Genomic DNA, 57,671 nt, shown 5'->3' on the forward strand with positions numbered 1-57,671 from the left:
GTGAGCTTTCCGAATCCCGGCAAGGTCATTTCCGACCCTGCTTGAAGTGGCGTGCATTATAGCGGCCTCTCCGTGCTTGGCAAGCTCTTTTTGAAGAAATTTTCTTAAGAAAATCAATTACTTGGAGCTAACCCCTCACTGCTGTCTCAAGCAGCGAGGGCGCGAACTATACGGGCTACTGTGCTTCTATGCAAGACTTTTTTCAGCTGTTGCACAGCCCTCTTATTTTGAGGGGAGTAATGAGGCCGCATCCGACCTCCCGACGATCACAACTCCGTTTAAGTTCGCACTCCCGCATAACTAGAGTAGGGTTGCCAAAGGCAGGGTCCAAACGGGATTGTTAAAGACTAGTGGTGTTTCTCATCCTTCGCTTCTGCACTGTCACTTGCTGCTGCGCAACTTGCAGGCTTCGGATGGAGGCGGCCCCACAGCCACATCGCCGGCCCAGACAAGGTATATATCACAGCCAGGGTCAGCAGAACTCCAGCGGGATCAATGGTCACCAAGCTAAAGATCAGTATCACCGCCAACATCATGACGAAAGGCACTCTGCCCTTGAAATCCAGTCCTTTAAAGCTCGCATAGCGGAAGTTGGATACCATCAACAAGCCCGCGGCCGCAGTCACCAGCGCCGCAATAAATGCCAGTACAGGCCCAACTTCGGCATCGTGACCAGACCAAACCATGCTGGCCACTATCGCCGCAGCGGTGGGGCTGGCAAGGCCGATAAACACGCCTTTATCGACGCTATCCACCTGAGTATTGAATCGGGCCAGACGCAGGGCGGCGCAAGCCGCATATAAAAAAGCAATGGCCCAGCCAAATTTACCAAGAGTCTTCAATGCCCAACTAAAAGCCACAAGCGCAGGCGCCAAACCAAAGGACACCATGTCCGACAAAGAGTCGTACTGCACACCGAATGCGCTTTGGGTATCGGTCAGTCTCGCCACCCGCCCATCCAGGCCATCGAGCACCATAGCAACAAAAATAGCGATAGCCGCGGCTTCAAAATTGCCGCCCATACCAGCGACTATGGCATAAAAGCCACTGAAAAGAGCTCCGGTGGTGATCAGGTTGGGTAATAGGTATACGCCACGGGCGCGCACCTTTTTACCATTTGCCGCAACCTCTTCCTCGATATGCTCATCAACCGGCAAACGAATTTCCTCGCCAGCCGTATTTATTGAGTCCGCGGGCTTCTTTTCATCCCCTTCAAGGCTCATAGATTCTCCGTAAGTGCATTTTGCAGCCAGCGAGTGTACGCGATTGGCCAGTGCGCGCACAGGGCAAAAAAAAACGGCGGGGATGCCCGCCGTTTTTTTGTGATGTATCGATCAGTTATTGCCTTCCGTCCGGTCGATAATCTTGTTGGCTTTAATCCAGGGCATCATTGCGCGCAACTTGGCACCTACCTGTTCGATTTCATGTTCGCCACCAATGCGGCGTTCAGCCTTGAGTCGAGGCTGACCCGCCAAGGATTCGAGCATAAAGTCTTTAGCAAACTTGCCAGTCTGAATGTCTTTTAACACCCGCTTCATTTCTGCCTTGGTTTCGTCGGTAACAATACGAGGTCCCGTAACATAATCACCGTACTCGGCAGTGTTGGAAATAGAATAGCGCATGTCAGCAATACCGCCCTGGTACATCAGGTCAACGATCAACTTGAGTTCATGCAGACATTCGAAATAGGCCATCTCCGGTGCGTAGCCCGCTTCCACCAGCGTTTCAAAGCCGGCAGCCACCAACGCAGAAACACCTCCACATAGCACCGCCTGCTCACCAAACAAATCCGTTTCCGTCTCCTCACGGAAATTGGTCTCAATGATTCCCGAGCGACCACCACCATTTGCACTGGCATAGGAGAGCGCGAGATCCTTGGCTTTGCCTGAGGCATCTTGATAAACCGCAATCAGAGTCGGAACACCACCACCTTCGAGGAAGGTAGAGCGCACAGTATGGCCTGGCCCCTTAGGAGCAATCATAATCACATCTATATCTGCCGGTGGCTCAATCAGTTCAAAGTGCACGTTAAAACCATGCGCAAAAGCGAGGGCAGCATCAGGCTTTAAGTTTGAAGCCACTTGCTCTTTGTAAATATTGGCTTGGTACTCGTCCGGCGCGAGAATCATGACTACATCCGCATCTTTAACCGCATCCGCCACAGTAGCCACGCGCAGACCGGCACCTTCAGCCTTGCTCCAGGAGCTAGAACCTTCGCGTAGGCCTACAACTACATTGGCCACACCGGAGTCTTTAAGATTATTGGCATGGGCATGGCCCTGGGAACCATAGCCGATGATTGCAATACTTTTTTCGCGAATTAAAGAGAGGTCACAATCTTTATCATAATAAACTTGCATTGCTAAATTCCTATTTCCTGCTTTCTATACACTTAAAACTTTTTCACCGCGCGCGATCCCAGATACTCCTGAGCGGACGACTTCCATAATGGTGTGCTCACCCAATGCCTGTAAAAATGCATCGAGTTTTTCACCAGTACCAGCGACCTGCACCGTGTACATACTGCTGGTAACATCTACAATTTGGCCGCGAAATATATCCACACTTCGCTTAACTTCATCTCGTTGGGCACCGTTCGCACGCACTTTAACCAGCAGTAATTCCCGCTCTATATGAGAGCCTTCGGTGAGATCCACCAGCTTTACAACATCGATCAACTTATTGAGGTTTTTTGTTATTTGTTCAATTTTGTGATCATCACCAATGGTTACCATTGTGAGGCGCGACAGAGTGGCATCCTCTGTCGGCGCTACCGTAAGGCTTTCAATGTTGTAACCGCGCTGGGAAAAGAGACCCACTACTCGGGACAATGCGCCGGGTTCATTTTCCATCAATACCGAAATAATTCTTCGCATCACCCTGCCCCCTAAGTCCGCTCGGTTTTACTCAGCCACATATCCCGCATGGAGCCATTTGGCATTACCTGCATCGGATAGACGTGCTCAGAAGGATCGACATATACATCGATAAATACCGTGCGATCTTTTTCGGCAAAGGCTTCCTGCAGTTTCAGGTGGAGGTCTTCATGCCGTTCAATTTTCACCCCAAGATGCCCGTAAGCCTCGGCAAGCTTGACGAAGTCTGGCAATGACTCTTCGTACACACTATTGGAGAGGCGACCTTCGTATTGCATTTCCTGCCACTGTTTCACCATGCCAAGCGCCTGGTTATTGAGGCACAGAATTTTCACGGGCAGGTGGTACTGGGTTGCGGTAGACAGCTCCTGAATACACATCTGAATACTGCCTTCGCCAGTCACACAAACCACTTCTTTATCCGGATGCGCAATTTTTACCCCCAGGGCAGCAGGAAGGCCGAACCCCATGGTGCCGAGTCCCCCTGAGTTGATCCAGCGACGCGGTTTGTCAAAGTGGTAATACTGGGCGGCAAACATCTGATGCTGCCCTACATCGGAGGTTACGTACGCATCCCCCTCGGTGATGTCATATACGGCGCGGATTACCTCCTGTGGCATGATCAGTGCACCGTCAGTCTGGTAGCGCGGTGCCGTATAGAGGCCGTGACGCTCGCGCCAATCATCGATCTGACGCCACCAATCCACAATTGCAGACTGATCCGGCTGCTCTTCGCTGGACTTGAGGGTATCCAGCATCTCCAACAATACTGACTGTACAGTACCGACGATGGGGATATCGGCAACAATCGTCTTGGAAATAGAGGCCGGGTCCACATCGACATGAATAATCTTGGCACCCGGACAGAATTTGCTTGGCGTACTGGTGACTCGGTCATCGAAACGTGCACCTATCGCCAAAATTACATCTGCATGGTGCATGGCAGTATTTGCTTCAAAGGTGCCATGCATGCCGAGCATCCCGAGGAAACGCTTGTCACTACCAGGATAGGCGCCAAGCCCCATCAGTGTGTTGGTTACTGGGAAGTTCAAACGGCGCGCCAACTCGGTAAGCAACTCTGCGCCCTCCCCCTGTACCACACCACCCCCGGCATAAATCACCGGGCGACGTGCAGCCAACAATAGAGCCACCGCCTTGCGAATCTGCCCGCCATGGCCCTTACCGGCTGGCGTGTAGGAGCGCATCCGCAGTTTCTCCGGATAGCGGTAGGGAAATCGCTCCGCTGGATTGGTCACATCCTTGGGCACATCGACGACCACCGGTCCAGGTCGGCCAGTACTGGCGATATAAAAGGCCTTTTTAATGACTTCGGGAATATCTTCGGCACTCTTGACCAGAAAGCTGTGCTTCACAATCGGGCGCGAACAACCGACCATATCGGTTTCTTGGAAGGCATCCTCACCGATTTTGTCACTGGGGACCTGGCCCGAAATCACCACCATGGGAATTGAGTCCATATAGGCGGTGGCAATGCCGGTTATGGCATTGGTAGCACCCGGACCGGAAGTCACCAGCACTACCCCCACTTTGCCAGTAGAGCGGGCATAGCCATCTGCGGCATGAGTCGCACCCTGCTCGTGGCGCACCAGAATGTGCTTTATCGACTTCTGCCGAAAGATCGCATCATAGATATGTAATGCCGAGCCGCCCGGGTAGCCGAAAATCAGATCCACCCCTTCATCCTGCAGCGCGCGAACCAACATATCGCCGCCGGAAAGTAATTCCACTTGAGTCTCCTCAATTTTCCTGTTTAGTAGGATAGCCATCACCAAAGAACCACCGTTCAAGCGGTTTACGAGAATGCTAGACCGCAACTATAAAAGAAATTGGTGACAATTATCAGCCTGTTGCGTGTTTGTATGCCGATTTTTAGGATGAATTTATCGCGCACAGAAAAACACCTAGCCCGAAGCCGACACAGCTGTGTCAGAATTGCAGGCTAGCAGGCCTCCAGGGGTGGGGAGAGCCTCTCGACAGAATAACGGCGGAAGGATGATCCGCCCGGGAGCCGGCGTCTTGACCGCGGATGTGCGGCGACAACCATTGCCGAGGAAACAGTCGATTTTGCCAATTGGGCCCCAGCTGTCAAGAGAGGCGAATGAAAGTGTTAAGAGAGTTGCAGGAAAAACCCCAGACACCGGTACAATGCACGGTGTAAGGAAAGACAATACAAGATGGGGTAATCCAATGCGCGTCGCGCTCGCAATGCTAATCTCCGGCCTGGCACTCACCGCACAGGCCAACGGCATCTATAAATGGGTAGATGAGAACGGTGTGGTCCACTTCGGCGAGCAGCCACCCAATAGCAGCGAGGTGGAGGTGATCAAGAAACCCAAAACCGAGCGCTTTAAGCAGTGGGAAGCGGAGCAACAGGCAGCTCGGGCTGCCACCGAAGCGAAGAAGCAGACCACCAAACCCGCAGTCGAACCTCAACCCATACGCCAGCCCGTGCCCCAGCAGCCTTCTAAAGAAGAAGAGCAGGCTGCCCGCGCACAAGCTGCAGCCCGCGCCCAACGCTGCCAGAATTCTCAGGAAAACCTAAAGGCGCTGACCAGTCATGGGCGCGTGCGCGAGGTCGACGAAAATGGCAATCAACGCGTGCTGGGAGAGGATGAACGGCAGCAGCGCATTACTCGGGAACAGCAGAGCATCCGTGAGAACTGCTAACCGCCGCTATAGATCTAGTTCTCTGTAGGGGGTGTCGTTGAACTGCTCAATATTATAGCGCTCGGTGTAATACCCTGGCTGAAAGAGTCTCTCAGTTCTCGGCACTGTAACCCTGGAGATACTCAACTGCTTCACCAAGTAGGGGCCATCCTGTTCCTTATCACGGATCATGAGACCGTAAAATTCGAAGGGTATCCAATGACGCCCTACAGGCAGTTCAGCAGCATACTGGAGCACACCGATAGGTGTCTGCTCATCATTGTAAAGAGAGGCGCGGAAATAAAAGCGTCCCCGCTCAAGAATTTCCACCTCTGCCTCTACAAGCAGGTCCCCCTCGGAGGTTACTGAGTCACGTAAGTTTCCTGTGTAATTCCCTGTGTCCTCAGACAGGGTAAAGGCGGCAGCATCACGCAAGCCGTCTATATCTGTATCCACAATAATCTTGTAGATACCGGCAGACAGAGGCCGGCCTTCATAGGAGCCCGCCTCCATTTCCACTTCGTAAATTAGGTCACCATCATTGTCGTTAAAGGTCAAAGTTCCCACCACTTGCCGGTCATCCATCACCATCAGAGCTGTGAGATCCGCCAGAACTTTCACTCCATCACTATCGGTCTGAAAGGCATAAACCTGCACCTTTTCACCATATGAATAAAACTTCTTTTGTGTCCAAAGCGTCAACGCATCGCCATTGTCACTCTGGGTAGTGCGCTGATCAGGCGCATGGGTCTGGGTGATAGGGTCCTGGGAAAGGCTATTGATAGCGCGATTCTGTGGCGGGTAACGGTGGAATTTCGCCAGATCAGAGAGCAGGGACTGGTGCAGTTCGGTTTTTACTGGCCGCGCCTGGATCTCCTCCCACACCTCAATAGAGTCGTCCTTCACAAATTCCTTTTCAACCACCTCAACCAGAGGGGTATCCTGCCATACGGGGGGGGACTCGACAGCGGCCTCTGCCTCGGCAACAACTGTCGTAGGGAGATCCCCACTATCCGCCACCTGCCAATAGAAAATTGCGGCAGCAATAAATAGGATACTGGTGAATATGGCTATAGGCTTCTTGATATTACGGTTGTTACTGGCGAACATCGACTCGCTCCCGAGAAGCATTTACTGGGTACAGGCTGCGATACGACCGGCGCTATTTTTCCCCGCTCCACAATCCAGGCCACCGGGTATACCGTCGTAGTCGGGGGATATATTACCGCCATTGCGTTGCGCATCATGGTCAACGTGGATACTGGCGAGGTTGTAGGAGCGCGCGGTACCCTTGTGGTCGTTATCGCAGGAAAATATCGCACTGCCGTAGGCAATGCCCATGAAAGTGTCGTACTGCTTCAGATTGGACCAGAGGCTGCGCTTACCGGAACCGGAGCAATTCATCTGGGAGGCAAGATTGATATAACCGTCATCTTCACCATTTAGTAACGCCGAAGAAGCACTCTCGACCCCCGGGAAGGCAGAATAGCCACCGATGGTATAAACCGGTGCGCCCAGGTTGGTGCCAACGTAATTGCGCACTGTATAGACGTCATTAGTCTGCATATAGCGCACAGCAGAGCACTCGCGCCCCAGGAAAAGGTCATTGATCACATCGTCATACCAGCTCCCGTTACAAATACGGTCGACGCCCTCGGTACCGGTAATTGCACCGCCGGTGGTAAAAATTGCCGCTACACCATTGATGGCAGTATCGAAGTCAACCTCAACTGCATTACTCTCGCTCAGTTCGGCCACCCTTACTTCTTCGTTCACCTTTTTACAGCTAGTGCTGCCATACCAGGTGGTTGAGCACTTTTTTACTTCCTGTATTTTGGTATTGGTGTCGTACTGGTTGTAAGCGCGGTTATAGTATGGGGATCCCTCCACCGCATTACCAGCAATGTACATCATCTGTGCGGCGCCTTGACTGTGGGAAATAACCCAAAAAGTATCATCGGCGGAACACTGGTTATTGTGCTTGAACCTGTCCCCTTTTCCACTGCGAATATCAATGATTTGTCGGGCGATTTCCCCGGAGGTTTGGTTGTGCCAGTAGGGCAGTTCCGCCTCGTCGGTTGAATCGTAACCGACTACACCGTAGTTACCGCCAATGGCTACCAGCTGATCGATAAAGCTGCTGTTTTTATACTCGTCAAAGTAGGTTTCACTCCAATAGTCCAGTGCTGGCTGCACTAAACTCCCATCATTGCCTACGCTAGTTTCTTGGTGCCCCTTGACTCCGTGTCCGTGGACCAGGATATAGCAGTTCTCCGCTGCCGCTGAAGAAGCTCCCATCATCGCAGCAAAAAAAACAGACAGGCCTGCGCCCAGTCGTCTAGACAGTGTCATGGTTATTATCCTTTATAGTTTTATAAGTAGCTTTAATTATGACTAGTGAGTCTGAGCGATTTTATTTCCGCAACAAGTCACAATCCTTGCAAGGTATCCGCAGAGGCCGGGAAGCGAATAGGATTAATGGCGCCAGAGGATGATCAGGCACGCCACCTGACGCGACTGACCCGTCATATTCTACAATTTTGTTTTCGCTGTTTGCGGCGCCTTTGCTATGATCCTGCCAACGCCACCCGGACGGCAAAGAGTCATGAGAGACCAGAAGAAAAATAAGTCCGGCCATGCCGGCGTGCCCAAAATATTTGCCCCCTATTTTGTAGTCGCTGCCGCCAGACTCGGTATTCCCACAGAGACACTGGTTGAGAGTCTGCCATTTGCCTTCAGTTGGAATCCCGATGAGAGCGAGCGGCTTAGCTACACTGAATTCAATTCCTTGATTGAAAACCTGGTGACCCTCTCCCCTGTATCCTCACCCGGCCTCAGCTTTAGCCGCTTCCCCATCATTTTGTGGCTGGAGGAAACCATTATTGAGGCACAGCCGTCACTGCGACGCCCAAGGGAGATTCTGCGACCTGCAGAAATTGTCCTGTCGCAAACCCTGGCCCCCCTTCTCCGCTTCGAAACACGGATAAAAGCGGATTCTGAAGTACTCATGCTGAACTGGCGCCAGGAATTATTCAGTGATCCTGTCAATGATTTTCTCGCAGAAATGTTGATGACCCGGGCGGTGGAATTACTCCGCACCCTAAACCCCCAATTCGCAGAAGTGCGCGGTGTTAAACTGCTGAGATCCAAACCTGAAGATGACTCAATTTACACGCGGATTTTCCAGTGCCCTGTAGAATTTAACAGCAACGAAAACTCAATTATTCTGGGACCTCAGACACTAGATTTTCCGATTCCCAGTTATCACAAGTTATTGCGCAGTCAAAGTCGCAATATCTTAAAAACGGTATTGCACAGCACCCTGTCGAGTTACAATCTCGCTGCGAGCCTGCGCTCCTGGCTGGAAACACAGCTATTGAGGGAGGAGATTTCCATTAAGCAAGCCGCAGCCCATTTCCGCACTAGCGGACGGACCCTGCAGCGGAGGCTGCGTGAACAGGGAGTTACCTTCCAGCAACTCAAAGACAGTGTCACCCTGGCACTGACCAAACGGCTCCTATTGTCCACCAGTGAGTCGGTCGAAAGCATCGCGGTAAAACTGCATTTTGCTGAGCGCGCCGTATTTACTCGTTTCTTCAAGAAGCACGAAGGCGTTACTCCCAGTGAATTCAGACGCAGCAATTCCTCGGGAGTTATTCTCGACGCTTGAGCCCACGAGATAAAAAATGCCCCCTCACTCTTTGGCCGATATCGCAGCCCCCATTACTCTGTAGTCCCGCCCCAGGTATAAATACATAGCTGGTACCACAAACAATGTAAACAAGGTGCCAATGGTCATGCCGGTGGCGACCACAAGGCCCATAGCAAAACGGGCCCCGCCGCCTGGCCCAGAGGCAACTAATAGCGGAACCATGGCCAGTACCAGTGATGCAGTGGTCATTAACACTGGGCGCAGGCGGATCGAAGTTGCCTCTTCAATGGCAGTACGCTTATCCATTCCCCCCAATTGCAACTTGTTGGCAAATTCCACGATCAAAATTCCATGCTTGGAGATCACGCCAATCAATGTCACTAAACCCACCTGAGTATAGATATTTAAGGTGGTCAGGCCGAGGCTGACAAAAATCATCGCCCCGCACACACTCATTGGCACAGTGACCAGCATAATCAGCGGATCGCGCCAGGACTCAAATTGAGCGGCGAGTACCAGGTAAATTACAACTAGCGCGAAGAAAAAAGTCACTACCAGATCCGTACCCTCCGTCTTGAATTGACGAGACTGCCCGGCGTAATCCACAGAGTATTCTTGAGGCAGTACTTCTGTGGCAGCACTGTCCAATATTGAAAGGGCCTCCCCCAGTGTGACACCAGGACGGGGTACCCCTGAAATAGTGACCGCATTCAATTGTTGAAAACGCTTTAATTGCTGGGGCTCTACAGTTTTCCTTAGGGATACCAGGGTGTTGAAGGGCACGAGATTGCCATTACGTGCGCGAATATAGTATTGGCCCAACTGTTCCGCGGTAAGACGGTCAATTCGCTCCACCTGAGGAATCACCTTGTAACTGCGGTTATCGAGTGAAAAACGATTGATAAAGGCTCCGGATAACATGGCACCCAAATCGCGACTCAGGTTCACCATTTCTATCCCCATGGTAGCCGCTTTATCCCGGTCTATTTCAATCACTACTTTCGGTTTGTCGATCTTAAGATCCGAATCCAGGAAAATAAATTTCCTGCTTGCCAAGGCTCGGGACATAATTTCATCGGCAAAAGAAGCCAGGTTTTCCATCGGTACAGTGGCACCGATCACAAATTCAACCGGCAAACGCCCCCCCGCAGTCGGTAAACTCGGCGGCACGACTACCGCAACTTTTAATCCCGCAATCTGCTGCACATCCTTACTGATCAATTCCTGCATTTGTTCCGTATCTTTATCGCGCTTTTCCCATGGGCCCAACACAAAACCCGCGGTAGCATTATTCACCCCACTACTAAATGTTCCCGAACCATTCAGCAAAAAGATATTTTCCACTTCACTGTATCGTTCGGCTATATCATTTAGCTCGCCAGTGTACTGTTCTACATAATCCAGAGTGGCATAAGCGTCTGCCGTAGAAATAGTGAGCACAAGCCCCCTATCCTCTGTCGGTTCCAATTCCTGTGGAGAAGTAATAAAAAGAAAGTAACAACTCCCCAGTACAATCAAGCCAAAGATCAGAATGACTCTTCGCTCATCCAGGGTGTTATGTAATCTGTTTTCAAAACCTTTCTGTAATCGGCCAAACTGTCGTTCGAGCCAGACTTCCAATCGGGTGCCGCCGCCATCACGAGGTTTGAGAATCTTCGAGGCCATCATTGGTGACAGCGTCAGTGCGACCACACCGGATAAAAGCACCGCACCTGCCAGCGAAAAAGCAAATTCAATAAACAGCGTGCCAGTAAGCCCCCCAAGAAAACCAATAGGAATATATACGGCAATCAAAGTGGTTGTCATGGCCACAATTGGCCAAGCTAATTCACGCGCACCAACAATGGCTGCTTCCTGTGGTGACAGGCCTTCTTCAATATGGCGGTGCACATTTTCGAGAACGATAATCGCATCATCGACGACAATACCAATCGCCAACACCATACTCAGTAGTGTTAACAGATTAATAGAAAAGCCCATTAACAACATTAAAAAAAGCGCGCCGACCAATGATAGGGGAATCGCAATTGCCGGAATCAGTACGCTACGCAGAGATCCAAGAAAGAGATAGATCACTACGATGACGATCAACACCGCTTCAACGATCGTTTTAATCACCTCCTCAATGGAGTCCTCTATATATTCAGTACTGTCATAAGGTATTTCTCCCAACATACCTTCAGGCAGCTGTGGAAATATTTCCCCCTCCAATTTATCCCTGACCTCTTTAATAACCTCCAGGGAATTTGCGTTTGGCGCGACCTCTATGGCAATAAATGTTGCCGACTGTCCATTAAAAGTCACAGAACTATCGTAAGATTCAGCCCCGAGATCTATCTCCGACACATCTCCAAGACGTACTAATTGATCACCATTGGCCCGCACCACCAGCTGGCGAAAATCTATTTTCCGGGCAATGTCGGTGTCAGCACGTATTTCCATGGCAACCCGTGTGCCTTTGGTAGCACCCACTGCAGAGAGTATGTTGTTATCTCGCAGGGCATTCGCTACATCTTCAGGGGTCACTTCCAGTGCCGCCATTTCCTTGGGTTTCAACCATATTCGCATGGCAAAAGTACTATCACCCAGTAGCCGAGCACGTTGCACTCCGCCAATTGTTGCCAGTTTGGGTTGCACAACACGCACCAGATAATCGGTAATCTGATTATTGGCGAGAATATTTGAAGAAAAAGACAGATACATCGCGGCCGTAGTCTCCCCCTGTTGCATTTCAACGCTGGAGTCCTCAGACTCATCGGGGAGGTCGCTACGCAACTTATTTACCTTGGCTACAACCTGGGTTAAAACTTGATAGGGATCATAGTCAAAGCGTACATAGGCATTGATCGTTGAAAGGCCCTGTACACTGGTAGACACCATATAATCGATGCCATCAGCTGTGGCTATTTCCTGCTCTAAAGGCGTCGTAATAAATCCCTGCACAAGATCAGAGTCCGCACCCACATAAACAGTGGAAACGGTAATAACCGCGTTATCCAATCTAGGATACTGACGAACATTTAGTTCTGTTATGGAGCGTAAACCCAAAAGAAAAATAAAAAGGCTGACGACCGAGGCCAGAACTGGTTTCCGAATAAAAATCTCCGTGAAGTTCACAGGCCTAACTATACACCCTAACTATTCTCAGGTTTTGGGTAGGGATTATCCGGTGGTTTATTCTCATTATTGATCTCCACCTTCTCTCCATTACGCAGTTTTAATAGCCCACTACTTGCCACCACATCTCCCTCCAGTAATCCCCGCACAATTTCTACCAGGTCACCGCGTTCCTCTCCGATCTTTACAAACCGCTTATTGGCTATCATTCCATCGCTTTCCTCATCTTTTTCCAGGATAAAAACCGATACACCATAGGGCGCAAAAACCAAAGCAGTACGTGGCACCACCAACACTCTGCGGCTTGCATCAATTTGCACAGAAACCTGGGCAAACATGCCAGGCCGCAGGTGTTTTTTAGGGTTATTCAACGTCGCCTGAATCAGGAAATTACGGCTTGCATTATCTACTTGGGGGTCTACAGCGGTAATTTTTCCGTGATAGGTATTTCCGGGAAATGCGTCGGTGGTAAGCTCAATAGGGAGCCCGGCCTTAACCATCGCATACTTTTGTTCAGGCAGGGAAAAATCAACAAAAATTGGGTCCAGTTGCTGCAAAGATACCACTGCCTCACCGGGGCTGACATTTTGCCCCAAATCGATACGACGTATCCCAAGTACACCACTAAAAGGCGCCACAACTATACGCTGATCCACCCTGGCACGCTGCACTTCAATATTAGCGACTACCTGATCCAATGTGCTGCGCGCGCTGTCTAGATCCGCTTCTGTAGTCACTCCACGCTTAGTCAAAGTATTAATTCGAGCATAATTACGTCGCGCGAGACGCAGCTCCGCATCCAAAACCTGTAGCTGGGCCTTTTCTGGCTCAGCAAATATCTCAACTAGCAGATCACCCTTATGTACATACTGACCGGATTTAAAATGTATGGCACTGACAACGCCCTCGGCTTCTGTTGTGACTTCCACCCCATTGACCGCACGCACCGTACCAACGCCACTTAGATCCTCTCGCCAGCTCTGGATTTGCGCAGTTGCAGAGGTCACCGTGGCCGCCGGTAGTGCCAAATTGTCGAGAAACTGATTCATCATGTAGCGGCCAAAAAACTTGTAAGCAAATATACCGCCAAACAACAAAAGGCACCCCAGCAGCATTAACACCATGCGTTTACTGATAATTTGCCCCCGATCACTCACCAGGAAATATCATAGATCGACGCGTCAGGAAAATTCAGGAGAAAACAAACCCGCATTTTAACGGACTATAAAGTTCAGTTTACGAAGAAAATACCACGCGCGCCGCAGAACCCTCGCGCCATTAAACGATTATTTCATATTGTATTTTTTATTAACCCAGGAAATTAACAAACTTATTGGGTTAATAGGGCACAATGATGTGCCATCGTCAGGTATAGGCCGCAGCAAGCTTATGAAATATCAGCTGTTTCTTGTACCTGCGCCAGTATTTCAGGGACGACAGTGAAATCGATGAGGTTTCAACTATTTGGCAGGCTAACGGCAGGGAGAATCGCAGTAAAAAGACGCGGCGCCATTCCTCACTGGCACCGCGAATATTGGGGTTACCTGAATACGGCTTTGTCGCCTTCGACATCAGCATGGATAGTCGCGCCGGGAGTAAACTTACCAGCCAAGACATCCTGAGCCAGGGGGTTTTCCAGCCAGACCTGAATGGCCCGTTTAAGGGGGCGCGCACCGTATACCGGGTCAAAGCCTACTTCTGCCAGCTTATCCAGCAGTGCCGTGGACACCTCAAGTTTTAGGTCTCGCTCGCTGAGTCGACGACACAGCTGTTTCAGCTGGATTTCCGCTATTGACCGCACCTCCGCTTTGTCCAGTGGGTGGAAAACCACAACCTCATCAATACGGTTAATAAATTCCGGGCGGAAATGATTGCCGACCACTTCCATCACCGCATTTTTCATCTGTCGGTAACGGATCTCGGCATCCAGATCATCGCCATTTTCCACCGTGGCATATTTCTGAATCAGGTCCGAGCCCAGGTTGGATGTCATCACCACCACGGTGTTGCGGAAGTCCACGGTACGGCCCTGACCATCTGTAAGGCGACCGTCATCCAGCACCTGCAAGAGTATATTGAATACATCCGGGTGCGCCTTCTCCACTTCATCGAGCAGTACTACTGAGTATGGCTTGCGCCGCACTGCTTCTGTCAGATAGCCACCCTCTTCATAACCCACGTAACCCGGGGGCGCACCGATGAGGCGCGCTACAGAATGCTTCTCCATAAACTCGGACATATCAATACGCACCATGGCATCCTCGGTATCAAAGAGGAATTGCGCCAGCGCTTTGCAGAGCTCGGTCTTACCGACGCCCGTTGGACCAAGAAACAAAAAAGATCCATTGGGTCGATTTGGGTCCGCCAGACCTGCACGGGAACGGCGCACAGCATTGGCGACTGCGTCTACTGCCTCACCCTGACCAATCACCCGCCTGTGCAACTCATCCTCCATACGAAGTAATTTTTCCCGCTCGCCCTCCAGCATTTTCGAGACTGGAATGCCAGTCCAGCGAGACACTACTTCGGCTACTTCCTCATCGGTCACTCGATTTCGCAGCAACCGTGGCTCCTCACTTGTTTCAGTAGTAGCGGCGGATTTTAATTGTTGCTCCAGTTGGGGAATCACTCCGTATTGCAACTCAGACATACGGGTGAGATCCCCAGCGCGGCGCGCGGACTCCATATCCAATTTTGCCTGCTCCAACTTTTCCTTCAGGTCGTGACTGCCGGCAAGCTGGGCTTTCTCCGCTTTCCACACCTCTTCCAAGTCGGAATATTCCTTTTCCAGCTGGAGAATTTCCTCCTCCAACTTTGCCAAACGTTTCTTTGTGGCTTCGTCGTCCTTGTCTTTCTTAACTGCTTCGCGCTCAATTTTCAGTTGAATTAGGCGTCGTTCCAGCTTATCCATGGACTCCGGTTTGGAGTCTATTTCCATACGAATACGACTGGCTGCCTCATCGATCAGATCGATAGCTTTATCCGGCAACTGCCGGTCAGTGATATAGCGTTGGGAAAGTTTGGTGGCGGCAATAATTGCGGAGTCAGTAATATCGACGCCATGGTGGACCTCATAGCGCTCTTTCAAACCACGCAAAATGGCAATAGTGTCCTCTTCTGTGGGCTCATCTACCAACACTTTTTGAAAACGGCGCTCCAGTGCTGCGTCTTTTTCAATGTACTGGCGGTATTCGTCCAGGGTGGTGGCGCCAACACAATGTAACTCGCCGCGTGCCAACGCAGGCTTGAGCATATTGCCAGCATCCATGGCGCCCTCCGCCTTGCCAGCACCAACCATGGTGTGTAACTCATCGATAAATAAAATGATGCGCCCTTCCTGCTTGGACAGTTCATTGAGCACTGCCTTCAAACGCTCTTCAAATTCGCCGCGGAATTTGGCTCCGGCGAGCAAAGCGCCCAAGTCAAGAGAAAGCAAACGCTTATCTTTGAGGCCCTCTGGCACTTCGCCATTGACTATCCGCTGAGCGAGTCCCTCGACAATAGCTGTTTTGCCCACTCCTGGCTCACCAATCAAAACCGGGTTATTTTTGGTGCGGCGCTGCAAAACCTGAATAGTGCGGCGAATTTCATCATCTCGTCCAATTACTGGATCGAGTTTACCTGCCAGGGCGCGCTCAGTCAGATCGAGGGTGTATTTATCCAATGCCTGACGCGCTTCTTCCGCATTGGGGTCATCAACCTTTTCGTCGCCGCGCACTTTTTGAATTGCCGCCTCTAGTTGTTTTAGATCGCCATTGGCATTGAGGGTTTTGGAAATCTGTCCTGCAGCAGGATCAAAAGCCGCAAGCAAGACGGTCTCACTAGAAATAAAGCTGTCGCCATTTTGTTGCGCTTTTTTATCAGCGAGATTCATTAGGCGCATCAATTCCTGTGACATGCCCACATCCCCAGTTGGGGAACTGATAGTGGGCAGGTCATCCAGCCGCTTGGCCAGATCATTGCGCAGACCACTTAAGTTAAAACCTGCCTGAGCCAAAAAAGCCGGAACGCTGCCATTGTTCTGGTTGAGCAGCGCTAGAAGTAAATGCTCTGGAAAAATCTGATTGTGGTCCCGCCCTACAGCCATAGATTGTGCATCAGCAATAGCTGCCTGCAACGGGTTTGTCATCCGATCTATTCGCATGAATGCAACCTCTCCTACTCAGGGATCCTATGTCGCACTGCACCAGTAGCGCGCTATCGGCGCCACGCGTTCAGTGTAGTATTGGGTATTAAAATAGGGGCGAGGGAAGGGTTTTCAATGATTTAAATCAAACAGTAAGAATTTCCGAAAAAATTTGGAATTAATGGGCATCCATTTCTTAACTTTTATTTCTTTTCCGGTCAGAGTCCCTTGAAAGAAATAAAATACGCCCCACTATAAAAATAAACCAAATGATACCGCTAACTAGTTATCCGCCAGCCAGATGAGGGAGGCCATGCGTCCGGTGGTTTTTTCCCTGCGGTATGAATAAAAGTAGTCCGACTCACTTACTGTGCAGTGATCACCACCATAGACTTCTGTGATACCAAGCCCGGCAAGCTCCGCTCTTGCCAGAGCGTAGATATCCGAGAGGAAATGCAGTGGCTTTAGCGAGTGAGGCTGAAAACAGCGGGCAATTGCCTCGGTGTGTTCACGACTCTGGGCATTCTCAAAGAAGGCCTCTAGCACATCGATACCCGTCTCAAAAGCCTTGGGACCTATGGCTGGTCCCAACCACACCATCAGTTCTGCCGGGTCGCAGTCTAGAGCAGTCACGGTGTTGCGCAAGATACCTCCGGCCAACCCACGCCAACCTCCGTGAGCTGCTGCTACCCGGGTACCGGCCTTATCGCAGATAAGTACCGGCAGACAATCGGCAGTGAGTACTGCACAAACGATACCACTGGTCTGGCTAAAGCTGGCATCGGCGGTACGCACAAGTCCATCGGGGTGAGCCTCGACTACCCTGTCGCTGTGGATTTGCTCGAGCCACTGCGGTTCTGCCGGCAGATTCAGCTGGTCATGGAGTTGCCGGCGATTCGCCAATACCGCCGACTCCAGATCGCCTACATGAGCGGCAAGATTGAATGAAGCATAAGCTTCCTTACTGTGGCCATTGCGACGCAAAGTACTAGTCGCGCGCACTCGGGCAGGTGCCGGCCATGTAGGAGTCAGATAATGGTCACTGGACATGCTGTATTTGCTCTGCCTGGATATTGATGGCCGAACCTAGCGGTCGGACTTTCAAATAAAAGTTTCGATATGCTGATGATTCACTGGGCATTGTTGTGTGCAAGTAGATCGATTAAGGCCAGCATATCCGCAGGCATAGACGCATACCAGTGCATTTCCTCACCGCTATCCGGGTGGATCAAGGCAAGTTCTGCCGCATGCAGCGCTTGCCGGGGAAAGCCTTGCAAGGCCCCGATCAGCTCTGCATTAGATTCTGGGGGCAATTTCGATCTGCCCCCGTAGAGCGGGTCACCAACCAACGGATGGCGAATATGGGTCATGTGCACTCGGATCTGGTGGGTTCGACCGGTTTCGAGCTTGCAGCGCAGCAGGGTGTGGGCACGAAAGCGTTGCTGGACCTGATAGTGGGTAATGGCTTCCTTGCCACCGAATTCCAACACAGCCATTTTCAGACGGTTCTGCTTGTGACGCCCTATCGGAGCATCGACACGACCGGCGCCGGTAACTAGACCCTGGACCAATGCATCGTATTGGCGACTGACCGTTCTTTGTTTTAGCTGGTCCACCAAGTGGACCTGGGCACTCAGGGTCTTGGCCACAACCATCAGGCCGCTGGTGTCCTTGTCCAACCGGTGCACGATTCCCGCGCGAGGGATCTTCTCCTGAGACGGGCTATGGTGCAGGAGGCCGTTTAATAAGGTTCCGTCAGGATTGCCGGCGGCAGGGTGAACTACCAGTCCCGCGGGTTTATTAATGACCAGGAGGCTGTCATCCTCATAGACAATGTCCAAATCCATTGGCTGGGCACGCCAGGCGCCCTGAGCCTCAAGCTCTGCATCTAGGCTGAGTCGCTCACCGCCAAATAGCTTATCCTTGGGCTTGGCAGGGGCACCATTCAGGGTAAGTTGTCCGCCTTTTATCCAGGATTGCAGTCGCGCACGGGAGTAATCGGGAATTAATTCGGCTGCTACCTGGTCTAATCTTCGACCAGCCATGTTGGCCGGGACTTCAATCTCGAGGTTGAGGTGGTCATTCATCAAACAATTGCAAATACTTTGGGCAGCACCGCGACTGTGGTTAAATGTCGGACGCGCCAGGTTAATCTTGGCGGATAGTTTAATAAGGTAGAGTGTAAGAATGATAGAGCGATGTGCTATGCAGACCTGGAAAATGCTTTGGCTGGCCTTGGCGTCCGCAATATTGGTTGCCTGCGCTAGCACTGACGATTCAGAAGAGGGCTTGCCCACCGGCAACCGCACCGAACAGGCATTCTATGAGGCTGCACAGCGACAACTGCGCACCAGCCAATGGGACCTGGCCATCAAAAACTTGCGCGCCTTGGAGGATAACTTCCCCTTCGGCAACTACGCCGAACAAGCCCAGCTGGAACTGATTTACGCCTACTATCGCAACTACGAGAATGATGCAGCCATCGCTGCAGCGGATCGTTTCATCCGCCTGCACCCCCAGCATCGCAATGTCGATTACGCCTATTACATGAAGGGGCTGTCCTCCTTCACCGAGGGCGCAGGCCTGTTTGAGCGCTTTATGCCCACGGACCTGACCGCCCGCGATCCGGGCTCCGCCCGCGAGTCCTTCGCATACTTTTCGCAGCTGATGGCCCGGTATCCAGAGAGTCGCTACGCTGCCGATGCGCAAAAACGCATGATCCATCTACGTAACTTACTGGCCCGTTATGAAATCCATGTGGCCAACTACTACTTCAAACGCGGCGCTTACCTGGCTGCTGCCAACCGCGGCCGCTACGTAGTAGAAAACTTTCAGCAAACCCCTGCTGTTCCAGATGCACTCGCAGTTATGGTACAGGGTTACCATTTAATGGAAATGCCAGAACTTGAGGCCAACGCCCTGAGTGTGATGCGCAACAATTACCCGAAGCACCCCGCCTTCAATGACGACGGCACCTTTAATTACGATTTCTACAAAGGCGCGAGCGGCCGCAGTCTGGTACACCGCGTTACCCTGGGACTGTTTGAGAAGTCAGATCCGGAAGGCTTCGACAGCCGTGAACTGTACAATCCTGAGTACATTCGTGGTGAGGCTCCCCTCCCCCCTGAGCTTTTATAACGCTTGCTTTACAATTAAAAACGGCGCCGAATGGCGCCGTTTTTGCGTTTCTCTCATCTACTCACCGGCCTTCCAACCATTGGTAATCGGGTAACGACGGTCTCGCCCGAAGCCCCTCTCTGAAATCCGCACGCCTACCGCGGCCTGGCGACGCTTGTATTCATTGCGGGCAACAAGCCGTACAACCCGCTCTACTACTTGGCGCTCGAAGCCTCGTCGGATAATTTCCTCAGCGCTCCAATCTTGGTCCACATACAGGTTTAGGATTTCATCAAGTACCTCATAGGGCGGCAGGCTATCGGTGTCAATCTGGTCCGGCGCCAGTTCGGCACTCGGTGGGCGGGAGATAACGGTTTCAGGAATCACTTCCGACACGGTGTTACGGTAGCGAGACAACTCAAACACCAAAACCTTGGGTACATCCTTCAGGGCATTGAAGCCCCCAACCATATCGCCATACAGAGTCGCGTAGCCCACGGCCATCTCACTCTTGTTACCAGTGGTCAGTACCATGGCGCCCTTTTTATTGGAAATGGCCATCAACAGCACACCGCGAGAACGGGCCTGCAGGTTTTCCTCGGTAGTATCCCGCACACTGCCGGCAAACTCCTCCGATAATGCTCCCATAAACGCATCAAAGATCGGCTCAATACCAATCTCCCGATAATGCACGCCCATACGCTGGGCTTGGTCTGCGGCATCGCTCTTACTGAGGTCAGAAGTGTAACGGAACGGCATCATGACAGCCTCGACGCGGTCTTTACCCAGCGCATCCACAGCAACCGCAAGAGTCAAGGCCGAATCTATCCCACCGGAGAGCCCCAGTACCACACCATTGAAACCGTTCTTGTTAACGTAGTCGCGCACACCAAGCACCAGCGCTTGGTAAACTGCCGCCAGATCTTCCAGAGGGGGAGCATTATCACCAGGTAACAGCGTGACCCCGCCGCTTTGTTCCGAGACAGATAGCGGCAATAACTGTTCGGAAAATTCTTCAGCTCGCACACAAACCTGCCCCTGGGCATCTACGGCCAATGAGCCACCATCAAACACCAGCTCATCCTGGCCGCCACACCAATTCACATAAACAATCGGGACTTTTGCTGCACGCGCCTGTCTTGACAGTAACTTAAGACGCTGTTGCGCCTTACCTCGGTGAAACGGTGAGGCATTGATATTCAACATCAACTTGGCACCGGCCTCAACGGACCGCTGGATCGGCTGCGAGTGCCAGATATCTTCACAAATACTGATTCCTACAGGAATTCCTTTGATCTCAACGACGCAGGGCTTATCTCCCTTGGTGAAATAACGCTTTTCGTCAAACACCTGATAGTTAGGGAGCTTTTGCTTGGCGTATTCGGCTACAAGCTCGCCCTCACTAACCAAACCGGCCATATTGAATATCTTCCCATCCCGGTACCGTGGGTAACCCACCAGTATGGCGCAGGGGAGCTGGGCCTTTTTCAATTGTTCCAGTGCAGCTTCAATACGTATCTGCATACTGGGACGTAGAAGTAAGTCCTCCGGTGAGTAGCCGCACAAGGTCAGCTCGGGAAATAATACCAAGTCAGCTCCCAGTTCCCGATGGGCCTTGCAGGCCACCTCAATCACATTGGCCGTATTACCAGGAATATCCCCCACCAGAGAATTGATTTGTGCCAGCACTAGCTGCAAAGTAGACATTATAGAACCTCGGACAATACAGACCGCCATTGTAACCTGTGGAATGTGCAACAGCAGCGGCTTACGAAAACAACAATACGGGGAAACCATCTTGAGCAGTCCTTCCGCCGGCAATAACTCACTATCGCTACAACACCACGAATTATTGCGTATCTGCGCAATTTATCGCTTAGCTATCGCGCTGGTATTACTAGGGATTTTCTACTCAGATATTGGTGCTGGTGCCCTCGGCGGCCATTTACCTGCTCTATTCCTGTATACAACCGTGGTCTACACCGTTCTCAACCTAAGCTGGTTAGTTTTTTTACGGCAGAAGGCCTATCAGGTGGGAACAGGGCAGATTGGGGTGATCCTCGGCTGCGATATCCTCGTGTTTTTACTATTGATTGAGGCCAGTGGTGGTCTTAATTCTGGCCTTGGCTACCTGTTGCTAATCAACTGCTCCATCGGATCTATTCTTCTCGACCGGCGTATGAGTGCTTTTTTCGCCGCTGTCGCCAGCCTAGGCGTAATCGGTCTACAGCTATACAACCTGCTATTCGGGCAGGGAACCACTCAAGATATAGTCGCCGCCGGAAGCCTCGGCCTACTGCTCTTTGCCACAGTCAGTGCCCTTCAATACCTGTCAGCCCGTATTCGCAGTGCAAACCTGCGTGCCGACCAGCAGAGTCGGCAAGCCGCACACCTACAGCGGTTGGCCCAGCAAATTATTGAGCGCATGGGTACCGGAGTGCTGGTAATGGGTCCTACCAGCCAGCCCGAACTTACCAATCGTGCAGCCCGACAACTTTTGGGAGAGCATCTGCATACAGTGGGCACTGAACAGAATTCGCTTCACCACGCGATTCGGGAGTGGCGTGCCAATAGCGGCCCCAATAGCACCCTTCTGCGAGCAGAGAGCGGCGACGAGTTGCAGCTTAACTTTACTAACCTGCAACATGAGAGTGGTTGTAGCACTTTGATATTCGTCGAAGACAATCGCAAGCTGGCGGAGGCTGCACAGAAGCTAAAACTCGCGTCTCTCGGGCACCTCACCGCCTCAATCGCCCACGAGATACGCAATCCCCTCTCTGCCATCAGCCATGCGGCACAGCTACTGTCGGAATCCCCACAGCTGGAAGAAGCGGAACACTATCTGACCGACATCATTTGCCGACAAAGCCAGAGGGTAAACCAAATCATCGAAAATGTAATGCAACTATCGCGCCGCCAGGCGGGAGATCCACAAGAGCATGACTTGGCAAATTGGCTGCAACAATTCATACAGGACTATAACGCAGGGGCTCATAGTGACAATCAGGTGCAATTGCGACTCCCCGCGCAACCATTAATGGCCTGCTTTGATGCCGCACAAATGGCCCAGGTAATGACAAATCTCACAGACAATGCCCTGCATCATTCACAGGTTGCCACCGGTAAGCGACTCGCTGAAATCAGCGCCCACTACAATCGTGAGCGGGCCTGTACCCAGTTGGAGATTAAAGACAATGGTCCAGGAGTGCCTGAAGAGCACAGATTAAAGATTTTTGAGCCATTTTTTACCACTGGAAATGGCGGCAGTGGGCTGGGATTGTATATTGCCAGGGAGCTGTGTGAAACGAATAAAGCGCGACTCTACCACTGTCGCAGCGAAGATGACAAAAGTTGCTTCAGAGTTGAATTTGCTCAATAAACCTGTGTGACTTGATCCTGCTCAGAAATTTTTCCCAACTTACAGGCGATTATTCGTAAAGAATTTCTGACATAATCAGAAGTGGCGCTCTTGCCTCCAATATCAACAAAACAAGAAAAGACAGAGAACAGATGCTACCTCTGGCCCTGGTTGTCGACGACGAACCGGATATTTGTAAGCTACTTACCCTCACTCTGCACCGCATGGATGTGGACTGCCACACCGCTGCCAACCTGGCAGAGGCAAAACGGTTGCTCACCGAGAACCGTTACGACTTCTGTCTCACAGACTTACGCCTACCCGATGGCGATGGCCTGCAGCTGGTAGAGCATATCCAAAACGGTATACACCGGGAGCTGCCGATTGCTGTCATCACTGCCCACGGTAATATGGATACTGCTATCAAGGCATTAAAACTCGGCGCCTTCGACTTCGTTAGTAAGCCAGTCGATCTTGATCGACTGCGCAATCTGGCCCAGCTGGCCCTGCGCCTGAATCGTGATCAAGGCCCACAGCATGGTAGAAGCACAGACCAGCTATTACTGGGCCAAGCCGAAAATATGCGTAAGCTGCGCGAGCAAATAGCTAAAGTCGCACGCAGCGATGCACCAGTCTATATCAGCGGTGAATCAGGTTCCGGAAAAGAGCTGGCGGCCCGCGCTATCCACGGACTAGGCGCCCGTGCTGAAAAACCATTTGTGCCGATTAACTGTGGCGCCATACCCGCAGAATTAATGGAGAGCGAATTTTTCGGCCATAAGAAAGGGAGTTTTACCGGAGCCTACAAGGATAAGCCCGGCCTGCTGCAGAGCGCCCAAGGTGGCACCCTGTTTCTGGACGAGGTGGCCGATCTACCACTCGATATGCAAGTTAAATTACTGCGCGCCATACAGGAAAAACGTATTCGTCCTATCGGGGCGAGCCTGGAAACACCTATCGATGTGCGCATCCTCAGTGCAACCCATAAGGATCTGGCCAAAGAGGTGGATGAAGGGCGCTTTCGTCGCGACCTCTACTATCGTATCAACGTAATTGAAATCTCGACGCCGCCCCTGCGGGAGCGTTTAGAGGATATCCCGCTACTGGTAAATGCAATTATGCAGCGCATTGCCAGTAATGCAGGAACTCCCCTTCCAAAAGTGACCCCCGAGGCGATAACATCTTTACAGGGCTACTCCTTTCCTGGGAATGTTCGTCAATTGGAGAATATCCTGGAGCGGGCTTTTACACTGTGTGATCAACAGGAAATTCGCAGCCATGATTTACACCTAGAACGCGACGAAAAGTCCTCAGGGCACAAGGAATCCATTTCCGGCCTAGAGCCACTTGTAACCTCAAGCACCTCTCAAAACTCAGAACGCTTCGACCCCAGCCAGTACTCATCTCTGGATGAGTTCCTTCAGAATATTGAAAAAGAAGCCATTGAAACTGCGTTAGCTAAAACTCGCTGGAACCGGACAGCTGCAGCACAAAAGCTTGGGATTAGCTTTAGATCCTTGCGCTACCGTTTAAAAAAACTCGGACTGGAAAGCTAAGCTCTCACAAATTAAACAAACGATCGTACCGTAATCATCTGTAATTGGCTTCTAGCCATCTATCGGTATGCTGGTGCAAACTCAAGAGCGAAGAGCTTGCACCGTGAAAAGGTTTGCGGGATTTACCCTCATAGAGTTACTCATTACCATCACCATATTGGCTATTGTCGTGGCGATAGCCCTGCCACCTTTCACCAGTTTCATAAAGCACTATAAAAACAAATCCAAACAGTTTGAACTATTTGAAATCCTAGTGCTAATGCGAAATAAAGCGTATTACGAGAATATTAGCTACACTCTTTGTGCACGCGGACAAGACGAAAAATGTGCAGATAATTGGACTAATGGAGCACTGCTATTTGCCGACCACAATAAAAATGGCTCCTTAGACTCAGGAGAAACCATTACCCGAAAGTTCACCCTGGAAAATAAAGCCTCACTCAGTTGGAATTACTTTGGTTCCAAAAACTATGTGATATTTAATCCAAATGGTGAAACCCCCTCTCAGAGCGGAAATTTCCGTTACTGCCCCGCTACTAACGAGGCAGAGTATGGCTGGATTATTATCCTAAACATTATCGGCCGTCCGTACTTTGGAAAAGATAGTGACGGCGATGGAATCGTGGAAACGGGCAGCCAGCTAAATTTAACCTGCCCACAAACCTGATCAGCAGCTCTTGCTCCAGCACATATCTGTGGCATCCATGTCATTATTATCTCGATCCCAGGCCCTTATGCCACTTGAATGAAGCTCCAAATTTCCATCGCCCGCTTGAGCGCCAATCGGTGAGGCCCTAAGGACATAAGTGCTCGGATCACTGCCAACGGTAATGGTAAGGTTATACCTTGCCGTTCCTCCATCCAGTGGGGCCTGAGTGGGAAATATCTCTGGTGCACCATCATCTTTTCCGCCAGCCGCAGCCCCGGCATAACTGCCATTCTGGGTATAGTGTTTCTCCATCGCCTGCGCCAGCCCCATCAACGCACCTTGTGCATCTGCCCTGCTGGCAGTGCGCACATGGTTTAGATAAGAAGGCCAGGCAATCCCAGCTAATATCCCGACAACTGCGACCACAATCATCAGCTCTATAAGGGTAAATCCTGATTGTCTTTTCATCGTTTCAACTTACCATTACGAGAATTAAAATTTGCCCGACATTGTCGGGCAACCATATTTATTAGCGAACCTTAAAAGGGGGTCATTTCTTCCCAGGACAAGCGCCCAACACGACCTCCACCGGTAGGTTTTACCTCTTCGGCCAGTTGTGAGGCATTACCAAGATTATTCACTTCGAATACATTCCCATCCTCATCAGTGATAAAGCCTGATGTATTAGGCGGAGCATCAACTATATGCCGACCAACATACCCCTTATCAGCGTCATCTATAACGCCATCCCTATTCGCGTCGACAACTGCTTCAGAAGTAGCCACACCATTCCAAAGATCGACCGACATCAACCAACCAGATCCACCTGCTGAACAAACCTGGCCGCTGGGAATCATGGTATTAAAAAAGAGCACTTCTCCCAGTCGAGCAGGCTGTGCAACCACTCTCTCACCTCCTTCGCCTCGCAAAAGACTTCCTTCTTTAAGATGGATATACCAGCCAGACTTGCTATTCCAATCAACATCTTCACCATTTATTTTACGTAATTGAGTGCCACTATCAGCATCAACTTTCTCCTCTATTTCGCGCTTAATCAGATCGCCTTTAGTAAGCCCATATTTTCCATTATCCGACACAGCATAAAAACCACCAGCTTCGGTATCAGCTGTGTCAGTTTCTACCAAATATTGCCCGGTTCCAAAGGCTACCAATAATCCCGGTGCGGTTGTATTTTCGGTATTGCGGACCACTACCGGCGCGGTGGTAATAGCCTCACGTGGATCTCCATCCTTGGGAGCCACGCTAAATAAGGCACTTTTTTCCACAGACCAAGAGTCTGGATCTTTACTGGAGACATCAAAAGCCCACATATTTCCATGTAGGTCACCCGCATAAATACGATCTATTGTGCCATCTAAATCGGCATCAATAATCGCTGGGGTAGACATACCATTTAAATCATCTGGTTTTCCTACACCTGTGGAGAGGTAAACATACTTATTATTGTCTACTGAGTCGTCAGAGCCATCCATGTAAACAATAAAGACACCCGCATCTCCAGTTGCACTGTTATAGCCATTACCAAATATTGCAGCCCATTCGCCATTAGGCATTCGTCCAATTTGAGGACGGCTGAAGGTATAACCTAGATTATTATTGTCCTTGTCTGAGAACTCCCACATCACAATATTTTCGGCATTAGCTTCATCAAAGTTATCCGGTTCAGTGATATTTAATGCGAAATAGCCTTTGCCACCGGCACCCAGCCCTCCTACCAAAACGGTTTGCCAGCTTTTACTTAAACCATCGCTGATGTAAACATCCTTTACTGTCGGAGTTCCATCCACATAAAATCGGTGGCTGTAATACTGGGAGGTTAATGGGTGGAGCCCCTCATCATGGGTGGTACTCAGTAAACTCGATGGTGAATATGCGATAACCTCCTTACCCCCAGCAGATGAATCTATACTGGCATTAAAGCCGTGCAGAAAACCATCGTTGGCACCGACATACACTACTGGAGTGCGGCTTGTGTGCTTCTTCTTAAATGAGTCATAAGAGCTGGCTTCAGGGAAGGAGGCATCAGACCATCTACTGTTATCCGGCGCGCCTACATAAGCCGGTGTGGAGCTTACGATATCACCTAAACGGCTTGCACGCGGTCTAAAGTCCCCACCGTTACCATCTTCTGTAGTGCGATCTCCACGCAGGTAGTCAATTCTGTCAGAAACCCTACCATCGTCCACGGCATTGGTTATATAACTGTTTAACGTTAAATCCGCTTTGTGAGCTGCTAAAGTGCCAATTCCTGCAACAGTAAAGGGCACACCTTGAGCCTTATCGTAATCGTAGGTAAGCATTACCCTGGAAGCGGGATCTAGCGAATCAAGAATGGAACTGGCCTTCCATTCCGGTGAGGCAGCAAGCTTACCGGAAGTATCAATTTTCCAAGCCGAGAATTCTCCCGTCCAGTACTCACTCTCATATTCTGCAGTAAAGACAACAGATCCACTTTTTAGAATCGTTGAACTGAAAGCTACTGCACTTGAACTACCATTCGTAGCCTGCACCTCATTAAATATTTGGTTAAAAGTAAGTTGTAAGTCTGCTGCATTATTCGCAGCATAAACAGCGCCTTTTCCTCCTTTACCTAAATCAGCAGCATGCTTCATAAGTTGGGAGTTCGCTACCTTTTCATCTGCAAAGCCAATTAGATAACTTGTAATATTGTTAATTTCACCCTTTGTATTGACTAGATCGGGACGCAAATCAATATCATAAAGAGCTTTAATTACATCATCCATTTCAGAATCAGCAGCGCACTCAGAATCTGAGTTACAATCATGGTTATTGTATCCCTTCAGGGTACTACTAACGCTATCGTCCTCAGTTGGTTCACCGTCGGTTAAAGCTACCATAAAGCTTTTTTGGCAATGGTACTGAATAGCCCCATTGGCAATGGTATTGTCTGGAAGATCTAACCCATTATCATCAAGAACAGGGTTATTTTCATCCGAGCCGGAAAAAATATCTCCTCCTTTAGCCGAGGCATCAGAACCCTCGGCATCTTGATAAGTAAGGTGCTTATCCTCATATCCACTGATAAAATAACGACCCACTCCTGCAAATGTCTCTGCCAATGGGGTGTTACCTGCAGCACCAATATCATCAATCGCACTCGAAAACTCTGATTTGTTATCTGACGTGATACTTTCAAGGCCCTTCACCACCATTCCACCGGTGTTGCCATTTTTATGAAACTGCATAACACCAATACGAACATTCTCAAGCTCGGAGATCAGATTTTTTGCGGCCGTTTTCATTACCTCGGTTCTGCGTATATCCACTTTAGAGCGCATAGCAGATCCATTATCATCTAAAAACTCATCAGCCACGGAACCTGCTTTATCCGAAAAGTACCAGTTTAAAAATTTTCCTTTTACCTTAATTCTATTATCCTCAATATTACCCTCCTTATCCTTCTTAACAACGTAATAGCTTCCATCATTGCCGCTCACATACAACCTAGCTTTATAATTTTTTTTATCATTAAAACAGTTGGCTGTATTATTCCAGGTGCGCCAATTATCTTCTTCGTCCATCCTAAACTGAACCGATCCACCCGCTACTTCTACTCTAAATTCTATTACTTTATTATTGTTAGGCTTAATCGGAGAGGAGCAGGAAAATCCACTTATTGAATCACTGTCATACTCCGAAGGGGGGTATACAGGAGTCGTCATGGAACCCGATGAGTCCAACACAAACATAATATTGGGTTCAGCCGATCCTCTGGAGTAGAGGGGTACATCGGATATTTCTCCCGGCGCAGCAGATAAGTGTCCAGCCATTGTCATCAGGAGAGCTGCGCTTAAAGGGCGCACTGGAAAATACTGTTTTTTTACATATCTTGTTTTCAAAGTAAAACCCTCAGAATGCTTTTCCATACAAAGTGACAACAATCCTTTCGGTACCGCCAATTCCAACACCTCGGCTCACAACTTTGAATACATGAACCGTAGTTTCAATATCTCCACCCGGCTTTTCACTCTGATCAACATCACCAATGCTATCACTTGAAGCCAGGCCAAATCTCTCTATGTACATACGACCCTGCAATGGGTTCCCATCGGGATCTAACATAGGTACATCCATGGCAACGGAATTGGTATTTCCCCAGGTTTCCGCTGCAAAAATATTTACAGGGCCATCTCCCTCATCGTGCTGCCAATTCTTCCCACCAAAATCATTAATTTTCTTAAGACCTGCAATTTCTTTCTCCCCCAAACGAGACATAGACTCAGCAATTTCTAGAGCGATTTTTGCATCCCGGGAAGCCGAGGTCATACGCTCCCCCATCAAAACCCCGCGAGCACCTGAAATTCCAATTAGCGTCAGAACTAAAAGAATAATCAGGCTGACCATCAGTACTGCACCTTGCTGACTATTCACCCTTCTCATTACATGCTCCCTCTATTACGTACTTTGACCGTGGCTACATATAACTTGCGCAGCAGACCATCGTTATAATCTTTTTTAGTGCCATCTAATCGGGTAATAGTCTGCGCACCTACACCTGCGGCACTGTCACTTGTCACTATTAATTCGATTTTTATCGCTGTCACTGAGGCCATACTATTGACACTACTAGCAGACCGCCAGTAGTCAATAATACCGTCATTCATTTTATCCTCTCCGTAGGAAATCTGCATATCTTCAATTCCGGGAATAAGCTCTTGAGCCTTATCATCGCCCTCAACATGCACAAATAATGAATTGCTTCCGGAAACACTTTTAGCGATGAAAAAAGTTTTTTGATAGGGCGTTAGGATCTTTGAATCGGCCCCATAGTCTTCCTCAAAATTGATCCCCGCACCGTAGTTTATTTTTTTTCCATCAGCTACTGCTGAGGTACCTGTTACAGTAAAGGCATGCCCGGCAATACAATTTGACACTATAACATTGTCTTTAGTATCAATCGGGCAACTTGTACTAACAATGACATCCCCTGGATTAGTGCCATTTAGCATGCGCCCCTCACCAGCACAGGCATCCTCCGCTCCACTGAGAGTAAGAACATCTGACTTAGCGACAACTTCTTTTTCCCCTACTATCGCACCAGTAGGAACATCGTTTTTACCTGCAACACCAATAACTGTACCGATTTCGGACAGGAAATTGGTGGTCGGTGCTCCCAGTGAGTTTTTAATATTGCCAGCTTCGGCACATCCCCAAAAACCTGCTTGACGCACCTCTTTACTCAGCATATCAACCGCAAAACGCCCACTTTCCTGCACCCGGGAAAAACCGTTTTGCATGCGCAAGGTGTCACTATTACTTTGAAATATCTGCAATACACCAAGTAACAAAATGGAGCCCAATAAAATACCAATCATTAATTCAATCAATGATAGGCCGCGCTGGGAGGCAAATGTATACATAATTATTTAAAGCTCCACACTCATTACAAAGGTCGCATTTTCTGAGCCGCCACTGCTGCCACCGTAGTCTTTACCGGTATGCTGTTCGGTCCATGTGATTGTGACAGTAGTTTTTCGTTGAGAATCTATAACTGCAACTCCAGCGGCACCAGGTAAATTGCTATTTAGTAATTGTCCCCACTCATATAGATCCAGCTTTGCCAGCTCGTCGGGGCTACAGCCGACACTGCAATCCTGGGATTTTGTTACATCTGAATTTTTATATGTCTTACCCGACTTAAAACCATCTGGATTGGCTCTTATGCGTTCGATAATTTCTTGCGCGGCCAGAGTAGCCATATAACGGTGATGTGCTCCATTACCGTTCTTAAGGCTCATCATCTGAGTGGAGGCTAATCCCAGCAGGCCTATTGCGAGCACCAGAACTGATATCAGAACCTCTATTAACGTTGCGCCGTTTTGTTTACGCACTAGTTTGCTCCTCCACTATTACAGGCCACATCTGGCCTTAGGCGCAGAGCCCCGGAAGTCATAAGATCTAACTGACGGCCATAATCCCCATTTCGATCATCGCAAAGCTCAAGTGTTAGTGTTTCATCCAGACTGCTCTCACCACGGGCGTTAAATGAAAAAGCTACATTTTTCAGCGCACCGGCATTTAATTGCGCAGCAAGAGTAATCACTGCTGGGTTAACTTCCAAAACCCGCAACTGCGTATCGGTGCCACTATCGAATGCCTTGTTACCATTATCATCAATCCAAACTTGAAGGCCATCCTGGACATTGCTACCAATTGCACTTACTTGAACTTTACTGCCGCGACGCACGGCCTCGGAACGTGCATATTGCAGTGTACTGCTCAGGTCATTTGTCATTGTTGACATACGATTGTTATCTATAAGTGTGGAAAAAGATGGGACTCCGATGGCAACAACTATGCCTAACACAGTAATCACGACCATCAGTTCAATCAGGGTGAATCCTTGCATTCCCTCAGGATTATTCATGCTGCTATACCTTTAAAAACAGGCCGGTAGCCTAGTAAGATCGATAATTTCAATATCAACGTCCCGCTTCAATACACCTAAAGAGCAAAACACAACAATCCTAGATAATTAGCTTTGCCACTAGAGTGCTTAGAAACTGAACAGGCAGATATCATTATCGCCATACGCTATCTATAACGTATGTATATCAATTTATCATTTGCTTTTACGCGATAGGGTCGAGGGTTTGACCAGTTGTCGACAAGCGGCTCTGCCCACGCGACAGGCGGGCAGGTAAAGGTGAGGCGGAATTAAGGGGGTATGAGAGCCGCGTTTTAACGCAGCTCTTTGGGAAGGGAGAAGCGAATATTCTCTTCGCGCCCATCCATCTCTTCGGGCAGGCTGGCGCCAAGTTGTTGCAATCTGGCAATCACTTCCTGTACCAGTACTTCCGGGGCGGAGGCGCCGGCGGTAATGCCGATGGCTTGTTTGCCCGTAAGCCAGCCAGCATCAATATCCGCAGCTCCGTCAATCAACTTGGCTGTGGCTCCACAGCGTTCAGCCAGCTCACGCAGGCGGTTGGAATTGGAGCTGTTAGGGCTGCCGACCACCAGCACCAAATCACTTTCCAGAGCGAGCTGTTTAACCGCATCCTGACGATTCTGTGTGGCATAGCAGATATCGTCTTTGCGCGGTCCGCGAATTTTCGGAAAGCGTACACGCAGAGCTTCAATCACGCGCGCAGTGTCATCCATAGAAAGAGTGGTCTGGGTGACATAAGTGAGGTTGTTCTCATTATTCACCTGCAACCTGGCTACATCCTCCTCGCCCTCCACCAAGTAGATAGCACCACCAGCGGAGCCATCGTATTGCCCCATTGTGCCCTCTACTTCCGGGTGCCCGGCGTGGCCAATCAATATGCACTCGGCGCCATCGCTACTGAACTTACTGACTTCAATATGCACCTTGGTAACCAGTGGGCAGGTGGCATCAAATACACGCAGGCCACGATTATCTGCTTCTTTCTGTACAGCCTTGGAAACACCATGGGCACTGAAAATAACGATGACATCATCGGGCACTTCCGACAGTTCATCCACAAAAACAGCACCGCGCTCGCGCAGGCTTTCCACCACAAACTTGTTGTGCACTACTTCGTGACGCACATAAATGGGTGCCCCAAAAACATCCAAAGCACGGTTGACGATATCGATCGCGCGGTCAACTCCTGCACAGAAGCCACGGGGATTAGCCAGTCGGATTTGCATCTTTACTTCAACACTCTTTCGATAATCAACTCAGCAGAAAAATCGGGCCCGATTCTACTGAATCGAATCCACCGCAATAATTTTTACGTGGAAGTTCAGCGTCTGCCCCGCGAGCGGGTGATTGAAATCGACGGTCACTTCATCTTCTCCAATCTCGCGGATGACTCCTGGCAACTCACCACTTCCGTTGTCAAAAGATACCACCAAGCCCTGTTCCAGCTCGATATCCGGTGAAAAGCTATCGCGACGCACCTTTTGCAGATTGGTCGGATTGCGCTGGCCGAAACCCAGCTCCGGGGGGATTTCAATTTCCGCTTCGTCGCCAGCCTTGAGTCCGAACAAGGCTTTTTCAAAGCCCGGCAAGAGGCTACCGTCACCAACACTAAAAGAGGCTGGGTCGCCTTTGAAAGTGGAATCCACTTCCGTGCCGTCATCCAGCTTTAGGCTGAAATGCAAAGTTACCCGGCTGTGCTCGCCGATAACGCTATTACTCATGATTCGTTACACTTCCGCGTTATTTTTCGCTTTATCGCCGCCTTTTTCCGCAAAAAAGAGCAGCTCGATAACCAGCATGGCCGCGCCGATACTGATACCCATATCCGCCACATTGAATACTGGGAAGTGCCAATTACCGTAGTACACAGAAATAAAATCCCGCACATAGCCCAATAAAATACGGTCCCACAGATTGCCGAGGGCACCGCCCAGGATCAGCGCCAAAGCACAGGGCTCCCAGCGCTTCCTGGCTGGCAGGCGCCACAACCAGATGGTGACAACAACGCTGAAGCCCAGAGCAATGATGCCAAAAAACCAGCGCTGCCAGCCTCCGGCATCAGCCAGGAAGCTGAAGGCAGCCCCATAGTTTTCTGCATAGGTAAACTGTAGAAATCCGGGGATAATCTGTTGCGCCGAGCCGTACATAAACATGTCCACAGCCCACACTTTGGTAGCCACATCTAGGGCCACTACGGCAAGTGCCAGCCAGTACCAACGCCAAGGATGCCCGAGAAGCAGATTGGAATTAGGCATAGTGCCTTACCTCACCTTCACCCGCTACATTATCTACGCAGCGGCCACAAATATCCGGGTAATCGCTGTTTGCCCCTACGTCGGCTCGGTAATGCCAACAGCGCGCGCACTTGGGATGATCCACTTTATTTACACTGACCTTGAGCCCTTCCATCTCGGTAGACTCGGCGCCAGCCGCATCGCTGAGAGATTGCACGGAAGTAGAAGAGCAGATCAGCACAAAGCGCAGCTCATCTTCTAATTCCAGCAGTTTTTCACGCAGGTCATCACAGGCAAACAGGGTAACAGCCGCCTGTAGAGAGCTGCCAATAGCTCCAGCTGCTCGCTGCTCTTCCAACACTTTATTTACTGCCGTTTTCACCTCAGCCATGGCAGCCCAGTACTCCGCACCCTTATCCGCTTCAACTGGAAGTTTGGGCAGCGAATACCACTCTTCGATAAATACGCTGTCTGCTTTGGCACCCGGAATAAACTGCCAAAGCTCTTCCGCAGTGAAGCTTAAGATCGGCGCGATCCAACGCACGAAGGCCTGCACAATATGATAGAGCGCAGTCTGTGCCGAGCGGCGTGCGGTGCTGTCTTCTCTGGTGGTGTATTGGCGGTCCTTGATAATGTCCAAGTAGAAACCGCCCATTTCCACCACACAGAAGTTATGCAGTTTCTGGTAAATCTGGTGGAATTGGTAATTGTCGTAAGCAGCAAGGATTTCATCCTGCAGGCGTGCAGCCTTATCCAGTGCCCAGCGGTCCAGGGCCAACAGCTCGCTCTCCGGCAGCAAATCCTTTTCCGGGTCAAAACCGGCCAGATTGGACAGGAAAAAGCGGGCTGTATTGCGCAGACGGCGGTAGGAATCCGCGGTGCGCTTGAGGATTTCATCAGAGACCGCCATTTCACCACTGAAATCTGTGGCCGATACCCACAGACGCAGCACGTCTGCGCCCAACTTGTTAATCACATCCAGGGGCGCGATGGTATTGCCGATAGATTTCGACATCTTGCGGCCCTGCGCATCCACAGTGAAGCCGTGGGTCAGCACCTGCTTGTAGGGCGCGCAGTCATTAATGGCAATGGAAGTCTTCAAGGAGGACTGGAACCAGCCGCGGTGTTGATCGGACCCCTCCAGGTACAGGTCGGCGGGGAAGCGCAACCCTTCGCGTCGCTCCAGAACAGCGTAGTGGGTGACACCGGAATCAAACCAAACATCCAGGGTATCGATCACCTTCTCATACTGGTCGGCCTCATCCCCGAGCAGTTCACTTGGGTCCAGATCGAACCAGACATCCATGCCTGCTGCATCAACCTTCTCGGCAACTTTGTCCATCAGCGCCGGGGTATCCGGGTGCAGCTCGTGGGTCTCTTTATTCACAAACAAGGCGATAGGCACACCCCAGGTGCGCTGACGCGAAATACACCAATCTGGACTGCCGTCCAACATGGCGTCGATGCGGGCCTTGCCCCAACCGGGAATCCACTGCACATCATCAGCCGCTTTTTGCGCCTGCTCCAGCAAGTCGTTCTGCTGCATGCTGATAAACCACTGGGGAGTAGCGCGGTAGATCAGCGGAGTCTTGGTGCGCCAGCAATGCGGATAGCTGTGCTCCAACTTATCCTGGTGTAACAGTACGCCGCGCTCCTTCAGCAGGGCGACAATTTTTTCGTCAACCTTGTAGACATGTTCACCGGCAAATAGCGGCACACTGTCGCGGAATACACCGTGATTATCGATGTAATTCAGGGTTTCAATACCGTAGCGCTTACCCACCTGGAAATCGTCCGGGCCGTGATCTGGCGCCGTGTGCACACAGCCGGTACCAGCGTCGGTAGTGACATGATCACCGAGAACGATCGGCAATAACTTGTCGTAGAAGGGGTGGTGCACTTTCAAGTGTTCAAGGGCCGCGCCGCGGATACGCCCGACCACTTCCCCTTCCAGTCCTGCGCGGGCCAACACGGCATTCTGCAGTGCTTCTGCAATCAACAAGCGGCGCTCGCCGGTCTGAACAACCACATATTCCAGTTCACCATTAACGGAAACCGCTTGGCTTGAGGGTAGGGTCCAAGGTGTTGTGGTCCAGATGACCACAGACAGAGGACCATCACCAGCATGCCCACCCGCAGCATCTGCAACTGCCAGGGCTGCCTCTTCGCTCACCGGATAGCAGACATCAATGGAGTAGGAAACCTTATCCTGGTACTCCACTTCGGCCTCCGCCAAAGCAGAGCCGCCCACCACACTCCAGTAGACTGGCTTGAAGCCGCGCGCCAAGTGACCATTTTTTACCACGCGCCCAAGTGCGCGGATAATGTCACCTTCAAACTGAAAGTCCATGGTGCGGTATGGATTACTCCACTCTCCGAGCACTCCGAGGCGTACAAAGTCTTTCTTCTGCCCCTCCACTTGTTTGGCGGCATATTCGCGGCATTTCTGGCGGAAAGTTTTGTAATCCACCTTGCTGCCGGCCTTACCTATCTTCTTCTCTACTCTGTGCTCTATGGGCAGGCCGTGGCAGTCCCAGCCAGGCACATAGGGAGCATCGAAACCGCTCAGGTTTTTCGACTTGATAATAATATCTTTGAGAATTTTGTTAACTGAATGACCAATGTGAATATCGCCATTCGCGTAGGGAGGGCCATCGTGCAGAATAAACTGCTCACGACCGGCGCGCGCCTCGCGAATTTTTTCGTAGAGCTTGTTGTCCTGCCATTTTTTCAGAATTGCCGGCTCACGCTGCGGCAGGTTACCGCGCATGGGGAAGTCGGTCTCAGGCAGGTTCAGTGTTGCTTTATAATCAGTCATTGGATGTCTACTTCAGCTCTAGTAGAAAGATAAATTAGGTCTTCTGTCAGTTTATCGGGACTGCCGGGGATTCTCGGCAAACCATCGTTTAGCATCATCGATATCTTCAGCGATGCGGGCCTTGAGGATATCCAGCGAGGCGAACTTCTCCTCATCGCGCAACTTGTGGCAAAACTCCACCGCCAGTTCACGCCCGTACAGGTTGCCACTGAAATCGAACAGATTTACCTCTAGCAACGGCCGGGCACCTTCGCCTTCCACTGTTGGGCGGAACCCGACATTGGCAACACCGTCCAGCTCTGAACATCCGCTGGAAATATCTTTGCCGTCGGTCGCGGTGGTGCGCACCGTATAGATCCCCACCAACGGGGAACGGTAGCGATGCAGACGCACATTGGCGGTGGGGGCGCCCAATTGACGCCCCAGGGCGCGGCCCGGTGCCACCCTGCCAGTAATCCGGTAGGGCTTACCCAACAGGGCCTGTGCCAATTCAAAATCCCCACTCTGTAAAGCCTCGCGAATGCGAGTACTGCTCACCCTGGCCCCGCGTATCTCTAGCGTCGCGGTATCCTCAACGGTGAACCCGTGCTGTGCACCCATATTCCGCAACAGGTCGTAATCACCACTGCGATCGCAACCAAAGCGGAAATCGTCACCGACCACTAGATGGCGAATACCTAAGCCATCGAGCAGTATCCGCTGGACAAATGCATCCGCACTGAGGCTGCGCAGGGTTTCGTTGAACTGCAGGCACAGGACACGATCGATACCCGCGTCGTACAGCGCCAATAGCTTTTCCTTGAAACGCATCAACCGCGCGGGGGCCTTCTCAGCAGAAAAGAATTCGTGGGGCTGGGGCTCAAAGATAATCGCCACCGAGGGCAAACCATACTCCTGTGCGCGCTGCTGCAACTGGGCAATAATCGCCTGGTGACCGAGATGCACGCCGTCGAACGAGCCAATCGTCGCCACACTTCCCCGGTGGCGGGGGCGCAGGTTGTGCAACCCGCGAATTAGTTCGCGCTCCTGGGCCAAAACGATCTTCCCATCCCCATAAAATCGAGCCGCACAGTATAGCGGATTCCCACTTGGCGGCCAGTGGCTACTTGCACCAGCCCCTGGAGAACATCAATAGCCTATGAAGCGCTCAACTGGTCGGGCGAAAATGGTGTGGGCGAAGCCCCGATACAAACAGCACCAAGACATAAGTCAGACCTCCGGCTGCAACCAATAAGCCCATGCGCCAGGCTCTGGCGAACCCGCCCCACTCGCTCCAGTCATTCCAGAAGTGCAGTACACCAAGCAACACCCCCACCATAAGCAAGTTCGCGGCGACAAGGCGCAGCAGGTAACTGGCCCAACCAGGCTCAGGGGTATAGACATCGTCCCTGCGCAATCCTTTGTACAGCAGCCAGGCATTGATCACTGCCTGACTGGCTGTGGCGAGGGCCAAGCCCATATGGCCAAGTTTTAAATAGTGATTCAACGGGATAACAAACAAGAGGCTCAGGACCATCTTGGCCGAAATCGCAATCAGGCCAAAGCGTACCGGCGTATAAGTATCTTGGCGTGCGAAATAACCAGGCGCCAATACTTTGATTAACATAAAAGCCAGCAATCCCATGGCGTATGCACGGAGAGACCAAGCCGCCATTTGCATATCACGCGGTTGCATTTCGCCATACTGAAACAGCGTAGTCAGCAGGGGCTCAGCTAGTGTAATCAGCGCCACGGAGGCTGGCAGGGAGATCAGGGTTACACTGCGCAGGGCCCAGTCGAGTGTATGACGAAAACGGCGGGGATCACCATCGCTGTGCTGACGGGACAGATTCGGCAAGATCACCGTAGCCACTGCAACTCCAAATACTCCCAACGGCAACTCGGTCAGGCGATCTGAAAAGTACAACCAGGAGATACTACCGCTGGGCAGGAAAGACGCCAGCAGAGTATCCAGAACCAAACTGATCTGGGTAACAGAAACCCCAAAAATTGCCGGTGCCATCAGGCGTAGTATCTTACGGACGCCCGGGTGACCCCAGTCCCACTTGGGCCTCGGCAACAATCTCTCGCGAGCAAGAAAGGGTAGCTGGAATAACAGCTGAACCACCCCGGCTACAAGCACCCCCCAGGCCAATGCCAAAATTTGCGGGTCAAACCAGGAGGTAGCCACCGTCGCCGCCCCAATCAGCACCAAATTCAACATTACCGGGGTTAGGGCAGGAATGGCAAATCGGTCAAAACTATTCAGGATCGCACCGGTAAAGCCAGCCAGGGAGATCAACATCAGATAGGGAAAGGTAATCTGCAGCATATCTGCAGCAAGATCGAACTTCTCCCGCTCACTGCCGTCCCACCACCAGCCAAAAGCAAAAATCCCCGTCACTACTGGTGCGAATAGCACACCAAAGAGGGTAACCAACAGCAGTACACCACCGAGGGCACCGGCAACCCTGTCGCTCAGTTCGCGCGCTGCTGCAATCCCCCCTTTTTGGCGGTACTCGGCCAGTACTGGCACAAACGCTTGGGCAAAGGCGCCCTCTGCGAATAAACGACGAAAGAAGTTGGGAATTTTGAAAGCGACAAAAAAAGCATCCGCGGCATCCCCGGCTCCGGCAAAACGGGCCAAGGCCATATCCCGGGCCAGCCCGGCAACCCGTGACAGCATAGTCGCTGCACCCACCACCGAGCTGCCGCGCAGCAGCCGGGAAGCGCCGGATTTCTCGGCGGGTTGTTCCTGTGCAGGGGATGACTGCGGCAAAACTTCGACTCCTGGCAATGGGTGAGATCTGTTGGCCGGCAAGTCTACCGCAATTTGGCAAAACTTCGGGAGCATAGGGAAGGTTCGCGGCCCTACGACATGGTGCCCGCGAGCCTATACTAGCTGTGAGCTAGTCACGCGTCCCACGGAACAGGTGGCGCGGGGAGATAAAGGATGACCATTAACGCTTTGATTATTGCTCTGGCACTGGCGATTGTGCTCTACATTGCAGTGATGCGCGGTCCCCGTCCCCAGCGAGTATGTGTACGCGTTGACACCCCTCGCGACCGGCGCTACCGCCGCCTGCTGTAAACGGGCCTTTTCGGCCCTCCGCCACATTTCGCCACATTTGCGCTGTAGTTTGCCACTGCTGCGCCACGCCAGCGCCCCCTTGGAGCTTTTTAATAACACTCAAACGGGCCGGGATCACCCTGGCCCCCACGAGTAAGAAAGAAAGCTCCCAAGGAGATGAGCAATGAAAAAAGCAATAATGGCCGCAGTCCTAACCTCCCTGATCGCCTCCGGTGTCCAGGCAAAGGAACACACTGAATCAACACTGACCCCGGCCAAACAGGCCACGGTCTTTACCTCTGCTGCCATTGCCGGTGCAGCCGTGGGCGGGCCGGTCGGATTTATCGCTGGAGCACTCGGCGGGGCTTGGCTCGGCGAGCAGATCAAGCAAGCAGACGAGGCAGATATGCTGGCAACACAATTGACAGAGAGCCGTGCAGAGCTCAGCAACCTGGCACAGCAACTGGATGCGGCTCGACTGTCCGCGAACGATGCCAGCCAACTGGCACTGGATTCCCTGCAATTCCAAATGCTGTTCACTACCGGAGAAGACGAACTTCAGGAAGGCCAGCTACAACAGCTGGGCACCATGGCGGACTTTCTCAAGCGCCACCCACACCTGCAAATCCAACTGGAGGGCCACGCCGACCCACGCGGTAGTGACGGCTACAACAATGTACTGTCAGACCAGCGTGCACTGAGTGTGGAGCAGGCACTGGTATCCTTGGGCATTGATGCCTCCCGTATAAGTCGCCGTGCACTGGGCTCTACATACTCCCAGGCAACTCGCGGCGATGTGGATGCTTATGCGATGGAGCGTCGGGTGGATATCCGCTTCTCCCTGCAGGAGTCTGTCGCCGGCAGCTACTAATACAGTGTCGGCCGGCTCTGGCGGACTTTAAATCCGCTACTGCCGACCGGTGTATAAACCGCGGTAACAGTAGGTGGGCGGATTGCAAATGCACCCACAAAATCTCCACCCCTGAAAGAAACCCTGTTGTGCTTGCGGGCGGCCTGCGCCCGCCTTTTTGCCAATAACCTGTGATTTCGTGCATCATTCTCCGCCACGGGAAGGAAGCAGCCGGAATCAACCATGAGTGCAACTATTGCCATTGTCGAAGACGAACGCGCTATCGCCGAGAATTACCGCGATGCGCTGCGCCGCAACGGTTATCGTGTCGATATTTACCGCGCAAGGGTTGAGGCCATGGAGGCTTTTCGCCAGCGCCTACCGGACCTGGCTGTAATTGATGTCGGCCTTGGTAGTGAGGTAGAGGGCGGCTTTGAGCTGTGCCGGGAATTACGTGCCATGGCACCCAGCCTACCAATCCTTTTCCTCACAGCCAGGGATTCGGAGCTTGATATCATTTCCGGCCTGCGTCTCGGTGCCGACGATTATCTGACCAAGGATATTTCCCTTCCCCATATGCAGGCCCGCATCAACGCACTGCTGCGCCGGGTAAGTGTCTTACGAGATCAGGGCGACGACGGGGAAAGCCTGACCCAGGGTAAGCTGGCTCTGGATATCTCCAGGCTGCACTGCCACTGGGACGGGCAGCCGGTAGATCTGACTGTAACCGAATTCTGGATAGTCCACGCCCTGGCCAAAAGGCCCGGGCATGTCAAATCACGCAGCCAGTTGATGGAAGCCGCGCGGGTGGTTCTGGATGACAACACAATTACCTCCCACGTAAAGCGCATTCGTCGGAAATTCCTGGCCCTGGACGGAGAGTTCAACGCAATTGGAACCGCCTACGGTATGGGCTACCGCTGGCAGCTTTAACAATTTCTGGCCGCGGCACAAACCGATTCGGCGCACAATACTCTAAGAACTCTGCCCATGAAGCTTCGCCGCCAACTCTTACTTGTCAGCCTTGTAACCCTGACGCTTCCTTGGGCCGGATGCCAATACCTCCGCCAGGTAGACGCAGCCCTGGCAGAGGGGCAGCTGCAGGCACTCGAAGCCACCGCCGCAGCTATTGCCGCCCGTCTGGCTAGCGCACCGCAATTGATTGCACCAGACCCCCTGCACCACGCTCGCCCTCCTGGTGCCCAACTCTACTTAAACCCCCTTTCTCAGCCCCCCATGATTGACGGCTACGGCGATGACTGGCGCCCCCTGGGACTGAAACCCAGAGAGCTGCTCGACGAAAAACTCACCCCGCTGGCACAAGTAACCCTCGGGCAATACAGCGAACAAATTTTCATGCTTCTGACCGTCAGCGATTCCACACCGGCCTATCGCGACCCCCGAACCGGGCTGCTCGCCGGCGGCGATACTGTCGAACTGTTCACCGGTGGCCGGCATTACATATTGCCAGTGGCGAGCCGGGGCGCGGCAAGCGCCATGTTGCACAATCCAAGAGAGGGCCGCTACGAGCGTGAGCTGCGCCTGCGCGGGCGCTGGACCGCCTCTCCCGCGGGCTACCAGCTGGAGCTGACCCTGCCTTATAAACTCACCAAAGGCGGCCTATCAATTCGCATCCTGGATCGCAACCGCAGCGATGGTGCACCGCCTGTTAACAGCACCAGCACGCTGCCTTCCGATGGGCAGCCCGGTCGCCTGACAGCGCCCCTGCCTCAGCTACAGACCGAGCTAAATCATTTTGCTCGCCCAAGCCTGCGCCTAGCCGTGGTGGACAACGAGGGATTCCTGCTCGCGAGCAGCGGGCATCTGCAATCAAAGTCGCCCGAAGGGATAGCGTCCACCCCCTGGTTGCGCAGCTGGATTTACCGCAAGTTATTGGCCCGGGAGAGTTTACCGCCATTACCTGTGGATACACTGCCATTGAGTAATGCAGCCAACCGCGATACCGAAGAACAGTGGTTTGGCGGCCCCCTGCAGTCACGCATTGGCGTTGTCAGCGTTCCTGTGATCACTCGCGCCGATGAAGTAATCGAGCGGCCTTTGCTGGGGCGGGTACTGGTGATGCAGTCTGGCGAGGCTATGCAAACTATGACGGAGGGAGCCGCCCACCGGCTATGGTTGATCAGCTGCACCGTAGCGGCAACAGCTCTGCTATTTCTGCTCAGCTATGCCAGCTGGCTATCCTGGCGTATCCGCAAATTGCACCGTGCCGCCCGCAATGCGGTGGATGGCAGCGGCAAACTGCGCGGTAACTTCCCCCGGTCCAAGGCCGACGATGAGCTGGGAGCACTGAATCGCGCTTTTGCCAGTCTGCTCAGTGAGCTGGATCAATATCATCAATACCTGCGCACATTGGCCAGCAAGCTATCACACGAGCTGCGCACCCCCCTTGCAGTAGTACGCTCCTCTCTGGATAACCTTGCCGCTGGCGAGCTGGACACTCACAGTCGCCGCTATGCTGAGCGCGCCATGGATGGCAGTGCACGCCTATCTGGCATTCTCAACAGCCTCTCCGCAGCGAGCAACCTCGAAGCCAGCATCCATCAGGCCGAGTGCGAAACCTTTGACCTTGCGGACCTTCTCGAAGTCATGGTTCAGTGCTATCGGGATGCCCATCCGGAGCACCACTTCAAGCTGGACAAGCCTACAGGAGAACTTCCATGTCACGGCGCCCCGGAGTTGCTGGCGCAACTGTTGGATAAGCTGGTAGACAACGCTTCTAGCTTCGCCCCGGAGGGTAGTGAAATCCACCTGTCAGCCCATACAGACAGCGAAAGCTATCTGATCACAGTGAGTAATGACGGCCCTCTGCTACCAAGCGGCTATGCTCACAAACTTTTCGACTCGCTCGTATCTGTGCGCAAGGACGGCGACAATGCAGGGCATCTTGGTCTGGGGTTACATATCGCCAAGCTGATTGCAGATTTCCACCGCGGTCGCCTGACGGCTCACAACCGCACCGATTCCAGCGGTGTGGAGTTCAGCCTAGAACTACCCAGCCGCTGACAGTTGCCGAAGATTGCGGCCATATCGGCAAGACACACGCAACCATGGTTGACAAACAACCAACTGTGGGGATAATGTCGCGTCCCGATCGGGCCCCAGGGCCTGTTAGTTACAGATTTATAGATTCCAGACAGGAGCAACCGGTGGCCAACTCACCTCAAGCGAAGAAACGCGCGCGCCAGAACGACAAGCGCCGCATGCATAACGCCAGTCTGCGCTCCATGGTGCGCACCTACATCAAGAAGGTAGTTGCGGCCATCGATGCAGGCGACGCTGAAAAAGCAAAAACTGCATACGCAGAAGCGGTTCCCGTTATTGACCGCATGGCAGACAAAGGCATTATTCACAAGAATAAAGCCGCTCGTCACAAGAGCCGCCTGAACGCCCAGGTTAAAGCTCTAGCCGCCTAAACCGCCAGGCAGCAGACACAAAAAAGCCTCGCACTGCGAGGCTTTTTTGTGTCCAGAATTTAACCCTGGAGCAATATCAGGTTATCTCGATGAATCAGCTCATCGTCATCGCGATAACCAAGTAACTCAACAAACTTCTCCGATGCCCGACCGAGAATCCTCGCGCTCTCCTTACTATCGTAATTGACCAACCCGCGGGCAACTTCCCGCCCCCCACTATTGCGGCAAGACACCAGGTCACCACGGTGGAAGCGCCCCTCCACTGCGGTAACCCCTACCGCCAGCAGGCTACCTCCACTTTCACACAGTGCTTTCTCTGCCCCTTTATCGAGCACCAGGGCACCGCGCACCTGCAGCTGTCCGGCAAGCCAGCGCTTGCGCGCCGCAAGGGGATCCGCCTCAGGCAGCAGCAGGGTGCCAAGCACTTCCCCCGCCAAAACCCGTGTAATCACCTTTTCTCTCGCACCGCCGGCAATCACCGTGCAGGCACCAGAGCGCGCTGCCAACTGGGCTGCACGCACTTTGGTGGTCATACCACCGCGCCCAAGCCCACTGCGCGAACCCCCTGCCATATCCAATAACCTGGGGTCCAGTGCAGATGCCTCCCCTATTAATTCCGCTTGAGGATTGTCGCGGGGATCTTCGTTAAACAACCCATCGGCATCGGTTAAAATCAACAGGGTATCGGCCTCCACCAGGTTAGCAACCAATGCGGCCAGAGTATCATTGTCACCAAAACGGATTTCATCAGTGACCACCGTATCGTTTTCATTAACGATGGGCACTGCACCTAAGGAGAGCAAGGTTCTTAAGGTGCTGCGCGCATTGAGATAACGGGTGCGATTGGATAGGTCGTCGTGATCCAGCAAGATCTGCGCGCAGCGTAAATCAAAACAACCAAAGGCCTGCTCATAAACCTGCACCAGGTGGCTCTGCCCTACTGCAGCCGCGGCCTGTAGCTGGTGAATAGATTCCGGCCTGCGCCCCCAGCCCAATCGATCCATACCCGCGGCGACAGCACCGGAGGAAACCAGCACCACCTCGATACCACGCTGGCGCAGCTCGGCAATCTGTCCAGCCCAGGCAGAGATGGCCGTACTGTTTACACCGCGACCGTTATCGGTCAGCAGAGCGCTGCCTATCTTTACAACCCAGCGCCGCCCTTGTGGCAACTCCCGACGAGAACCTGATATGGAATCCATATTTTCCCCTGGACACTGACCTCAAGGGCCACCTTTGCAATTATTCTTTTTCAGAGAGCCCTGGAGCAGATACCGACAGTAGAAGACAGCTTAGGGACGATATTCGATATCGACATCGTGGTCGTCATCATCCCAGTTCTCATCATCATCCACATGCTCTCTGGCAGCCTTGCGCTTGGCCCTATGGCTCTCGCGCAACTCCTCGATACGCTCTCGAGCCTCGCGCTGCATCTGGCGCTGAGACTCCAACTCCGCCTGCGCCAATTCAGGGTCGCGCTCTTCATTCTCCTGGCGCTCTTCCAGGTAGTCCATCAGGCGACCACTGAGAACGTCCGTGCCTTCTTTGCGAATAGCAGCTACACGGAAAACCGGGCCAGTCCAACCCAGTGCATCCACAATCGTTTGGCAACGCTCCTCCAGCTCTGCTGCGGGCACCAGGTCGGTTTTATTCAGTACCAGCCAGCGCTCTCGCCCGGCTAGGGTCTCACTGAAGCTGGATAGTTCATTTTCGATAGCGCGGGCATTTTCCACCGGGTCGGAGCCGTCAAACGGCGCCAGATCCACCAAGTGCAGCAGCACCCGGCAGCGAGTCAGGTGCTTAAGGAAACGAATACCTAGACCCGCCCCCTCTGCAGCCCCCTCAATCAGACCTGGAATATCGGCAACCACAAAACTGCGATGTTTCTGCACCTGCACCACACCAAGGTTGGGTACTAGAGTGGTAAAGGGATAGTTGGCCACCTTGGGCTTGGCGGCTGAAACTGCGCGAATAAAGGTGGATTTACCCGCATTTGGCAATCCCAACATGCCCACATCAGCAAGGACCTTCAACTCCAGCTTAAGACTGCGCGCGTCACCCTCAGTACCGTTGGTGGTCTGACGGGGGGCTCGGTTGGTGCTGGACTTAAAGCGGGTATTGCCAAGGCCATGGAAGCCCCCCTGGGCCACCAGGAGACGCTCACCGACTTCTGTCATATCACCAACAGTTTCCCCGCTATCCACATCAATCACCGTGGTTCCCACGGGGACTTTCAGAACCAGATCCTCGCCCTTTGCACCGGTACAGTTACGCCCACGACCGGGCTGGCCGCTCTCCGCTGCATAACGGGGTTGGTAGCGATAGTCCACTAGGGTATTAAGGGAGTCGTCGGCCTCCAGATAGACAGAACCGCCGTCACCACCATCGCCGCCGTCCGGGCCACCCTTCTCGACAAATTTCTCCCGGCGAAAGCTAAGGCAGCCATTACCACCTTTGCCTGCCTGCACAAAGATGGGCGCCTCATCGACAAACTTCATAATCTCTCCACCGCCACAGCGGTTGTCTCAATAGTACGCAAACAGCCGCGCACCCTTATCATCATATCAGCCGACAAGCCGCCCCCGGCGGGCACCCTGCCACCCTCACTTCCTATCACCGCAAAAAGGCGGCTCCCCAACAAAAAAGCCCCGCAATAGCGGGGCTTTTTATGAAGATCGGGCTAGTGGCCGCTTAAGCAGTTTCGATAGAAACGAACTTGCGGTTGTTGGGACCCTTAACTTCGAACTTCACAACGCCATCCGCAGTAGCAAACAGGGTGTGATCTTTGCCCATACCAACGTTAACACCGGCGTGGAACTTGGTGCCACGCTGACGAACGATGATATTGCCCGCAGCTACAGACTGACCGCCAAAGCGCTTAACGCCCAGGCGTTTACTCTCGGAATCGCGACCGTTTCGCGTACTACCGCCAGCTTTCTTATGTGCCATGAGTCGTTACTCCTCTCTTATGCCTTGATGCCAGTGATTTTAACTTCTGTGTACCACTGACGGTGGCCTTGGCGCTTCATGGAGTGTTTACGACGACGGAACTTGATGATCTTCACCTTCTCGCCGCGGCCGTGGCTTACCACTTCAGCAGTTACTTTAGCGCCGCCTACAACAGGAGCGCCGATGTTGATTTTATCGCCTTCAACGACCATCAACACCTTATCGAAATCTATGGTTTCGCCAGTGGCTACTTCCAGCTTCTCCAGGCGAAGAACTTCACCTTCTTCTACACGGTGTTGCTTGCCACCGCTCTCAAAAACAGCGTACATATTTCTATGCTCCGATATGGACGACACGAAGCAGCGGAAGGACTGATAAGTCACTACTCCACATTTTGGGAGCTTGCGCCGTGTTGTTTAACATCTATTCGCCAAGGGGCCCGAAAACGACCCTATCGCCGGATAGGCCCGCAATTGACGGGGCGCAGATTCTAATCAATTCGCCGGGTTGATACAATAGCGCCCCTTCGCCACCCGGGTCCCGGGAAGGTGCCAGTCTAGTCGTATAAGGAACTCTTGCATGCTGCCTTTTCACCGGGTCGCCGCCGAAGACTTTGCCGCGGTCAACCAGCGTATTCTCGACCAACTATATTCGGATGTTCCCCTGGTGGAGAACATAGGCCACTACCTGGTTGAGGCCGGCGGCAAACGCCTGCGCCCCCTGCTGGTACTGCTTTGCACCAGGGCATGCGGCTACCGGGGAGAAAACCATATAGACCTCGCCACTATCATTGAGTTTATCCACACCGCCACCCTGTTACACGACGATGTAGTGGATACCTCCGATATGCGCCGCGGGCGCCTCACCGCCAACGCCAAGTGGGGCAACGCCCCCAGTGTTCTGGTTGGCGACTTCCTCTACTCACGCGCTTTCCAAATGATGGTTGCCCTACAGGATATGGGCATAATGGCAATACTGTCCGAAACCACCAATACCATTGCCGAGGGCGAGGTACAGCAGCTGGTCAATGCCGGTGACCCGGCAGTAAGCGAAGAGAATTATCTTACCGTAATCCATAAAAAGACTGGCGCCCTGTTTGAGGCCGCCTGTGAAACTGCCGCCGTACTGGCCGACTGCCCCGACCAGGAGCAAACCGCACTGAAACTTTACGGCCGCCACCTGGGACTCGCCTTCCAGCTGGTTGACGATGCCCTGGACTATCGTGGCAACCCGGAGGAGCTGGGCAAAAATGTGGGCGACGATCTGGCAGAGGGCAAACCGACACTGCCATTAATTTACACCATGGCCAATGGCAGTAAAGAACAGGCCCGGCTGGTAAAAGAAGCCATAGAGCAGCGCAGCGCAGCGAAACTACCAGAGATAGTCGACGCCATTGAGGCCTGCGGCGCCTTGGATTACACCATGGAGCGCGCGCGCGCCGCGGTAACCGACGCTAAAGTACAGCTGGACTTCCTGCCGGATTGCGAGCAAAAGACGGCCCTACAACAACTGGCCAGCTTTGCCATAGAGAGAAATGTCTGATTCGCAGCACTAAAACACCAAAAAGCCCTGCATTTACAGGGCTTTTTGGTGGGCTATCGTCTACTCGAAAGCAGCCTCTATGCGCGAATCAAGCCTAACAACTCTTCGGTTTTTTCTCGCATTAACGCTTCATGCCCACGGGACTCAACATTCAAGCGCACCACAGGCTCGGTATTGGACATACGCAAGTTAAAACGCCAATCGGGATAAGCCACGCTCAGGCCATCCACATGCTCAACACTCTCGGCATTAGGGGCATATTTTTCCTCAGCAGATTTCAGCAATGCAGCGGCATCCCGCACTTTTGAGTTAATCTCTCCCGAGCAAGGGAAAGCGGCCATACGCTCGCTTACCAGCTGGGACAGGGATTTGCCACTGCGGCTGACCAACTCCGCCACCAGCAACCAGGGGATCATGCCGCTGTCACAGTAAGCGAAGTCGCGAAAGTAGTGATGCGCACTCATCTCTCCGCCATAAATGGCATCTTCCTTGCGCATGCGTTCTTTGATAAAGGCATGACCAGTCTTGCTCTGCACCGGCTCACCACCTGCCGCGTGGACAATATCCTCTGTATTCCACAGCAGACGCGGATCATGAACTATCTTGGCCCCTTTATGCTTAAGCAGGAATGCCTCGGCAAGCAGCCCCACCACATAGTACCCTTCAATAAACTCTCCTTTTTCATCGAAGAAAAAGCAGCGGTCAAAATCCCCGTCCCAGGCGATGCCAAAGTCGGCACCACTCTCACACACAGCTTCTGCGGTAGATGCGCGGTTCTCCGGCAGAATCGGGTTGGGAATCCCATTGGGGAAATTGCCATCCGGCTGGTGATGTACCCGTACAAATTCAAACGGCAGGTGTGGAGCCAGCGCATCAACCATTGCACCGGCACCGCCATTGCCGGCATTCACGACCAACTTGAGGGGTTTCAGGGCCGAGCTATCGATATAACCCAGCAAATGCTGCACAAAGTCCGCACGGTGCTCAAAGCATTGCAAGTCACCGCGCCTTGTCGCAGGAGCAAAATTATTTTCCTCAGCCAGACGCTTGATATCTAACAGGCCAGTATCGCCGCTAATCGGGCTACTACCGGCGCGGACAAATTTCATACCGTTGTAATCCATGGGATTGTGGCTAGCCGTCACACAGATACCGCCATCAAAATCTCCGTGGAAAGTGGCAAAGTAAACCTCTTCGGTACCACATTCACCAATATGGAATACATCGGTCCCTGCATCACGCAGGCCATTAGCCAGGGCATCTGTCAGCTCACCACTGGTCAGGCGTATATCGTGCCCAACCACAACCCGGCGTGCTCCAAGGAATTGGGCAAATGCACGACCCACCCGATAAGCGACATCGATATTCAGCTCTTCCGGCACACGGCCCCGTATGTCATAAGCTTTAAAACAGGAGAGTTCTGTCACTTACTTGCTCTCCTGAGCGGCCTGCTTCGGCAGGTACACATTTTCGTAAACATGGTTAGTGGCTTCGATAAACCCTTCCACAGAGCCACAGTCGAAGCGACGCCCCTTAAACGCATAGGCTAATACACATCCCTGGCGTGCCTGGGCCAAGAGAGCATCAGTAATCTGCACCTCTCCATTTTTACCGGGAGGCGTATCGCGGATCAAATCAAAGATATCCGGGGTGAGAATATAGCGGCCGATAATAGCGTTATTACTCGGCGCTTCTTCCGCTGCAGGCTTCTCAATCATGTCAGTGACCTGATACAAGCCAGGCTTGATTTCATTTCCCGCAATGACGCCGAATTTGTGGATTTGCTCCGTGGGCACCTCTTCAACGGCCACGATGCTGCAGCGAAACTGCTTATATAGCTGCACCATCTGCGTGAGTACACCCAGGTCCTCATTGAGGCACAGGTCATCTGCCAATACCACAGCAAAAGGTTCATCCCCCACCAGGCGGCGGCCCTGCAAGATCGCATCCCCCAAGCCACGCATTTCACCTTGGCGCGTATAGGAAAAGCTGGCACTATCGATTACTTCACGCACAGAATCCAAATAGCGCTCTTTACCGGTTCCGGCAATCTGGTGCTCCAACTCAAAATTGGTATCAAAGTGGTCCTCAATGGCACGTTTACCACGCCCCGTGACAAAACCAATTTCTGTCAGCCCAGCCTCTATAGCCTCCTCTACGCCATACTGCACCAATGGTTTATTTACCAGAGGCAGCATCTCTTTCGGCATGGCTTTGGTAGCAGGCAGGAAACGGGTGCCATAACCGGCAACCGGGAATAGACATTTCTTGAGCATTAAACTTCCCCATGATCTTGAAAGGAGCGCTCCCCAGCGCTGGGCCGGCAATCTACCATAGGTAGGCAGTACTATCACTTACACAGAATGACGTGAAATCCTTCCCAACGGCCGCCAGTTCATTAATTTGATCATATAAGATTGTGAAAACAATTCTCGTGGCAGTCACAAAAACAGTCCCGGCCGACTAGACAAGCGACACAGAGCCCTTAGAATGCCCGCTCTTACAAAAACGCCCAGTATGGATTGCGTAACCACCCACTAACGGGAAAAAAATGAGTAATTTTGTTCAAAAAAGCAACTATAGCAGAGAGGAGCTTCTGACCTGCTCCCGGGGTGAAATGTTTGGCCCTGGCAATGCCCAACTACCGGCCCCCAATATGCTGATGCTAGACCGCATCACGCACATCTCCAAAGAGGGCGGGGCCTTCGGCAAAGGAGAGTTGATCGCGGAGCTGGACATTCACCCCGACCTATGGTTTTTCGACTGCCACTTTCCTGGCGACCCGGTAATGCCCGGCTGTCTCGGCCTGGATGCCATGTGGCAGCTGCTCGGTTACTTTTTGGCCTGGAAGGGCAACCCTGGCCGGGGCCGTGCGCTCGGCTGCGGTGAAGTGAAATTTACCGGTCAGATTCTCCCCACCAGTAAAAAAGTTACATATCATATCCAGATGAGCCGTATTGTTGAGCGCAGGCTTGTTATGGGAATTGGCGATGGCAGTGTGTCTGTGGATGGTCGCGAAATTTACACCGCTAAGGACCTTCGCGTAGGCTTGTTTACCCGAACGGATAATTTTTAAACGCTCTGAAGACCAAACCCAGTAGATACTATGAAGTCCTCTACTGGCAAGCAAAGCTGGAGAACACTATGCGTCGGGTAGTCATTACCGGAATGGGAATTACATCCTGTATCGGCACCAACACACAAGAAGTCGCTGCCTCCCTGAGGGCCGGCCACAGCGGCATCCGCTTTCAGGATGAGTACCGCGAACTGGGTCTACGCAGCCAAGTAGCGGGAGCGGTGGATATTGATTTCAAAGAACATATCGATCGCAAGCAACTGCGCTTTATGGGCGACTCTGCCGCTTATGCATACATTGCCATGCGTGAAGCTATCGACATGTCCGGCCTGGAGGATACCGATGTCTCGAATCCTCGCACGGGCATTGTTATGGGCTCCGGCGGCACGTCAACCCAACAGATTATTGATGCCGCGCACACCTTGAAAGAAAAGGGCGTGCGCCGTGTGGGAGCCTATCGGGTTCCCCAGGTCATGGGTAGTACGGTTTCCGCCTGTCTCGCCACGCCGTTCAAGATCAAGGGTGTCAACTACAGTATCTCCTCAGCCTGTGCCACCAGTGCACATTGCATTGGTCACGGCGCCGAATTGATTCAGATGGGCAAACAAGACGTTGTCTTTGCCGGTGGCGGTGAGGAGCTAGCCTGGAGCCTGACCCACCTGTTTGACGCCATGGGTGCGCTATCGAGCAAATACAATGATACCCCTACCAAAGCCTCTCGCCCCTACGATGCCGACCGCGATGGTTTTGTGATTGCCGGTGGTGGTGGCTGCTTGGTACTGGAAGAGATGGAACATGCCCTGGCCCGTGGCGCCACTATCTATGCGGAGTTAACCGGTTACGGGGCCACCTCCGATGGCTACGATATGGTTGCCCCCAGCGGTGAAGGCGCGGCCCGCTGTATGCAACAGGCCCTGGCGGGCATGGACGGCAAGGGGCTGCAAGGCAGGGTGGATTACATCAACACCCATGGCACCTCAACTCCCGTTGGGGATGTGGCCGAACTCAAAGCCATGCGCGAAGTCTTCGGTGACGAGGTTCCGGCATTTGCCTCCACTAAATCGCTGACAGGACACTCCCTAGGTGCCGCCGGTGTACAAGAGGCCATTTACAGCCTGCTGATGATGCAAAACAACTTTATCGCCGCTTCTGCCAATGTGGATAATCTGGACCCCGAAGCCCAAGGTATGGATCTGGTAACTGAAGTCCGCGAGTGTGGCATTCAGCGGGCCATGTCCAACAGTTTTGGCTTTGGCGGCACCAACGCCTGCCTGGTCTTCGACAAGGTTTGATAAGATAAAAATAAGGGCGCCAACTTGGCGCCCTTATCGTATTTACGGTAAACCGGTCTACGCTGATTTCTCGGCCCCCAGGCGCTCCAGCCAAAGCTCTACCTGCCGAGTTAGTCCCTGGCGCCAGCTATGCTGCTGGATGCCAAAAACATCGCGCAACTTGCCACAGGCCAGCACAACACTGCGATCCCTCTGCTCTGAGTCCTCCAGCGTACTCAGCTGCGCAAACCGCTCTTCATCGTGGAATGACTGTGCTCTCTCCACGACTTCCAACGCAAACTCTATAGCGGTGCAGCTATCCGAACTACCGTAATGGTATACCCCCCCAGAGCTGGCGCCACTAGCCAACTGTTGCGCAACCGCGACCGTCACACGAGACATATCGAGAACCGTAGCCGGGTTACCGCTATTAAGGCCATCCAGTGCGAGTGGCTCACCCGCCACAAAACCGCGCAATACCCGCCCCAGAAGAGCATCCTGGTTGCTATCCACCATCCAGCCAAATCGCAGGATCGTCAGGTTCTCCAAGCTGGCCAGAGCCCGCTCACAAGCCAACCATTGACGTCCGCTACGAGCTTGTGGATCGGCCACTTCATCCTCGTCGTATCGGCGCTGTTCACCTCCGGCAAAAACCTGGTAAGAAGAAAGGTGGATTACGTGCTGACAGGGGGTCTCAGCAAGTCTCTTAGCCACTTGCAAAGCCTCCGGCATGCCTTGATCATCGGCGCAAACCGAGGCATTGATAACAATCGAGCCCGGGCGCAACTGATCGAGCTCTGCGGGTAATAACTGCTGTATACGAAAGCCGGCGCGCTGCAGACGTTTCTGCAACGCGCCGTCGATATCATTGCCGGCAGTGATAACTGAGACCGTATCCGGCTTGTAGCCGGTGTGTAGATCAGACACTGGATGGACCGGCCTCAGAAGGGAATATCGTCGTCAAAGCTGTTATCGAAGCCACCTGCTGGCCCCTGATTGGACTGCTGCTGAGGCTGCTGCTTACTGGATGGCGCCATCGATGATGGAGCTGTGCGCCCCTGTGCGAAAGAGTCCTGACCGCCCTGTTGATAACCGCTCTGCTGTTCGTAGCCACCCTGGGCTCCGCCCATAGACTGCCCGCCCATAGACTGCCCGCCCATTCCTGCAGCCCCCATTCCGGCACCGCCCATGCCCTGGCCGAAACCGCCCTGCTCTCCGCGGCCGTCGAGCATCTGCATTTCACTAGCAACAATCTCGGTAGTGTAACGGTCCTGACCGGTATTCTTATCCTGCCATTTGCGGGTGCGCAGTGAGCCCTCAACGTACACTTTAGAGCCTTTGCGCAAGTACTCACCGGCAATCTCAGCCAGACGGTTAAAGAACACCACTCGGTGCCATTCAGTGCGCTCCTGCTGCTGGCCTGTCTGCTTGTCCTTCCAGCTCTCACTGGTAGCCAGGCTCACATTGGTTACAGCACCGCCGCTCGGCATATATTTGGTTTCCGGATCATTACCCAGATTACCAATCAGAATTACTTTGTTGATCCCCCTGGCCATGGCCCTCTCCTCTCTTCGACCCGGGTCCCGCCCAGGTAATAACCATTCAAGAAATTAAGATGTGAGATCACTCACATCGACAACGTGCGGCCGCCCGGTTTGGCGACCAGTGTATTTTTATCCAGTAGCATACAACAGACGCTACTGGTTAGTAAGCGCTACCTTCGCAGGCATTTGGCGTCCGCTCACGCAGTAACCACCACAGCAGCATCCAAACCGACACTACAGTAAAACCGAGCCATGCCACCGCACTGGCCCCTCCAAGTCCAAACAGGTAGCCACCCAGGCTGCCACCTACAAAAGTGCCAAAAAACTGTAAAGTTGCATAGAGTCCCGAAGCCGCACCGCGGGCATCCCCTGGCGCTTTGCGGGTCAATTGCGCGGGCAACAGAGCCTCGAGCAAGTTGAAACCGGTAAAGAAAATGCCCAGCAGTAATACCACAGCCACAGGACCATTCATCGGTAGCAACGCTGCACTGCCCCCCGCCAGGGCAATGCTGGCAACATTCAACGCGAGGCCGGCCTTGCCAGTACGCTCAGCCGCCCGCATCAGGGGCAGCATCAGGATGAAAGTGCCCAGCATCAGCGGGCCGTATAGCTTCCAATGCTCCTCTGCCGGCCAACCAAGCCTGTCGACAAGCACAAGCGGCAGGGCGATAAACATAGCAGTCAACAAAAGATGAGAAAAGAAAGCTCCAGAAACTAATCTCCAGGTAAGGCCGCTTCCCAGAACCCTGTGAAACCCTCTAGCGAGAACTGCCGGACGCTTTGCCATCTGAGGTGTCGGCACCACTAGCCAAACCAGCAATATTCCCAGTAGGGCCAGCCCCGCGGTAACCCAGAAAATGGCCGGTAGGCCGCCGGCTCCTGCGAGTGCCGGGCCAAGAACCACCGCCAGCATAAAAGCTACGCCGATAGATGCCCCGATCACAGCCATGGCAATGCCCCGCTTCTCATCCCGTGTGAGATCGGCAACCAAAGCCATGACCGCCGCAGCGATAGCACCACAGCCCTGCAGGACCCTGCCTAGGATGAGGCCGTAGACTGAATCTGTTAGCGCAGCGATTACACTGCCTAGGGCAAACAGGACTAGGCCGGTGTAGATAACGGGTTTGCGGCCCCAGCGGTCAGACAAAATTCCCAGGGGTATCTGTAAAATTGCCTGGCTCAACCCATAGGCGCCCATGGCCAGCCCCAACAGCATTGGCGTACTGTCCCGGTAGCCTTCACCGTAAACCGTGAGGACCGGCAACACCATAAACAAGCCGAGCATGCGAAAAATATAAAGGGAAGCCAGCCCGCTCAGGGCCCTGCGCTCAGTGGAATTCATGCGGTTCCTGGAACAGCGTCAAATTGGGCGCGCATTGTACAGTGAGCAGCCGCCAGGCTGTAGGGGAAGGCGTACAAGTTTCGGGCATTTCTAACCACGGCCATAGTCATCATCAAAGCGCACTATGTCATCTTCTCCCAGGTAACTACCGGATTGCACCTCAATTAACTCCAAAGGAATGGTTCCCGGGTTTTCCAGCCTATGCACCACCCCCAAAGGGATATAGGTAGATTGGTTCTCGGTAATCAATAGTTCTTCATCATCGCGGGTTACCTTGGCGGTACCACGCACCACAATCCAGTGCTCAGCGCGGTGATGGTGCATTTGCAGAGACAACTGCTGTCCAGGTTTGACCACGATCCGTTTGACCTGGAAGCGAGGCCCGGCATCGATGGAATCGTAATAGCCCCAGGGCCGGTAGACCTTGCGGTGGCGCCGCGCTTCAGTTCGCCCTGAGCACTTGAGGCTACTAACCAGCTTCTTGACGTCCTGTACTCGCTGTTTTTCAGCGATCAACAGAGCATCATCCGTGTCCACAACCACTAGGTCTTTCACACCTAACAGGCTTACCAGGCGACTTTCTGCCCGCACCAGACAGCCTTCACTGCCCTCCAGCAACACATCCCCCTGCAGCAAATTGTCATCGGCATCCCGCTCCGCCAACTCCCAGAGACCGAGCCAAGAGCCCACATCACTCCAACCGGCATCCAAGGATACTACGGCTGCAGACTCAGTTGGCTCCATTACCGCGTAGTCCACCGACTCATCGGCACAGGCGGCAAAGGCTTCCTTGTTCACCCGGGTGAAATCCAGATCACGCGCGGCGCATTCGTAGGCGCTTTGGCAGGCAGCGAGAATATCTCCCCGGTGGTGACCCAACTCTTCCAGGTAGCGCGACGCACGAAACAGGAACATGCCACTATTCCAAGAATGGTCGCCATCAGATAAGTAAGCCTCCGCAGTATCGATATTCGGCTTCTCGACAAATTCCGCTACCTTCCAGACATCAGCTGCCAGAGCCTCCCCACGGCGAATATAGCCATAGCCTGTTTCAGCACGCGTCGGCACAATACCAAAAGTCACCAAGTGTCCCTGGGCCGCCAGGTCACTCGCCAGTAGCACCGCTTCCTGGAAGGCCGGCACATCCGCCACCGCGTGATCCGCTGGTAACACCAGTAGCTGTGGATCTTCGCCGGACTCCAGAGCTGCCAAGGCCGCCAATGCAATTGCCGGAGCCGTATTGCGCGCGCAGGGTTCCAGTAAAATTGATTGGGCATCATGCCGGACCTCCCGCAACTGTTCAGCTGCCGCAAATCGATGCTCCTCGTTGCACACCAAAATCGGCGGCTGCAGCTTCGGCAGTCCCTCCAGGCGTCTAACGGTAGACTGTAACATGGTCTCATCACCGACCAGCGGCAAAAACTGTTTTGGGTATGTTTCGCGAGAAAGAGGCCAGAGGCGTGAACCGCTGCCACCACAGAGGATTACGGGAATCATCAGTTCATTTATGTCTAGTTATTGGAATTTTGTGGCAGACGATTTTGGCACATCAGGTAGCGAGTTTATACTCGATTGTTTTTCCGGCACCGCAGTTGTGATCGCCCCGCGCGGAGCAAGCCCGAGGCCCGACCCAGTACTAGCAGCAGATAGGTAGAGCGTGGACACGATTTATGTAAGGGGTGCCCGCACCCACAACCTGAAGAATATCGATCTCGACATTCCCCGTGACAAATTGATTGTAATTACCGGACTGTCTGGTTCCGGCAAATCCTCCCTGGCATTTGACACCCTCTATGCCGAGGGCCAGCGGCGCTATGTGGAATCCCTCTCCACTTACGCGCGCCAGTTCCTATCGATGATGGAAAAGCCCGATGTGGATACTGTAGAGGGATTGTCCCCGGCGATCTCCATAGAGCAAAAATCCACCTCCCATAACCCTCGCTCAACAGTGGGTACGATTACTGAGATTTACGACTACCTTCGGCTTTTGTTTGCCCGCGTCGGCGAGCCCCGC

General features: G+C 52.5%; 49 protein-coding genes (1 of these 49 running past the window's edge). 15 read left to right on the top strand and 34 right to left on the bottom strand.

Features of this window, described 5'->3' with window-relative positions; genetic code table 11:
- Window positions 1-347: 347 nt before the first annotated feature.
- The 4 genes from pssA to ACCI49_RS06030 form a co-directional block, all read right to left on the bottom strand.
- A complete protein-coding gene (gene pssA, locus ACCI49_RS06015) occupies window positions 348-1,223 on the bottom strand; it encodes a CDP-diacylglycerol--serine O-phosphatidyltransferase (protein WP_371838070.1) in 876 nt (291 codons plus the stop codon).
- 111 nt (window positions 1,224-1,334) lie between these two features.
- Window positions 1,335-2,360 (bottom strand): ketol-acid reductoisomerase, encoded by a 1,026-nt coding sequence (gene ilvC, locus ACCI49_RS06020; RefSeq protein WP_371838071.1) that lies wholly within the window; start codon window positions 2,358-2,360, stop codon window positions 1,335-1,337.
- Between the two features lie 24 nt (window positions 2,361-2,384).
- Window positions 2,385-2,876, bottom strand: a complete 492-nt coding sequence (gene ilvN / locus ACCI49_RS06025; RefSeq protein ID WP_371838072.1) for an acetolactate synthase small subunit — start codon at window positions 2,874-2,876, stop codon at window positions 2,385-2,387.
- Window positions 2,877-2,887: 11 nt separating this feature from the next.
- Entirely contained in the window at window positions 2,888-4,624 is a 1,737-nt protein-coding gene (locus ACCI49_RS06030) for an acetolactate synthase 3 large subunit (protein ID WP_371838073.1), read from the bottom strand.
- Between the two features lie 265 nt (window positions 4,625-4,889).
- Here ACCI49_RS06030 and ACCI49_RS06035 point away from each other — a divergent pair, with 265 nt between their 5' ends.
- The gene (locus tag ACCI49_RS06035; RefSeq protein ID WP_371838074.1) at window positions 4,890-5,564 is read left to right on the top strand and encodes a DUF4124 domain-containing protein; all 675 of its coding nucleotides are present in this window, start codon (window positions 4,890-4,892) and stop codon (window positions 5,562-5,564) included.
- A 6-nt stretch (window positions 5,565-5,570) separates the two neighbouring features.
- Here the strand turns inward: ACCI49_RS06035 and ACCI49_RS06040 are convergent, their stop codons facing one another.
- The gene (locus ACCI49_RS06040) at window positions 5,571-6,653 is read right to left on the bottom strand and encodes a hypothetical protein (protein WP_371838075.1); all 1,083 of its coding nucleotides are present in this window, start codon (window positions 6,651-6,653) and stop codon (window positions 5,571-5,573) included.
- A 21-nt stretch (window positions 6,654-6,674) separates the two neighbouring features.
- Complete coding sequence (locus ACCI49_RS06045; RefSeq protein ID WP_371838076.1) at window positions 6,675-7,895, bottom strand: hypothetical protein; 1,221 nt, start codon at window positions 7,893-7,895, stop codon at window positions 6,675-6,677.
- Window positions 7,896-8,148: 253 nt separating this feature from the next.
- Here ACCI49_RS06045 and ACCI49_RS06050 point away from each other — a divergent pair, with 253 nt between their 5' ends.
- Entirely contained in the window at window positions 8,149-9,213 is a 1,065-nt protein-coding gene (locus ACCI49_RS06050) for an AraC family transcriptional regulator (protein WP_371838077.1), read from the top strand.
- 24 nt (window positions 9,214-9,237) lie between these two features.
- On the opposite strand, the gene ACCI49_RS06055 is transcribed toward ACCI49_RS06050, so the two are convergent.
- From ACCI49_RS06055 to rluD, 5 genes are all read right to left on the bottom strand, one after another.
- Window positions 9,238-12,312: an efflux RND transporter permease subunit gene (locus ACCI49_RS06055; protein WP_371838078.1), complete on the bottom strand. Its 3,075-nt coding sequence runs from the start codon at window positions 12,310-12,312 to the stop codon at window positions 9,238-9,240.
- Between the two features lie 17 nt (window positions 12,313-12,329).
- Window positions 12,330-13,469, bottom strand: a complete 1,140-nt coding sequence (locus ACCI49_RS06060; RefSeq protein WP_371838079.1) for an efflux RND transporter periplasmic adaptor subunit — start codon at window positions 13,467-13,469, stop codon at window positions 12,330-12,332.
- Window positions 13,470-13,852: 383 nt separating this feature from the next.
- Window positions 13,853-16,456: an ATP-dependent chaperone ClpB gene (clpB, locus tag ACCI49_RS06065; RefSeq protein ID WP_371838080.1), complete on the bottom strand. Its 2,604-nt coding sequence runs from the start codon at window positions 16,454-16,456 to the stop codon at window positions 13,853-13,855.
- A 264-nt stretch (window positions 16,457-16,720) separates the two neighbouring features.
- The gene (pgeF, locus tag ACCI49_RS06070; RefSeq protein WP_371838081.1) at window positions 16,721-17,488 is read right to left on the bottom strand and encodes a peptidoglycan editing factor PgeF; all 768 of its coding nucleotides are present in this window, start codon (window positions 17,486-17,488) and stop codon (window positions 16,721-16,723) included.
- Window positions 17,489-17,568: 80 nt separating this feature from the next.
- Window positions 17,569-18,525 carry a 23S rRNA pseudouridine(1911/1915/1917) synthase RluD gene (rluD, locus tag ACCI49_RS06075; protein WP_371838082.1) on the bottom strand — a complete coding sequence of 319 codons (957 nt, stop codon included), beginning with the start codon at window positions 18,523-18,525 and terminating at the stop codon, window positions 17,569-17,571.
- A gap of 118 nt (window positions 18,526-18,643) precedes the next feature.
- Between rluD and ACCI49_RS06080 the strand changes: the two genes are divergently transcribed.
- Window positions 18,644-19,576 carry an outer membrane protein assembly factor BamD gene (locus ACCI49_RS06080; RefSeq protein ID WP_371838083.1) on the top strand — a complete coding sequence of 311 codons (933 nt, stop codon included), beginning with the start codon at window positions 18,644-18,646 and terminating at the stop codon, window positions 19,574-19,576.
- 57 nt (window positions 19,577-19,633) lie between these two features.
- Here the strand turns inward: ACCI49_RS06080 and ACCI49_RS06085 are convergent, their stop codons facing one another.
- Entirely contained in the window at window positions 19,634-21,262 is a 1,629-nt protein-coding gene (locus ACCI49_RS06085; RefSeq protein WP_371838084.1) for an NAD+ synthase, read from the bottom strand.
- Between the two features lie 91 nt (window positions 21,263-21,353).
- Between ACCI49_RS06085 and ACCI49_RS06090 the strand changes: the two genes are divergently transcribed.
- The 3 genes from ACCI49_RS06090 (at window position 21,354) to ACCI49_RS06100 (ending at window position 25,136) form a co-directional block, all read left to right on the top strand.
- Window positions 21,354-22,934, top strand: coding sequence for a sensor histidine kinase (locus ACCI49_RS06090; RefSeq protein ID WP_371838085.1), 1,581 nt, complete (start codon window positions 21,354-21,356; stop codon window positions 22,932-22,934).
- A gap of 131 nt (window positions 22,935-23,065) precedes the next feature.
- Window positions 23,066-24,469 (top strand): sigma-54-dependent transcriptional regulator, encoded by a 1,404-nt coding sequence (locus ACCI49_RS06095; protein ID WP_371838086.1) that lies wholly within the window; start codon window positions 23,066-23,068, stop codon window positions 24,467-24,469.
- Window positions 24,470-24,572: 103 nt separating this feature from the next.
- Window positions 24,573-25,136 carry a GspH/FimT family pseudopilin gene (locus tag ACCI49_RS06100; protein WP_371838087.1) on the top strand — a complete coding sequence of 188 codons (564 nt, stop codon included), beginning with the start codon at window positions 24,573-24,575 and terminating at the stop codon, window positions 25,134-25,136.
- On the opposite strand, the gene ACCI49_RS06105 is transcribed toward ACCI49_RS06100, so the two are convergent.
- The 12 genes from ACCI49_RS06105 to murJ all read right to left on the bottom strand — a co-directional run bounded on the left by ACCI49_RS06105 (window position 25,137) and on the right by murJ (window position 39,358).
- Window positions 25,137-25,586, bottom strand: coding sequence for a type IV pilin protein (locus ACCI49_RS06105; protein ID WP_371838088.1), 450 nt, complete (start codon window positions 25,584-25,586; stop codon window positions 25,137-25,139).
- Between the two features lie 71 nt (window positions 25,587-25,657).
- Window positions 25,658-29,026 carry a pilus assembly protein gene (locus tag ACCI49_RS06110; protein WP_371838089.1) on the bottom strand — a complete coding sequence of 1,123 codons (3,369 nt, stop codon included), beginning with the start codon at window positions 29,024-29,026 and terminating at the stop codon, window positions 25,658-25,660.
- A complete protein-coding gene (locus tag ACCI49_RS06115) occupies window positions 29,010-29,540 on the bottom strand; it encodes a pilus assembly PilX family protein (RefSeq protein ID WP_371838090.1) in 531 nt (176 codons plus the stop codon). Before ACCI49_RS06115 ends, ACCI49_RS06110 begins: the two co-directional genes overlap by 17 nt.
- Window positions 29,540-30,520, bottom strand: a complete 981-nt coding sequence (locus ACCI49_RS06120) for a PilW family protein (RefSeq protein ID WP_371838091.1) — start codon at window positions 30,518-30,520, stop codon at window positions 29,540-29,542. Before ACCI49_RS06120 ends, ACCI49_RS06115 begins: the two co-directional genes overlap by 1 nt.
- Before the next feature lie 6 nt (window positions 30,521-30,526).
- The gene (gene pilV, locus ACCI49_RS06125; RefSeq protein WP_371838092.1) at window positions 30,527-30,991 is read right to left on the bottom strand and encodes a type IV pilus modification protein PilV; all 465 of its coding nucleotides are present in this window, start codon (window positions 30,989-30,991) and stop codon (window positions 30,527-30,529) included.
- Entirely contained in the window at window positions 30,991-31,527 is a 537-nt protein-coding gene (locus ACCI49_RS06130; protein ID WP_371838093.1) for a GspH/FimT family pseudopilin, read from the bottom strand. Before ACCI49_RS06130 ends, pilV begins: the two co-directional genes overlap by 1 nt.
- A gap of 314 nt (window positions 31,528-31,841) precedes the next feature.
- Window positions 31,842-32,774: a 4-hydroxy-3-methylbut-2-enyl diphosphate reductase gene (gene ispH / locus ACCI49_RS06135; protein ID WP_371838094.1), complete on the bottom strand. Its 933-nt coding sequence runs from the start codon at window positions 32,772-32,774 to the stop codon at window positions 31,842-31,844.
- A gap of 54 nt (window positions 32,775-32,828) precedes the next feature.
- Window positions 32,829-33,269 (bottom strand): FKBP-type peptidyl-prolyl cis-trans isomerase, encoded by a 441-nt coding sequence (locus ACCI49_RS06140; RefSeq protein ID WP_371838095.1) that lies wholly within the window; start codon window positions 33,267-33,269, stop codon window positions 32,829-32,831.
- Between the two features lie 6 nt (window positions 33,270-33,275).
- Window positions 33,276-33,803, bottom strand: a complete 528-nt coding sequence (gene lspA, locus ACCI49_RS06145; protein WP_371838096.1) for a signal peptidase II — start codon at window positions 33,801-33,803, stop codon at window positions 33,276-33,278.
- On the bottom strand, window positions 33,796-36,600 hold the full coding sequence (gene ileS / locus ACCI49_RS06150) for an isoleucine--tRNA ligase (protein ID WP_371838097.1): 2,805 nt from the start codon (window positions 36,598-36,600) through the stop codon (window positions 33,796-33,798). The genes lspA and ileS overlap by 8 nt, the downstream gene beginning before the upstream one ends.
- 51 nt (window positions 36,601-36,651) lie before the next feature.
- Window positions 36,652-37,635: a bifunctional riboflavin kinase/FAD synthetase gene (gene ribF / locus ACCI49_RS06155; RefSeq protein WP_371838098.1), complete on the bottom strand. Its 984-nt coding sequence runs from the start codon at window positions 37,633-37,635 to the stop codon at window positions 36,652-36,654.
- 112 nt (window positions 37,636-37,747) lie between these two features.
- The gene (gene murJ / locus ACCI49_RS06160; protein ID WP_371838099.1) at window positions 37,748-39,358 is read right to left on the bottom strand and encodes a murein biosynthesis integral membrane protein MurJ; all 1,611 of its coding nucleotides are present in this window, start codon (window positions 39,356-39,358) and stop codon (window positions 37,748-37,750) included.
- A 174-nt stretch (window positions 39,359-39,532) separates the two neighbouring features.
- Here murJ and ACCI49_RS06165 point away from each other — a divergent pair, with 174 nt between their 5' ends.
- The 5 genes from ACCI49_RS06165 (at window position 39,533) to rpsT (ending at window position 43,933) form a co-directional block, all read left to right on the top strand.
- On the top strand, window positions 39,533-39,670 hold the full coding sequence (locus tag ACCI49_RS06165) for a hypothetical protein (RefSeq protein WP_371838100.1): 138 nt from the start codon (window positions 39,533-39,535) through the stop codon (window positions 39,668-39,670).
- Between the two features lie 163 nt (window positions 39,671-39,833).
- Window positions 39,834-40,520 carry an OmpA family protein gene (locus ACCI49_RS06170; protein WP_371838101.1) on the top strand — a complete coding sequence of 229 codons (687 nt, stop codon included), beginning with the start codon at window positions 39,834-39,836 and terminating at the stop codon, window positions 40,518-40,520.
- Window positions 40,521-40,742: 222 nt separating this feature from the next.
- A complete protein-coding gene (gene pdsR, locus ACCI49_RS06175; RefSeq protein WP_371838102.1) occupies window positions 40,743-41,432 on the top strand; it encodes a proteobacterial dedicated sortase system response regulator in 690 nt (229 codons plus the stop codon).
- 57 nt (window positions 41,433-41,489) lie between these two features.
- Window positions 41,490-43,523, top strand: coding sequence for an ATP-binding protein (locus ACCI49_RS06180; RefSeq protein ID WP_371838103.1), 2,034 nt, complete (start codon window positions 41,490-41,492; stop codon window positions 43,521-43,523).
- Between the two features lie 143 nt (window positions 43,524-43,666).
- Window positions 43,667-43,933 carry a 30S ribosomal protein S20 gene (gene rpsT / locus ACCI49_RS06185; protein WP_020411431.1) on the top strand — a complete coding sequence of 89 codons (267 nt, stop codon included), beginning with the start codon at window positions 43,667-43,669 and terminating at the stop codon, window positions 43,931-43,933.
- Between the two features lie 59 nt (window positions 43,934-43,992).
- On the opposite strand, the gene proB is transcribed toward rpsT, so the two are convergent.
- The 4 genes from proB to rplU all read right to left on the bottom strand — a co-directional run bounded on the left by proB (window position 43,993) and on the right by rplU (window position 47,211).
- Entirely contained in the window at window positions 43,993-45,135 is a 1,143-nt protein-coding gene (proB, locus tag ACCI49_RS06190) for a glutamate 5-kinase (protein WP_371838104.1), read from the bottom strand.
- A 90-nt stretch (window positions 45,136-45,225) separates the two neighbouring features.
- The gene (cgtA, locus tag ACCI49_RS06195) at window positions 45,226-46,431 is read right to left on the bottom strand and encodes an Obg family GTPase CgtA (RefSeq protein ID WP_371838105.1); all 1,206 of its coding nucleotides are present in this window, start codon (window positions 46,429-46,431) and stop codon (window positions 45,226-45,228) included.
- Between the two features lie 193 nt (window positions 46,432-46,624).
- Window positions 46,625-46,882 (bottom strand): 50S ribosomal protein L27, encoded by a 258-nt coding sequence (rpmA, locus tag ACCI49_RS06200; RefSeq protein ID WP_073277572.1) that lies wholly within the window; start codon window positions 46,880-46,882, stop codon window positions 46,625-46,627.
- A 17-nt stretch (window positions 46,883-46,899) separates the two neighbouring features.
- Entirely contained in the window at window positions 46,900-47,211 is a 312-nt protein-coding gene (rplU, locus tag ACCI49_RS06205; protein WP_371838106.1) for a 50S ribosomal protein L21, read from the bottom strand.
- Window positions 47,212-47,461: 250 nt separating this feature from the next.
- Between rplU and ACCI49_RS06210 the strand changes: the two genes are divergently transcribed.
- On the top strand, window positions 47,462-48,424 hold the full coding sequence (locus tag ACCI49_RS06210) for a polyprenyl synthetase family protein (RefSeq protein WP_371838107.1): 963 nt from the start codon (window positions 47,462-47,464) through the stop codon (window positions 48,422-48,424).
- Between the two features lie 77 nt (window positions 48,425-48,501).
- On the opposite strand, the gene ACCI49_RS06215 is transcribed toward ACCI49_RS06210, so the two are convergent.
- Together ACCI49_RS06215 and galU are read right to left on the bottom strand one after the other, a co-directional pair.
- On the bottom strand, window positions 48,502-49,851 hold the full coding sequence (locus ACCI49_RS06215) for a phosphohexomutase domain-containing protein (protein ID WP_371838108.1): 1,350 nt from the start codon (window positions 49,849-49,851) through the stop codon (window positions 48,502-48,504).
- A complete protein-coding gene (gene galU, locus ACCI49_RS06220; RefSeq protein WP_371838109.1) occupies window positions 49,852-50,700 on the bottom strand; it encodes a UTP--glucose-1-phosphate uridylyltransferase GalU in 849 nt (282 codons plus the stop codon).
- A gap of 275 nt (window positions 50,701-50,975) precedes the next feature.
- Here galU and fabA point away from each other — a divergent pair, with 275 nt between their 5' ends.
- Window positions 50,976-51,500: a 3-hydroxyacyl-[acyl-carrier-protein] dehydratase FabA gene (fabA, locus tag ACCI49_RS06225; protein WP_371838110.1), complete on the top strand. Its 525-nt coding sequence runs from the start codon at window positions 50,976-50,978 to the stop codon at window positions 51,498-51,500.
- Window positions 51,501-51,568: 68 nt separating this feature from the next.
- Window positions 51,569-52,792 (top strand): beta-ketoacyl-ACP synthase I, encoded by a 1,224-nt coding sequence (fabB, locus tag ACCI49_RS06230; RefSeq protein WP_371838111.1) that lies wholly within the window; start codon window positions 51,569-51,571, stop codon window positions 52,790-52,792.
- Between the two features lie 57 nt (window positions 52,793-52,849).
- Here fabB and ACCI49_RS06235 read toward each other — a convergent pair whose 3' ends face one another.
- The 4 genes from ACCI49_RS06235 to ACCI49_RS06250 form a co-directional block, all read right to left on the bottom strand.
- The gene (locus ACCI49_RS06235; protein WP_371838112.1) at window positions 52,850-53,698 is read right to left on the bottom strand and encodes a sugar nucleotide-binding protein; all 849 of its coding nucleotides are present in this window, start codon (window positions 53,696-53,698) and stop codon (window positions 52,850-52,852) included.
- Window positions 53,699-53,712: 14 nt separating this feature from the next.
- Window positions 53,713-54,327, bottom strand: coding sequence for a single-stranded DNA-binding protein (gene ssb, locus ACCI49_RS06240; protein WP_371838113.1), 615 nt, complete (start codon window positions 54,325-54,327; stop codon window positions 53,713-53,715).
- A 148-nt stretch (window positions 54,328-54,475) separates the two neighbouring features.
- Complete coding sequence (locus tag ACCI49_RS06245; RefSeq protein ID WP_371838114.1) at window positions 54,476-55,657, bottom strand: MFS transporter; 1,182 nt, start codon at window positions 55,655-55,657, stop codon at window positions 54,476-54,478.
- Between the two features lie 90 nt (window positions 55,658-55,747).
- Window positions 55,748-57,154 carry a mannose-1-phosphate guanylyltransferase/mannose-6-phosphate isomerase gene (locus ACCI49_RS06250; RefSeq protein ID WP_371838115.1) on the bottom strand — a complete coding sequence of 469 codons (1,407 nt, stop codon included), beginning with the start codon at window positions 57,152-57,154 and terminating at the stop codon, window positions 55,748-55,750.
- Window positions 57,155-57,314: 160 nt separating this feature from the next.
- On the opposite strand from ACCI49_RS06250, the gene uvrA reads away from it, so the two are divergent.
- On the top strand, window positions 57,315-57,671 hold the beginning of the coding sequence (uvrA, locus tag ACCI49_RS06255; protein ID WP_371838116.1) for an excinuclease ABC subunit UvrA. Its footprint extends 2,469 nt past the window's final position; 357 of the gene's 2,826 nt are visible here — the first part of the coding sequence; its start codon is at window positions 57,315-57,317; the stop codon falls past the right edge of the window.

This window comes from Microbulbifer epialgicus, from assembly GCF_041447265.1.
GTDB classification, from domain to species: Bacteria; Pseudomonadota; Gammaproteobacteria; order Pseudomonadales; family Cellvibrionaceae; genus Microbulbifer; species Microbulbifer epialgicus.

What these genes read in the sequence shown, in the direction of transcription:
- rluD (WP_371838082.1), bottom strand. Translation starts at nt 18,525, where the DNA reads ATGAATGACCACCTCAACCTCGAGATTGAAGTCCCGGCCAACATGGCT.
- lspA (WP_371838096.1), bottom strand. Translation starts at nt 33,803, where the DNA reads ATGCCTAATTCCAATCTGCTTCTCGGGCATCCTTGGCGTTGGTACTGG.
- ACCI49_RS06170 (WP_371838101.1), top strand. Translation starts at nt 39,834, where the DNA reads ATGAAAAAAGCAATAATGGCCGCAGTCCTAACCTCCCTGATCGCCTCC.
- ACCI49_RS06045 (WP_371838076.1), bottom strand. Translation starts at nt 7,895, where the DNA reads ATGACACTGTCTAGACGACTGGGCGCAGGCCTGTCTGTTTTTTTTGCT.
- ssb (WP_371838113.1), bottom strand. Translation starts at nt 54,327, where the DNA reads ATGGCCAGGGGGATCAACAAAGTAATTCTGATTGGTAATCTGGGTAAT.
- clpB (WP_371838080.1), bottom strand. Translation starts at nt 16,456, where the DNA reads ATGCGAATAGATCGGATGACAAACCCGTTGCAGGCAGCTATTGCTGAT.
- ACCI49_RS06085 (WP_371838084.1), bottom strand. Translation starts at nt 21,262, where the DNA reads ATGTCTACTTTGCAGCTAGTGCTGGCACAAATCAATTCTCTGGTGGGG.
- ACCI49_RS06115 (WP_371838090.1), bottom strand. Translation starts at nt 29,540, where the DNA reads ATGAGAAGGGTGAATAGTCAGCAAGGTGCAGTACTGATGGTCAGCCTG.
- pdsR (WP_371838102.1), top strand. Translation starts at nt 40,743, where the DNA reads ATGAGTGCAACTATTGCCATTGTCGAAGACGAACGCGCTATCGCCGAG.
- ilvC (WP_371838071.1), bottom strand. Translation starts at nt 2,360, where the DNA reads ATGCAAGTTTATTATGATAAAGATTGTGACCTCTCTTTAATTCGCGAA.
- fabB (WP_371838111.1), top strand. Translation starts at nt 51,569, where the DNA reads ATGCGTCGGGTAGTCATTACCGGAATGGGAATTACATCCTGTATCGGC.
- galU (WP_371838109.1), bottom strand. Translation starts at nt 50,700, where the DNA reads ATGCTCAAGAAATGTCTATTCCCGGTTGCCGGTTATGGCACCCGTTTC.
- rplU (WP_371838106.1), bottom strand. Translation starts at nt 47,211, where the DNA reads ATGTACGCTGTTTTTGAGAGCGGTGGCAAGCAACACCGTGTAGAAGAA.
- ACCI49_RS06050 (WP_371838077.1), top strand. Translation starts at nt 8,149, where the DNA reads ATGAGAGACCAGAAGAAAAATAAGTCCGGCCATGCCGGCGTGCCCAAA.
- pgeF (WP_371838081.1), bottom strand. Translation starts at nt 17,488, where the DNA reads ATGTCCAGTGACCATTATCTGACTCCTACATGGCCGGCACCTGCCCGA.
- ACCI49_RS06040 (WP_371838075.1), bottom strand. Translation starts at nt 6,653, where the DNA reads ATGTTCGCCAGTAACAACCGTAATATCAAGAAGCCTATAGCCATATTC.
- ACCI49_RS06035 (WP_371838074.1), top strand. Translation starts at nt 4,890, where the DNA reads ATGATCCGCCCGGGAGCCGGCGTCTTGACCGCGGATGTGCGGCGACAA.
- ACCI49_RS06095 (WP_371838086.1), top strand. Translation starts at nt 23,066, where the DNA reads ATGCTACCTCTGGCCCTGGTTGTCGACGACGAACCGGATATTTGTAAG.
- proB (WP_371838104.1), bottom strand. Translation starts at nt 45,135, where the DNA reads ATGGATTCCATATCAGGTTCTCGTCGGGAGTTGCCACAAGGGCGGCGC.
- fabA (WP_371838110.1), top strand. Translation starts at nt 50,976, where the DNA reads ATGAGTAATTTTGTTCAAAAAAGCAACTATAGCAGAGAGGAGCTTCTG.
- ACCI49_RS06080 (WP_371838083.1), top strand. Translation starts at nt 18,644, where the DNA reads ATGCAGACCTGGAAAATGCTTTGGCTGGCCTTGGCGTCCGCAATATTG.
- ispH (WP_371838094.1), bottom strand. Translation starts at nt 32,774, where the DNA reads ATGCAAATCCGACTGGCTAATCCCCGTGGCTTCTGTGCAGGAGTTGAC.
- ACCI49_RS06210 (WP_371838107.1), top strand. Translation starts at nt 47,462, where the DNA reads ATGCTGCCTTTTCACCGGGTCGCCGCCGAAGACTTTGCCGCGGTCAAC.
- ileS (WP_371838097.1), bottom strand. Translation starts at nt 36,600, where the DNA reads ATGACTGATTATAAAGCAACACTGAACCTGCCTGAGACCGACTTCCCC.
- ACCI49_RS06110 (WP_371838089.1), bottom strand. Translation starts at nt 29,026, where the DNA reads ATGGAAAAGCATTCTGAGGGTTTTACTTTGAAAACAAGATATGTAAAA.
- ACCI49_RS06165 (WP_371838100.1), top strand. Translation starts at nt 39,533, where the DNA reads ATGACCATTAACGCTTTGATTATTGCTCTGGCACTGGCGATTGTGCTC.
- ilvN (WP_371838072.1), bottom strand. Translation starts at nt 2,876, where the DNA reads ATGCGAAGAATTATTTCGGTATTGATGGAAAATGAACCCGGCGCATTG.
- ACCI49_RS06250 (WP_371838115.1), bottom strand. Translation starts at nt 57,154, where the DNA reads ATGATTCCCGTAATCCTCTGTGGTGGCAGCGGTTCACGCCTCTGGCCT.
- ACCI49_RS06120 (WP_371838091.1), bottom strand. Translation starts at nt 30,520, where the DNA reads ATGTATACATTTGCCTCCCAGCGCGGCCTATCATTGATTGAATTAATG.
- pssA (WP_371838070.1), bottom strand. Translation starts at nt 1,223, where the DNA reads ATGAGCCTTGAAGGGGATGAAAAGAAGCCCGCGGACTCAATAAATACG.
- ACCI49_RS06140 (WP_371838095.1), bottom strand. Translation starts at nt 33,269, where the DNA reads ATGAGTAATAGCGTTATCGGCGAGCACAGCCGGGTAACTTTGCATTTC.
- ACCI49_RS06180 (WP_371838103.1), top strand. Translation starts at nt 41,490, where the DNA reads ATGAAGCTTCGCCGCCAACTCTTACTTGTCAGCCTTGTAACCCTGACG.
- ACCI49_RS06105 (WP_371838088.1), bottom strand. Translation starts at nt 25,586, where the DNA reads ATGAAAAGACAATCAGGATTTACCCTTATAGAGCTGATGATTGTGGTC.
- ACCI49_RS06130 (WP_371838093.1), bottom strand. Translation starts at nt 31,527, where the DNA reads ATGAATAATCCTGAGGGAATGCAAGGATTCACCCTGATTGAACTGATG.
- cgtA (WP_371838105.1), bottom strand. Translation starts at nt 46,431, where the DNA reads ATGAAGTTTGTCGATGAGGCGCCCATCTTTGTGCAGGCAGGCAAAGGT.
- rpmA (WP_073277572.1), bottom strand. Translation starts at nt 46,882, where the DNA reads ATGGCACATAAGAAAGCTGGCGGTAGTACGCGAAACGGTCGCGATTCC.
- ACCI49_RS06245 (WP_371838114.1), bottom strand. Translation starts at nt 55,657, where the DNA reads ATGAATTCCACTGAGCGCAGGGCCCTGAGCGGGCTGGCTTCCCTTTAT.